Origin of the sequence: Alistipes onderdonkii (genome assembly GCF_025145285.1) — a bacterium.
Lineage (GTDB): Bacteria > Bacteroidota > Bacteroidia > Bacteroidales > Rikenellaceae > Alistipes > Alistipes onderdonkii.
Genome location: NZ_CP102251.1, coordinates 803,924 through 861,594, shown reverse-complemented (window position 1 = coordinate 861,594; position 57,671 = coordinate 803,924). Strand labels below are relative to the sequence as shown.

The window sequence follows — 57,671 nt, the reverse complement described above, 5'->3', positions numbered from 1 at the left end:
ACTTCACCGCCCAGAACGGCACGAGCCTTCAGGCCTTTGATGATCTCGAAATCGGCCGTAAAGGTACCGGTGAGGTATTCGTGGTCGTTTTTGTTGGTACCACCGCCCATAAGGCCGGCCAGCGGCGATACGGAATAGCCGCCGTACTTATAGTTGTTGCCGAAGAAGATTCCGTTCTCCTCGTGGCGGTTGAAGTAGTAGTTCGGGAAACGGACGAGGTCGGCGAAAAGGAAGCCTTCGTTGGCATCCGACGGGGAGTTGATCTCCGAACGGGTGAAGCCGACGTTTGCGCCCAGTTTCAGCCGGCCGAATTCAGTCGTCAGGTTCGAACGCAGGTTATAGCGTTTTACGCCGTAATCGGGGCCCACGTAGTTGGATTCCTGGTCGAAATAGCTGGCCGAAAGCATGTAGGTGGTGGTTTTCGTACCGCCCGTAACGCTTACGTTGTAGTTCTGCTGGAGTGCGTTCTGCATGGCCTGCTCTACGGCAGCCTCGCAGTCCCCGTGGTTGTAGAAATCCTGGATTTCGGCAGCCGTGAAGAGCGGCTCGCGGCCGACGTTGCTCAGGGCCTCGTTACGCAGGATTGCGTTGCGGTAGGTCGGAACGGCCTTGTAGAGGATATCGGGGTTTTCGACACCGACTTTGGCGCTGAAACGGATCTGCGGAGCCATCTCCTTGCGGCCGTTCTTGGTCGTGATCAGGATGACACCGTTCGAGGAACGTGCACCGTAGATAGCGGCTGAACCGGCATCCTTCAGGATGTTGATCGACTCGATATCGTTCGGGTTGAGGTCGTTCATACGGCCTGCGTCCGGCTGGGGTACACCGTCGATGACTACCAGCGGGGTGTTGTTACCCATGGTGTTCACACCGCGGATCGAGATGTTCATCTGGTTGTCCGTCGGGTTGAAATTCTTGGTCTGGATGATCAGGTTGGCTGCCGCACCCTGCAGTGCCTGCTGGATGTTGGCCACCGGGCGGTTCTCGATTGCCTCCGACTTCACGGTCGAAACGGCCGAGATGATGTGGCGCCGCGTCGTCGTGCCGTAACCTACGACTACGACTTCATCCAGGTAGCCCGAATCTTCTTCGAGCGTTGCTGCGATGGAGGTGCGCGTGCCTACCTGCATCGTTACGGTCTTGTAGCCGAGGAACGAAATCTGCAGTTCGTCGTTGTCGGTTACGCCCGAAAGGCTGAACTGGCCGTTGGAATCGGTCGCAGTGCCGTTCGACGTGTTCGAAACCATGACTGTGGCTCCCGCGACGGGCAGGTTGTTCTGGTCGACGACCGTACCCGTGATCGTTCTTTTGGTGTCTTGGGGTGCCGCCTGGACAGCTTCGAGGGCAGCAACGCACAAAAACAACGCAAGCGCCCGCTGCAACCAGCTTCCGGCTGTCATAAAAATGGATAAATTTTTCTTCATAAAGATTGGTTGGTTTTGTCCATAGTAGATGAATGATGATTGAAAATGAAATTCCCCCCCCCATATGCACGATTCGTACATATATATAATAGAAACCTCAGGGGAAAGGAGTCATTTTGGCATAGGCTTATACGATTTTAGGTTGTTTTTAGGTTTATGATTTGTTAAAAGTATATTTCAACACGTTCAAATTGCAATTCAAATATAGAGGATTTCCCCCCCCCCGTCAGGTACGAATTTGAGCATTTGTAGTACGTTATTGTGTCCCGAATATAAAACCCGGGGCATTTTTAAGAATCGCCCGCGCAGAAAGTCCGATTCTTGTCATTTTTTAATATTTCGGTGTCAGATTTCATAATTATCCCCTCGTAAGCCGTTTCATATGGCTGCTGAGTGGCTTTTTTTGAAGTATGTATGGGTATTTCCGATGTATACAGGACGGTATGTACGGCCCTGCCGGAGGCTGTCGTGGGAATACAGATTTATGCCGTGCGGTATTGGCCGGAACGATGCGGAAGGTGGCTGGAGCGGCTTGTAACGGGGCGAATTGCGGGGTGAATGGAATTGCTGCCGCTGCATGTGGGGAAGGGTGTGCGGGTGAAACTGGTTTCGGTGGGCGGATCTTGTTGCGGAATGAAAAAATCGCTCCCGGAAAATCTTATTGTGTTAAAATCTGCATATTACGTGGAAAAAAGTTATATTTGCTTATGAAAAATGATTTTCAACCTATCAAATCTGATATGCAGCAGGAGCGAGACAAGTTATGTTACCTGACGATCGGGGATAAGGACGAGAAATGGGGCGTTGTCGTCACGACGATCGGGTACCAGTTTATTCCGCCGGGGACGAAGTACCCGCTCTCGGCACATCCGGACAAGTACTCTTTCATGCCCCGCGGCGGACGGATACTGAACGAATACCAGTTGGTGTATATCACCAAGGGCTCCGGGTATTTCGCTTCGCAGTCCTGTCCCGAGGCGCCTGTGAAGGCCGGGACGGTGATGCTGTTGTTTCCCGGGGAGTGGCATAGCTACCATCCCGACGACGCGACCGGCTGGGACGAATACTGGGTCGGGTTCAAGGGTTCCTATATCGACGACAGGGTGGCGAACCGGTTTCTCGTGCGCGAGCAGCCGTTACATAATATCGGGATAAGTTCGGGGATCGTGAGCCTGTATGAGGAGATACTGCAACTGGCGTCGGCCGAAAAGGCGGGGTGCCAGCAGATGATGTCGAGCATCGTGCTGCACATCCTGGGTTCCATCTATTACAAGGAGCGGAATAACTCCTATGCCAATACGTTCATCCTTGAGAAAGTCAATGCCGCGCGGGAGCTGATGAAGGATGTGGATAACCCGCGTGACGTCGAGGCGATCGCCCGGGAACTCGGGGTCAGCTATTCGTGGTTCCGCAAGACGTTCAAGGAATACACCGGGATATCCCCCGCGCAGTACCAGTTGCAGCAGCGGCTCCTGAAGGCCAAAGAGATGCTGACGGGGACGGATATAAATATATCGGATATCGCCTATGCCTTGAAGTTCGTGAATACCGGGCAGTTTTCCACCTTTTTCAAGCATAAGGAGGGTGTCACTCCGTCCGATTTCAGGAAACGGAACAGCTGGAAATAATCCGGAGGAACGGGTGTCGCTGCCCGCTGCGTGGAAATGCCGGCGGGTGGGCGGCCTTTGGTAAGAAGGGTGCTGTCCGGCGAAGGGGAGGGCCGGCCTTGCGCCTCCTTGTGGCGGGTCGACTGTCTGGTTCCTCTCTTTGGGGTGTGCCGGGCGGGTTGCCCGATACCTCTTTCATGTGAGGAGTCGGCGGGCGGATGTTTCTTACGGCGTGGTGAAGGGCTGGTTTGCCGGATGCCGCTTCTCTACGGTGTCGGCCGGGCATGCAGGAGCTTCTTTTTTACGGCGGCAGTGCCCAGGATTGCAGGGTTTCCCGCGCTGGCGCGGAACGGGCTGCCGGATTCCTTTCTTTTCCAAGGCGGTGCCCCTCCCCAGCGTGGTGATAGCCGGGATATTGCGCGCGGATGCTGTTCCGGAGAAGCCGTTGCCGCGTGCCGGGGCTTACCGGGACAGGATCGTAGATAAAAAAATCCCTCCGTTTTGCGGAGGGATTTTTACCTGTAATTGATTTGCGGCCGGGCGGCCGTATGCAGACTGTCCTGCAGGCTGGGTTCTTATTTCGCGTACGAGACGGCGCGGGTTTCGCGGATCACGGTGATCTTCACCTGACCGGGATAGGTCATCTCGTCCTGGATCTTCTTGGCGATATCGTGCGACAGCCCTTCCGACTCCTGGTCGGTGAGTTTGTCTGCACCGACGATCACGCGCAGTTCGCGGCCGGCCTGGATCGCATAGGTTTTCACGACGCCCGGGTACGAGAGGGCGATGTCCTCCATCTCCTTCAGGCGTTTGATATAGCTTTCGACCACTTCGCGGCGGGCGCCGGGGCGGGCACCCGATATGGCGTCGCAGACCTGGATGATCGGTGCGATCAGCGAAGTCATCTCCACTTCGTCGTGGTGGGCGCCGATGGCGTTGCATACTTCGGGTTTCTCCTTGTATTTCTCGGCGAGTTTCATGCCGATGATTGCGTGCGGCAGTTCCGGTTCGTCGTCGGGTACCTTGCCGATGTCGTGGAGCAGGCCTGCGCGGCGTGCCGTCTTGGGGTTCAGCCCCAGCTCGGCGGCCATGATACCCGCGAGGTTGGCCGTTTCACGGGCGTGCTGCAGGAGGTTCTGGCCGTAGGACGAACGGTATTTCATTTTGCCGATCATGCGGATCAGCTCGGGGTGCAGCCCGTGGATGCCGAGGTCGATCGTGGTGCGTTTCCCGACTTCGACGATCTCCTCTTCGATCTGTTTCTGTACTTTGGCTACGACCTCCTCGATACGTGCCGGGTGGATGCGGCCGTCGGTCACCAGCTGGTGCAGCGCCAGGCGGGCGATCTCGCGGCGGACAGGGTCGAACCCGCTGAGGATGATGGCTTCGGGGGTGTCGTCTACGATGATCTCGATGCCGGTCGCTGCCTCCAGTGCCCGGATGTTGCGGCCCTCGCGGCCGATGATGCGGCCTTTGACCTCATCGCTTTCGATGTTGAAAACCGTCACGGCGTTCTCGATGGCCGTCTCCGTGGCCACGCGCTGGATCGAAGCCACGATAATCCGCTTGGCCTCCTTCGTGGCGGTCATCTTCGCTTCCTCGATGGTTTCGTTCACATAGGAAGCAGCCTCGGTCTTGGCCTCGGCCTTCATGTTCTCGATGAGGATGTTCTTGGCATCCTCCGAGCTCATGCCCGAGATTTGTTCCAGCCGCATGTTCTGCTCGCGCATCATCTGGTCGACTTCCTCCTTCTTGTGCTCGAGGATTTGCAGCTGGTTCTGCATCTGCTCCTTCAGGCGCTCGTTCTCGCGGAGTTTGTTCTCCAGCTCGCGCTGCTGGTTCTGCAGGTTGCCCTCGATCTGTTTGGCGCGCTGTTCGCTCTGGGCGATCTTCTGGTTGCGCTCGTTGACCTGGCGGTCGTATTCGCTTTTCAGCTGTATGAACTTCTCTTTTGCCTGGAGGATTTTCTCCTTTTTAATCATCTCCCCTTCGGCCTCGGCCTCTTTCAGGGCGGCTTCGCGCCGCTTGCGGATCGAGGTCTTGGCTACGAGGTTCGTGACGACCGCGTAGATTCCGACGGCGGCCACGGCAGAGATGCAGGCAACCAAAATGGTGGTATACATGTTTTTGTTGCTGTTTTGAATTTGTTATTATAGGGTTTGTTGTAGTGCATAAAAAAACCGCATAGGATTCCTTAGTCTTGTTTGACGAATCTGCAGATAAGTCATGTGTGGGGGCTCCGACAATCGCAATCTTCCAACGGTACGCCGTAGCATACACCCCGAAGGGTCAAGGCCTGATTTTGAAGCGCCTTGAGTTGCCCCAATTTAAAAAGTGTTCAGTTTCGCAAAGCTGTAAGGAATCTATGCGGGTAGATTTTTCCTTCGTATGTTAAAGAACCTCGTTTTTTACGGTTTGCCCGGGCAAATCCCGTGCCTGGCCCTCACTCACCGTTGCAGGGTGTTGAGGTAGGCGTCAATCTCTTCCCCGAGCCGCCCCAGATGTTTCAGGTCTTCGTCGCCCAGTTCGCGGCTTTGCCGCATGTCGACGTTTGCAATGGCGAATTTCAGTGCGGCCATCGACAGGTAGTCCTGATCCGTCCAGTTCTTGAAGTTGTTCTGTTTTATCGCCGCGAGGTAGTTGTTCACCTCCCGTTCGGCAAGACGGTATACCTCCTCCTTTTCGCTTTCGATGTTGAGCGAATAGCTTTTCCCGGCTATCTTGAGGGTTATCGCCTGTTGTGCCATGTCGTTTTTGTTTCGTTTATCTTGCTGCCTCTTATTCATCTGCGGCCCGGGTGCTGGTTGCGGCGTTACTGCCGGTTCGCCGTCCCTTCCCGTTATTCGGGCCTTCCGAGCAGTGCGATGCATTTGTCAACCTCCCGCATAAGACGGTTGACGCGCGTCCGCGCTTTCTCCCGGTTGCGGCTTTCACCCGCCAGTCCCTCCGTCAGTTGCATACGTGACAATTCGCCGTCGAGTTCGCGGATGCGCTCCTGCAAAGTCCTGTTTTCGGCTTTCAGGTTGTCGCGCTGCGCCGTCAGTTCCGCACACGATTCCGACAACCTTTTGTGGTCGTCGATGAGCTGCCGGATACGGGCTTCGATATTCGTTATCACGCTTTTTTCGGCCATTGGGTCTCGGGTAAAGTCCGATTTACATTTCAAAGGTATGAAAAGGAACGCTAAAAAACAAATTTTATTTCCCGACGGCCTTTCCGTAAAGGTCGTAATCGGCGGCGCCGTCGATCTGTATTTCGTAGAAATGCCCCCGCAGAAGACGCCGTTCCGCAGCCGGGATCAGTATCTCCTGGTCGACCTCGGGCGAGTCGTATTGCGTCCGTCCGACATAGTAGTCGCCCTGCCGCGAATCGATCAGAACCCGTTCCGTGCAGCCTACGCGGCGCAGGTTGTTTTCGCGGGCGATGTCGTTCTGGAGCGTCATGATGCGTTCCACGCGCTGCTGTTTGACCTCCTCCGGGACGTCATCCGCCAGTTCGCGTGCCGAGTAGGTGCCCTCCTCCTCGGAATAGGCGAAGACCCCGAGGCGTTCGAACCGTACGTCGCGTACGAACTGTTCCAGTTCCGTGAAATCCGCTTCCGTTTCACCGGGATAGCCGACCAGCAGCGTCGTGCGCAGCGCCAGGTCGGGGATCGCACCTCGCAATTTTTCGACCAGCGCATAGGCTTCGGCCTTGGTGTGGCGGCGGTGCATGGCCGAGAGCTGTGCGTCGGAGATGTGCTGGAACGGGATGTCGAGGTATTTGCAGATCTTGGACTCGGATGCCATGGCTTCGATCACCTCGTCGGGGAATGCCGTGGGATAGGCGTAGTGGAGGCGTATCCACTCGATGCCGTCGATGCGGCACAGGCGGCGCAGCAGTTCGGCCAGGCGGCGCTTCCCGTAGAGGTCGAGCCCGTAGTAGGTCGTGTCCTGCGCGATGACGATCAGTTCCTTCACGCCTCGGGCCGCGAGTTTGCGCGCCTCCTCCTCCAGTTCCTCCATCGGCACGGAAACGTGCCCGCCGCGGATGAGCGGGATGGCGCAGTAGCCGCATTTCCAGTTGCAACCCTCCGAGATTTTCAGGTAGGCATAGTGCCTGGGCGTCGAGAGGTGCCGCTCAGTGGCCAGGGCCGGGTCTTCGGCGGCTCCCAGCGCCCGGGCGATGCCGTCCCATGTGCGGGCGCCGAAGAACCCGTCCACTTCGGGGAGTTCGGCGCGCAGGGAGTCGGCATAGCGTTCCGAGAGGCAGCCGATGACGAACAGCCGCTCGATCTTGCCGGCGTTTTTCGCGGCCGCCGCGCGCAGGATCATGTCGACAGACTCCTGTTTGGCGTCGCCGATGAATCCGCAGGTGTTGATGACCACGACCTTGGCGTCCGTGCGGTCGCTGTCGAAAAGGACTTCGTAGCCTGCCGCCGCGAGCCGTGCCATCAGGTGCTCGCTGTCGACCGTGTTCTTCGAACAGCCGAGCGTTATGACGTTGATCTTTTTCATTCCGTATCTGGTTTCCGCTGCAAAAGTACGAAATAATCCCGGATTCGCCGCCTGCCGCGGCGGTTCCCCGTGCATAAAAAGAGGATGCGGCCCCGAAGCCGCATCCTCCTTCCAACTAAATTAAACCAACCCTTACCACATGACGTTTATCGTGTAGGCCTCGATGCCGTTCCCGACCGAAGCCGAGGAAACGTCCGTAAAGCCCCAGAAGCGTTCTTCGGCGAGCATGAAGATCGTATATGCGCTTCCGGACGCGACGTTGTAGACCTTGAACGAACCGTCCGTGTTCTGTACTGCCGATTCGAGCGCCCCGAGCAGGTCGTTCTTGACCGTGCCGATCATCAGCATGTTCATATTTTCGCGCTTGAGCGTGTTCATGACGCCGTTTTCACCGCCGAAGGCGTTGATCTGCTCGTTCGTTTCGAAGCGTACCGTGCGGAAATTGATGTCGTAAGCGATGTCTACGGTGCCGGTCACGGTGCCGTTTTCATCCTTGTCGGTGCGCGTACCTTCCATCAGCGGGGAGAAGCCTGTGACGTAGCAGCCTTTGCCGCAGGCCGTGGCCCTGACCGAGCGGGTCGGCTGGTTGAAGAAAAGCGTACTGCCCTTGTAGGTCGTCCTGTCGGTCAGCCCGTTGAAGGCGAAGGCCGTCCAGCGGTAGGTGTTGATCGAGATCTGCATCACCTTGTCCAGGTTGGCGTTGTCCGAACGGTCGAAGACCGTGAGCCATGCCTCTTCGCGGCTTTTGAGCGTGTTGACCATGTAGTTGTTGAGTGCCGTGTAGTCGGCATCGCCCGTAATCAGCGCCCCGTCGCCCAGGCGGCTGACGAACTGGATTCTGGCGTTGAACTTGTCGGACGGTTTGGCGACCACCGAACTGAGCGAATACTCGTAATCGTCCGAACAACCGGTGAATACCGGGGCTGCCATGGCGAGCGCGAGCAGTGCTGCGAGATATTTATTTACATTTTTCATGTTTTCGACATTTTAGGGTTCGACAGGCGGTTATTTGAGCACCATGGTTGCCGTGATCGGATTGTGGTCGGAGAGCGACGCCGTACCGCTGGCACTGGGGCAGGGAAGAGATTTGAAATCGTTGCTCGTCCATCTTCCTTTGGGGAATCCGAAGATATGGTCTACCCACGACACGCCGATGTGGTCGCCACGCTCGGTGAGAGCCGGCAGGCTGCTCGCACTGGTGTTCAGGTCGCCGAGCAGCAGCGTCGGGTACTCGGGGTTGTCCAGTCCCAGGTAGGTTACGGTTTCGTTGGACTGCAACGTACGCGCGGCGTTGGGGCCATGGTCGTAGTGTGCGCAGGCGATGCGTACGATCTGTCCGTCGGAGTCGGAGGTCGGGACGAGGATGTCGACATAGCCTATGCTGCGCTGGTCGTAGCCGTAGCGGTTGTAGTTCGTGCCCGTGTTCCACTGGTAGTTGCCCTCGCCGTTGGCATGTCGGTAGGTGAACTGCGCAGAGAACGAGTTGAGGATCGGGTATTTCGAGAGGATGCCGTTGCCGTAGAATCCCACGTCCTTGGGATAGGACATGATGAAATAGGGGTACATGCCCAGGCGGGACGCCAGTTCGGTCAGCTTCTCCTTGCCCATGCGGCTGGTGCCGGTCTCGAGCTCGTTGATGCAGACGATGTCGGGATTCTGGGCCTTGATCAGGTCGACGTACTCGTCGACGATGAAGTCGATCTGGTTGGACTTGTCCGTCATTTCGAACGACAACACGTTCCATTCCATCACTTTCAGTTGCACGGTTTGCGCCTCGGCCGCAGCCGTTGTAAGGAGCAGGCCGCATAAGGCACCTGCGCGGATGATATGTTTTAACAGTTTCATATTCGGTAATGATCTTGGTTGTTTACTAATAACCTTGGTTCTGGGTCAGGTTCACCGTGCCGTTGAATGCCGTTACGGGGATCGGGAACACCTGGTTGATGACGGGGTCGAACGTACGCCCGTTGTCGTAGTTGCTCGGCGCGTCGATGACCACCTGCTGCAGGTCGTAATCCCAGTGCGAGTTCACGCGCTGCGTGGGTTTGGCATAGGCCTCCTTGGCGTCGCCCCAGCGAACCATGTCCAGGTGGCGGCTCGGCATGAACTCGAACGCCAGTTCGCAGCGGCGCTGGTTCTTGAGCTCGGCTTTGGTCGCCGGGCTGTTCTCCGGGAGACGGGCGCGTTTGCGGATGCGGTTGAGCAGCTGTTTGGCTTCGGCGTCGCCTTCGCCGTTCTTCCAGATCAGCGCCTCGGCTTTCATTAGCAGGACGTCGGCGAAGCGGATGAGGCAGGTGCCGAGCGTGTTGCTGGCGTTGTCGCCGTTGGAATTCACCTCCTTGCCTTTGCAGTCGGCCTCTTCCCACGGGGAGAGGAATTTGCGGAACGACATGCCCGTATCCGAGGAGATCGAATAGGAGCTGCTGCCGAATACGATGTCCCGGCCCATGAAGCGGATCGTCTGCCCGGGGTAGATGATCGTCGCGTCGCGGCGGGTGTCGCCCGATTCGAATGCGTTCCACAGGGAAAGGGTGGGCTGGAAATAACCCCAGTGGTTATACAGACCCCAGCCGCCGTTCTGGAAGGACATGCCGTGGAATTTCGGGCCGTCGACCGCGCTGCCCAGCAGCGAGAAGATATATTCGCTGCCGAAATTCTGCTGCTTGCGCCAGAGGTTTGCGAAGGCCTTGTCCGTGCCGTCGTCGAACAGCTCGCGCTTGTCGGCGCCGGTAAGTCCCATCACCTTGTCGCACATTTCGATGACCGTGTCGTAGTATTTGGCGTCGAACTGGGCTGCATAGAGGGCTGCGCGTGCGGCGAAGGCCCAGGCTGCGGCCTTGTGGGGCATGCCGTACTCTTGGGGTGCGAGCTGCGAGAAGAGGGGCAGGCGTTCGCCGGCTTCGCGCAGGTCGCTGATGATCTGGTCGTAGTTCTGCAATACGGAGGCCGGGCGCGGGCTGTCCATGGCTGCGGGCTCCGTCGTGTCGAGGATGATCGGAATGCCGCCGTTGGGGCCGTTGTCACCGTAGTAGGGCGAGAGCCACAGCATGGCGAACCCGCGGAAGAAATAGGCGGTGCCGGTGGCTTTGGTCTTGAACGCGTTGTCGAGGTTCATCGTCGGGACGACCTTGATGATGTTGTTGGCCTTGGCGTTGACCTCGTACATGATCTTCCAGTTGTTCTTCACGTCGCGGCCGTTGCTGGGCGACATGCGGAAGTTGCGGATGTCTTCGGCTTCGCCCTGGGGGCGGCCTACGGTCATGTCGTCGCTGCAGCATTCGAACCACGTGATGCCGCGGCCCGTGACGCCCTCGGCGTCGTTCGTGTTGAAGGAGAAGAGGGCGACGAGTGCTTTCTCTACGTCTTCCTGGGTCTCCCAGTCCGTCTTGGCTCCGTATTTCTTGGTGTCGAGGAAGTCTTCGCAGCTCGCTAAGAGGGAACAGCAGAGGGCGAGGCTGGCTATTATCAATATCTTTTTCATCGCTATTGTAGTTTGTGTTGGTTAGAAATTAATGTTCACACCGAAATTGAAGAAACGCGATACGGGGTAAACACCGCGGTCGATACCGTAGTTGCCGACCTCGGGATCGACGCCCGAATAACCGGTGATCGTGCATACGTTGTCGACGCTCATGTAGACACGCAGCGAACCGTTCTCCATCCCGACGAAGCGGCTGACGCTCTTGGGCAGCGTGTAACCCAGCGTGATGTTCTTCAGGCGCAGGTAGTCGCCGTCTTCGAGGAATATGTCGGAGAATTTGCTGTAGTTACCGTTCGTATCGCTGCCCGTAACCAGGCCCAGGCGGGGGTATTTGCTGCCTTGGGGGTCGAAGTCCCAGCTGTTGAATACGTCGGAAATGAGGTTGCCGTAGTCGTTGCGGCCGTTCATGGCCATCTGCTTGAGGCCGTTGTAGACCTTGTTGCCGGTCACGCCCTGGAAGAAGAAGCTGAAGTCGAAGCCTTTCCAGTTGAGCGAGCCTCCGAACGAGAAGGTGTTCTTGGGGGTGTAGGAACCTGCGAAGGTCTTGTCATCGTCGTTGATCACGCCGTCGTTGTTGGTGTCGATGAAGATCAGGTCGCCGACCTTCGCGTCGGGCATCAGCAGTTTCGCCTCGCCGGTTTCGGGGTTCTTGTAGATGTACTTGTTGATTTCGTCCTGCGAACGGAAGATGCCTGCCGTGCGGTAGACCATGAACGAATACCAGGGTTGCCCTGCATCGGAGTAGAGGATCGGGTTGCTGTTCAGGTTGGGCGAGGTGTGCATCACGGCGCCCTGGCGTACCCCGTATTCGCGTACGTAACCCTTGTTCGTCGAGAAGTTGCCCCAGACGTTGTAGGTCAGCTTGCCCTGTGCCGCACTGCCGTTGTAGTTCACCGAGAACTCCCAGCCTTTGTTCAGTACGTTGCCCATATTGCCCATGGGAGGATCCGCCACACCGATCTGCTCGGGCGTGGGAATGTAGTCGATCAGGTCTTTGGTTACCTTGTGGTAGTAATCCACGCTGATGTTCAGTTTGTTCTTGAACATCGTCAGGTCGAGGCCCGCGCTGGTCTGCTCGGTGGTTTCCCAGCGGGCGGAATAATTGGGAATCGTGTTGAGGTAGGTTCCCTGGAGCAGCTGGTCGAGGTTCTGGCCGAAGATGATCGGGTATTGGTAGTTCAGGAGCTCAACGGTTGCCACGTTGTTCGGATAGAGGTCGACATTACCGATACGGCCCCAGCCTGCGCGGAACTTGACCAGGTCGAAAACCTTGTCGAGGCCTGCATTCTGGAAGAATTTTTCGGACGAGAGTTTCCACGATCCCGATACCGAGGGGAACCAGTCGTAGTTCTTGCTCGTGGGCAGTTTCGAGGATGCGTCGCGGCGCACGCTGCCCACCAGGAAATAACGGTCGTCGAACGAATAACCCAGGCGGGCCAGGAACGACACCATGGTCTGTTCGTATTTGCTCTCCTTGGGCGTGTTCGAAGTCCAGTCGTTGGCCTGATCCCAAATCGAACTGTTGATATCGTTGTCGGGATACCCTCTCGAATAGACTTCCCGGCTGTGCAGCCTCTTGAAATCGGCCGTGAAGCCCGCCATCGCGCTGATGTGGTGCCGGCCGAATACCTGTGCGTAGGTCGCGATCGTCTCCGAGAGCCAGTGGTTGTCCCGGTCGAAGAACTGTTCGCGGTAGTTGATGTCGCGCCGCAGGCCTTTCTCCGTCATGGTGGGGTAGAACTCGTCGGACTCCTTGTTGCGCAGGTCGACCGTGAAGTCGGACTTGATCGTCAGCGACGAGATCGGCTTGATTTCGATCGAGGTCGTCGAGAAGATCTTATGCTCGGGGTATTTGCGGTGCATCCTTTCGAGGTATGCCACCGGGTTGTAGAGCATCGGCGTGCCGTTCACGTCCGCCCACTCGGGGCTCGTACCGCCGTAATAGCGGTTGCCCTTCTCGTCGCGGGCGTATGTCCCGTCCTCGTTCATCTCGTAGACCGAAGCCGCGCGCGGGTACCATATGGCGCCCATGATCGGGCCCTGGTGGCTGGTGTCCACGTTGCCTTGTCCGTTGGATACCACGAACGACGCACGCTCCGAAATCTTGAGCCAGTTGGTGAGTTTGAAGTCGGTCTGCAATTTGCCGTTGAAACTCTCGCTGTAGGTGTTGAGCAGCACGCCGTCCTTCTTGTCGTAGGATACCGAGAAGATGGACTGTACCTTCTCGCTGCCGCCCGAGATCGTTGCGGCGTAGTGCTGCGTGAAACCGGTCTGGAAAATCTCATCCAGCCAGTCGGTGCGGGTTACGTTGCCCCAGGGGTATACCTCCGGGTTGGAGGCGCTGGGAAGCTGGCTGCCGGGGTTCTTCTCCACGGTTTTTGCCCACACTTCGTTGTACTGTTCCGCCGTGAGCATCTTCGGCAGGTTGGTCACCTTCTCGAAGCCGAGCGAGACATTCACGTCTACGCGGAGTTTGCCGCTCTGGGCCTTCTTCGTCGTGATGAGGATGACGCCGCTCGAACCAACCGATGCACCGTAGATTGCAGCCGAGGCGGCATCCTTGAGCACGGTGATCGTCTCGACGTCCTCCATCATGTAGGGGGCGTTGGGCACGCCGTCCACGACGACAAGTACGCCGTCGCCCGAGGTCGGGTCGTCGTCGTTGCCTTTCGATCCGCGGCCGCGGATGGTGAACGAGGCGGGTTTCATCGGGTCGCCGGTCTGCTGTACGGTGACGCCCGGCATACGGCCCTGGAGGATGGTCGCCAGGTTCGAGGCGCGGCTTTTGGCCGCTTCGTCGAGCTTGACGGTCGTCACGGCCATCGAGAGGTCTTCCTTGCGCTGCGAACCGTAACCGATGGCTACGACTTCGCCGATCATCGTGGCATCCTCCTCCAGCGTGACGTCGATCACGGTGCGGTTCAGGACTGCGACGCTCTGGGGTTTGTAGCCGATGAACGAGAAGCCGAGGGTCGCGTTGCCGCTTACGGAGATCTGGTAGTTACCTTCCGTATCGGTCGTAACGCCGTTGGTCGTCCCTTGTTCTATGACCGAAGCGCCGATGAGCGGTGCATGGCTGGTGTCGGTCAGACGCCCTGTAACCGTGACGCGGTCTTGCGCTTGGGCCGGATGAATGAGTAGGCACAGCAGCATACTCGTCAGAAGAAAGCGGACGATGCCCCTGTTCTTCTCCGAAGTAGTCAAATTCATTTTCATAGAGTTAAGGTTAATATTAGTATTATTGGTATAGAGGCTCGGTTTGCACCGAATAGGTTGGCTTGATTTATTAAAATAATTTAAATAATCGCGGGTGTTTGTCGTCGATTTGTAATATGTGGAAATTTGATATTCAAAATTATGTATATCGAAATTCTTGCTGGGCGTGGTTTGCGTATTTGAATCCTCAGATTGCGTATAATTGACTTCCGCGTACGGGTGATCCGGATGAACCGGACACAAAAAAGGCGACAGGCTCCGATTTCGGAGCCTGTCGCCTGATACTTATATTGTTACTGTATGTTGTCCGTTATCCCGGCGGAATCGGGGGCGGTTGCTATCCCGTTCCCGGCTATTCTCCCGGGGACGGGACGCCGGGTTCGTTTTCTGGGGCGGTGTCCTTTGTGAGTGTTTCGCCCGTGAGTTTTTTTGCCCAATGTCCGGGGGACGCCAGCATGGTGAACGGGTAGCTGACATCGAACCATACCTCCGAGATTTTGGAGTCGGGTGTGTCCAGCGGTTCTATGTCGATCTTGTCGTACGGGATGCCGTCGTCTTTGCGGATGAGTTGCTGCCCCAGGACTTGCCGGACGCCCATGTAATCGTACATGAGGGTATATTCGTCACGGACGTTGACCACGACCGCCGGATACTGTTCGCTCCCGTCCCCGAGCAGGCTTATCCATGTCAGCAGGGCATAAAGCCTCCATTCGAGCCGTTGCACCTCTTCGTCGGGCCGTCCGAGTTCCCGGGCGATCCACAAAGCATCCGACAGCGCGTGGGGCGTTGCCGGGGCTTTCTTCAGGGCGGAATTCAATGCGTCGTATGCCTCCGCATAGCGCTTTTCCTTGGTCGCTTCGTTCCACGGATCCCGGCCGTAGCCCCCGTCGTATTCGTCACGGTAGGCGTACCCGTAATAAAGCACGAGGAAGTCGGAACCGAAAAGTGTCGTGTCGGCCTTCTCGAAGCGTTCGGCGAGTTGCCCGTAATACCTGTCGTCGCGTGCATGGCGGCCGAAAACCATGAAATCGAGTCCTTCGCCGGCCGTCGCTTCCTGCCATACCGAATCCTGCGCGAAGGGGTCGTCGGCTGTCGGTGCTGCCATGGCGGATGTGCCGGCCTGTTCATCGGCCTGCATGCGGCAACTGTCTGCCGCGGCCGGTTGCTGGGCTTTTCCCGGAAGGCTGCATCCCAGTGCGAGCAATAAGCCCCAGAGGATTGGTTTCATAGGCGTGGGGGCGCTTTATTTCGTTTCGTGGCCGAACAGGGCGTTCACGAACTCCCTGCGGTCGAAAATGCGGAGCTGGTCGATGCCTTCCCCGATCCCGATGTAGCGCACCGGGATGTGGAACTGGTCGCTGATGCCGATCACCACGCCGCCTTTGGCCGTGCCGTCGAGCTTGGTGATGGTGAGCGAAGTGACCTGCGTCGCCTGCGTGAACTGCCGTGCCTGTTCAAAGGCATTTTGTCCCGTGGAACCGTCGAGCACCAGCATCACCTCGTGCGGGGCCCCCGGGATGACCTTGCCCATGACGTTGCGGATTTTGGTCAGTTCGTTCATCAGGTTGACTTTGTTGTGCAGGCGGCCTGCCGTGTCGATCAGCACCACGTCGGCGCCGTTGGCCTTGGCCGACGTCAGCGTGTCGAACGCTACTGATGCCGGGTCGGAACCCATCTCCTGACGGATCATCGTCGCCCCGGCGCGGTCGGCCCAGACTTTGAGCTGGTCGATGGCTGCAGCGCGGAACGTATCGGCGGCGCCGATCCAGACTTTCAGTCCGGCCTTGGTCAGCTGTGCAGCGAGCTTGCCGATGGTGGTGGTCTTGCCCGCGCCGTTGACGCCGACGACCATCACCACGTAGGGTTCGCCCTGCCTGGCGTCGAGCCCGAAATGCTTCTCCGAGCCGTGCGACTCCTCCATCAGCGACATAACCTCTTCGCGCAGGATGGACTGGAGCTCGGAGGTGTTCATATATTTGTCGCGCGCTACGCGCTCTTCGATGCGCCGGATAATCTTCACCGTGGTTTCCACGCCCACGTCCGACGTAATCAGCACCTCCTCCACGTCGTCCAGCACGTCGGCATCGACCGTCGAGCGGCCTGCTACGGCGCGGGCGAGTTTCGAGAAGATTCCGGTCTTGGTCTTTTCGAGCCCTGCGCTGAGCTCTTCCTGCTGCTGTTGCCGGCTTTCCGGAATGTCTGCTGCGGCGTTATCCTGTTTCTTTTTGAAAATATCGAAAAATCCCATACTTATATTTAATATATCCTGACAAAGATAATAAGAAAGTTTGGAAAAAAACGTTATATTTGCGCTATATACATTTCCTGCAATGATGAAAAAAACGATCCTGCTGCTGTTGGCAGCGTTTTGCGGCGTACTGACTGTCGCAGCCCAAGACCTGATAATCAAGGCCGACGCCTCGAAGGTCGAAGCGAAAGTGACGGAGATTACCCCCGAGGCCGTCCGCTACAAGCGTTTCTCCAATCCCGACGGCCCGACTTATGTCCTGCCCGTGTCGGAAATCAGCTATATCCAATATGCAAACGGCGAGAAAGAGTATTTCAAGGCTGCCGCGAGCATTCCTGCAACACCGTTGACCCCGGCCCTCCCGGCCGAAGAGCCTGCAACGGTTTCCGCCGCTCCCGCTGCGGCCGAGGCGCCTGCCGCCAGCCCGGCCGGTGGGGTGAAGTATGTGGTCAAGGAGTACGAGATCGGCGAATTCTATAACCAGAACGGGATCAAGGGCGTCGTATGCATGCTCTCCGACGACCGCCAGCACGGGCTGGTAATCTCGCTCGATGAGATTTACCTGCACTGGAGCGAGTTCCGCAAACCCGACCTGCGCGTCATCGGTACGGACAACCGTTCCGACGGCAGTGTGAATATGGAGAAAGTCGCGGCCTACATTGCCGAGAACAACCTCTCGTGGGACGATTTCCCGGCATTCAAGTGGTGCCGCGAGAAAGGCGAGGGCTGGTACCTTCCGTCGATCGACGAACTGCTGAACATCGGCCACAATTACAGCGGCGGGACGCGTGTGCAGTCCAGCCGCCAGGCCCGCAACCGTTTCAACAACGCCCTCAAGAATAACGGCGGCAAGCGTATGGATCGGCTGGTCTACTATTTCTCCTCGACCGAGAAGGACGAAAAGTCGGCCTTTACGTCACATATGGGTATCGAACCTCCCTATGTCGTTGAAATTCCCAAGTATAACAATTTCCTGGTGCGCGCGGTACACAAATTCTGATCCGCCGGGAAGGTCGGTAAAACACAAAGGGCATCCGATCGGATGCCCTTTGTATTTAAGAATAGCTCTTAAAATACTTATTTCTTCTCTTCGAAGAATTCCTTGACCTGGTCGTTGGGAATGATGCCTTCCTTGAACATGTAAGCACCGGTCTTGTCCGACTTGACCATCTTGATGCACTTCGTAAAGTTCTTACCCGTGCCGGTTTTCAGTGTTGCGACTACTTTCTTTGCCATAGAGCTTCAAAACTATTTAATTTCACGGTGAACGGTGACCTTCTTCAAAAACGGATTGTACTTTTTACGCTCCAGACGGTCGGGGGTGTTCTTTTTGTTTTTCGTCGTGATGTAACGGGACATTCCCGGAACTCCGCTCTGTTTCTGTTCGGTGCATTCGAGAATGACCTGAACCCTGTTGCCTTTCTTTGCCATTTGTTACTTCGGTGTTTTAGTAAACGGACTTGGGTGCGGCAGCCTCGCGCAGTGCTACTGCAAGACCCTTCTTGTTAATTGTTTTCATTCCGGCTGCCGACACCTTCAGGGTGATCCAGCGGCCTTCCTGCTCGGACCAGAAACGCTTGGTTTTCAGATTGGGGCTGAATTTGCGTTTGGTCTTGTGGTGCGAGTGCGAGACGTTGTTGCCCACGATCGCTACCTTGCCTGTGATTTCGCAAACTTTCATTGTTGTTTTCGCTAAATTTGTTCGTTATTCCCGTAAGGGAGTGCAAATATAAGGAAAAAATGAGAATTAAAGATTAATAATTCATATTAATTTTCCAGTGTATGGTCTATTGTATTGGTTTTTAGTGTTTAACGTAGCGGTATCGAAAGTACGAAACGTGCCCCTCCGCTGTAGTCCGTGTCGAGTTTTATCGTGCCGTCCAGGGCTGAGGCGATCAGCCGGCATACCGTCAGCCCGAGCCCAAGCCCTTGCGAGAAGGTGTCGAGTTTGACGAAGCGGCCGAAAATATGCTCGGCCTCGGAAGCCGGGATGCCGGGGCCCGAGTCGGTTACCGTGAACGTGATGCGGCGGTTGCCGCCGTCGAGCGTGTAGGCGAGCGTGATATCGCCGTCGGCCGCGAAGTGCACGGCATTGCGCAGCATTTCGGTGATGGCTTTGGATATCAGCACGCGGGAGGTGTGCAGGTGGAATTTTTCGCATGCCGGGACGAAACGGATGTCGGCCGCCCGGGGGCTGTACTGCGAGACCTTCTGAATGCACTCCAGGCAGCATTCGTTGATCTCGGTCGGCCCCATGACCGGCGGGGTTTCCGACGATTCGAGCCCGGCGACGTAGAGTACGTCGTCCACGAGTTTTTGCAGGTAGCCGCTGTTTTCCTGGATGATGCCGATATAGGATTGCCGTTCGGCGGCGTCGGCATCGTCCGAGGCTGCGGCCAGCTCTGCAAACCCGACGATGGAGTTGAGCGGCGTATTGATTTCGTGTGTGATGTTGCGGATGAAGATGCCCTTCATCCGGTTGCTCTCTTCGGCGGCCCGCTTCGCGCGGGCGAGGTGGCGGTTCATGCGGAGCATCACCGCGATGAAGACGGTGGCCAGCAGGAGGATGCACGCCAGGCCGATGGTGCCCAATTGGGTGCGGTGCAGGCGCTCTTCCTGCGCCTGCTGGTGCAGTTCGGCCTTTTCCACGTTCAGCCGGTTGACGTCGAGCAGCGTGGCGAATTCCCCGAGTGTCTTTTCGTTGTCGTCGTTGACCCGCTTGTGATACAGGTCGATGAAGTGCTGCAAGTCCTCATAGGCGGGCCCGAAGTTGCCGAGTGCTGCGTAGGTGTCCGCGCGGGTTTTGTAAATATAGTAGAAATACGATTCCGCGTAGCCTTCGTTCCCGAACAGTCCGATCAGTCTCTCGATCGTTGCGAGCGCCTTGGTGTATTCGTGCGAGGATTTGTAGATCGCCAGCTGGATTTCGGTCAGGTTGATATCGGTGAGGTAACCGCCGTGTCCGGCCTTGATCTCTTCGAACAGGGCTTTGGCCTTGGCGATCTGGTCGGTCTGGAGAAGCAGGAGCACTTCCTTTATTTTCAGCGACCAGATATACTCAGGCAGGGGGATGCAGGCCTTGCCCTTTTCGATCGCCTCCGCGGCTTCGGGATAGCGTCGCAGATCCATCAGCATGGTCGCGAGTTCCGAATAGAGGTTCGAGAGCTGGAATTTGTCGAGCCCGTTCTGGATCATGAAGTCGATTGCCTTGCGGTAGTATTCCACCGATGCCTCTTTCAGCCCCCGTGTGCGGTAGATGTGCCCGAGTTGTTTGTATGCATCGGCGGTTGCGGGCTTGTAGTTGTCCTTTTCGGCCTGCGACATATACTGCTCCAGCTCGTATTGGGCGAGCGTGTATTGCGCCTGCTTGGTATAATAGAGGATCAGCCGCGACCATGTGAAGTAATAATATTTGAGCTGGTTGTGCTTGCGGGCGAAATCCTGCACGCGGGGAATCCATGCCTTGAGCGAATCGAGGTCGTTGTTGAAATAGTAATGGTCGGCTTTCATGCTCAGCGCAACGGCCTGCATCCGGATGTCGTGCTTCTCGCCCGAGAGCCGGAACAACGTGTCCGCCTTGCTGAGGACGGCCGTGTCGCGTATGTTGTTGTTACACCAGCGGTAATAGGCGTAAAGCGTACTGTCAACTTGTTGGTGGCTTTCGTTTCCAGCATGGGCCGTAACGAGGAGCATACCGAACAACACCGACAGGAATAAGGTTCTTTTCATTTTGCATCGGGCTGAATTGATGCAAAAATAAGCTAAATTGTTTAGAAAAACAAGGGAACAGCCGATGAATTGAAACTATTTGTCCGGTTGTGCGGCGAGCAACTCCTCTTCGAGCAGTTCGATGGCGGCCGTTCCCGCTTTGCGGATGATCTGCGTGCGGTCGCCTTTGGCGTGGATCAGCCGGGCCGTGGTGCGCAGCGGCGAACTGACGGCGATCCATACCGAACCGACCGGGTATTCGGGGGTGCCGCCCGTGGGGCCTGCGATCCCAGTCGTGGCGATGGCATAGTGCGCATTTGCCAGATGGCGGACGCCTTCGGCCATCTGGCGTACGACCTGTTCGCTGACGGCGCCGTAGCGGGCTATCGTATCGCAGCAGATGTTTACGAAGTTCTGCTTGGCATCGAGGCTGTAAGTCACTACGCCGCATTTGAAATAGGCCGAGGCGCCCGGCATGGCCGTGAAGCGTGCGGCGATGGTACCGCCCGTGCAGCTTTCTGCCGTGGCAAGGGTCTGGATGCGGTCGGTCAGGAGTCTGTGCACCCGCTCCTCGGGCTGCTGACGCATACAGGAGGTGAGGACGAGGAGTGCACCGATGGTTGAGGCAAGTATTCTATACATGGGGCGAATGTATTATTTCCCGTTGAGTTCATCGCGCAGCAGACTGATGGCGAAGGCGCTGGCCCGGTCGATGATCTGTCCGCGGTCGGAACCGCACTGTTTGAGGATTGCGGTCGTCCGGTGCGGGGTCGCCACGGCGATCCATACCGTACCGACAGGCTTTTCGGCGGAGCCGCCCGCGGGGCCTGCGATGCCGGTGGTCGCTATGGCGCAGTCGGCGCCCGAGATCCGCCGTGCCCCTTCGGCCATCCGGCGTGCGACCTCTTCGCTGACGGCGCCGTGGCGGGCGATGACCTCCGGGGCTACGCCCAGGATGTCGTGTTTCGAGGCGTTGCTGTACGAAACTACGCCGCAGAGGAAATAGGCCGAAGCGCCCGGCATGGCCGTGAAACGCGCCGCGATGCTGCCTCCGGTACAGCTTTCGGCCGTGGCGAGGGTCAGCCCGCGCTCGGTGAGCAGCTTGTGCACCAGTTCCTGCATGGTGGTCGTTTCGTACCCGATGATGTTGTGGGGGATGATTTTCCGCAGTGCCTCGAATTGCCGTTCGATCTCCTTCGAAACGCTTTCGCCCTCGACCTCATAGGCCGACAGGCGCAGCCGTACGGCGCCCGGATTGGGCAGGTAAGCCAGTTTCAGGTAGGATGGCAGGGAGTTTTCCCATGCTTCGATCTTCGTGGCGAGCATCGACTCGGGCAGTCCGGCTGTGATCATCGTGCGGTGCACGATCTGGCGCAGTTCGAAATGCGCTTTCAGGCGCGGCATCACTTCGTCCTGCATCAGGTGTTCCATCTCGTAGGGGACACCGGGCAGCGAGACCACCACCTTGCCGTCGCGTTCGAACCACATGCCCGGAGCCGTGCCGTGGGCGTTGAACAGCACCGTGCAGCAGGCCGGAACCATCGCCTGCCCGCGGTTGAGTTCGTTGAACTCGATGCCGCGCCCTTCGAGCATGCGTTTCACATGGTCTGCGACCCGCTGGTCGGGCACCAGTTCGCAGCCGAACATTCCGGCCAGGGTCTTTTTGGTGATGTCGTCCTTGGTGGGGCCGAGCCCCCCGGTGATGACGACGACGTTGGAATCCCCCAGAGCGCGTTCCACGCTCCGGACGATCTGTGTGCTGTCGTCGCCGATCGAAACCTTCTCGTGTACGACGATGCCGGCAGCGTTGAGGTGCTTGGCGATGGATACGGAGTTCGTATCCACGATCTGGCCGATGAGGATTTCATCGCCGATGGTGATGATCGTTGCTTTCATGGCAATATCTGAGGCTCAGGATGCGGGCTGTTTCTTGCGGGTGTCCGGTTCGTTATCCGCAGGTCGTGCCGGGCCGTTCTGTGTTTCCGGTGACGGGTTCGGCACCGATTCTGCAGGTGCGGCGGCCTGCGTTTGGGCTGCCGCGGCGGTTTCCGTTCCGGGTGCGGCCTTCCCGGCTTCCGGTGCCTGTGCGCCGGAAGCCGTCGCTGCTGCGGCTTTTGCCTCAGCGGCCTGAGCAGCAGCCCGGGCCTCTTCTTCGGCTCTCGCTTCCGCGGCTGCCTTGGCGGCTGCGGCCGCTTCGGCATCGGCGATCAGCGAACGGCAGATTTCGCCGACCAGCCCCGGCCCTTCGTAGATGTAACCGGTGTAGAGTTGCAGGAGGTCTGCGCCTGCGTCGAGCATCGCCTTGGCATCGGCGGGGCTCATGATGCCGCCCACGCCGATGATCGGAAAGTTGCCGCCCGAACGGGTGTGGATGCGCCGCACGACCTCTACGGCCCGTTGGGCGAGCGGTGCGCCGCTCAGGCGGCCGCTGCCGATCTTGTCGAGCGCCATGTGGCTCGTATGCAGCCCTTCGCGGCGGTGGGTGCCGTTGGTGGCCACGATGCCGTCGAGCGGCGTTTCGAGCAGGATGTCGCTGATTTCGTCGATGACTTCGTCCGACATGTCGGGCGACACTTTGAGCATGATCGGCCGGTACTGGTTTTGCCCGCGGCGGAAGTCGAACAGCGGATCGAGTATCTGGAGTATGTGCGTGCGCGTATGGGTGGTACCTTCGCGGCAGGAGTTGTCGCAGCTGATGTTCACCGTGAAATAGTCCGCATACTGGTAGAGGTTGCGGAAGAGCCGGAGGTAATCCGCGGCCGCATTTTCGGGGGGCGTCACGGTGTTCTTGCCGATGTTGCAGCCCACGATGAACCCTTCGTGCGGGCGGCGCAGGTGGCAGATCGTCTTGTCCAGGCCGCGGTTGGAGAGCCCGATGCGGTTGATGATGGCGCGGTCTTTGGGCAGCCGGAACACGCGCGGGCGCGGGTTGCCTGCCTGCGGGCGCGGGGTGACGGTGCCTATCTCGATGAACCCGAACCCGAGCGCCGCCAGTTCTCGGTAGGCCTCGCCGTTGCGGTCGAAGCCCGCGGCCAGGCCGATGGGATTGGCGAATTTTACACCGAAGACCTCGCGTTCGAGCGCCGGGTGCCGTACGGTGTAACATTTGCGCAGGAGCCACCGGCCGCCGGGTATGAGCCCGATGATGCGCAACAACAGAAGCGCCACATGGTGTGCCCGCTCGATGGTAAGCGAGAAAAGTATGGGCTTTATGATTCTCCGGTACATATTCTTAAGGGCATTGTCCGTGGCCGCAAAGGTACTAAAAAAGAATTGATTTCGCTAAAAGTATTCCCTGCGGTAGCGGTAGTGGTCGCGCATGGCCTCGAAATCGGCGGGCCGCGCCTTGAGGCGGTGGCTTTCGGCTTCGATGTCATAGGCGTCGCGGATGGTCGTGCAAAGCTCCTGCCACGGAATCGGCCGCGGGACGGAGGGGGCGGCTTCGGAGGGGTACCAGCCCCGGAGCGGAAGGCCGAAGAAGCCGGCCAGCGTGGCCACGGACATGGCCGTGGCCGTGGCTTTGCCCTGCTCGGAGTAGCCGGCGACGTGGGGCGTGGCGAGCAGCGTGCGGTCGAGCAACTGCGGGTCGAGGCGCGGTTCGTGTTCCCAGACGTCGAGCACACAGGAATGGCCGCTCCGCAGCAATGCGTCGCCGTCGACCACTTCGCCGCGCGAGGAGTTCATCACTACGGCGTCCGGTTTCAGGCGGGCGAACAGTCCCTCGCCGGCCATGTGCCGCGTCGAGGCGTCAAGCGGCGTGTGAAAGGTGAGTATGTCGGCTTGGCGTGCGACCTCGTCCAGCGGCAGGAATCCGCAATGCTCGCGCTCTTCGCGCGGCGGGTCGCAGCAGACGACGCGGAAGCCCCACAGGCAGGCGTATTCCCGGATGAGGGATCCCACGTGCCCCACGCCCACGATGCCCAGCGTCCGTTGTGCGGGCTCCCATCCCTGTGTACGGGCGAGGTGGGCCAGTACGGCACCCGCCCATTGCAGGACGCCGCGGGCATTGCAGCCTGCGGCCGTGGCGACCCGTATGCCGTGCGCCGCGCACCACGCCGTGTCGATGTGGTCGAACCCGATGGTGGCCGTGGCGATCAGACGGACGCGCGAACCGGCGAGCAGGCGTTCGTCGCAGCGGGTGCGGGTGCGGATGACCAGGGCGTCGGCGTCGCGCACGTCCTCCGCGGCGATCCGGCTGCCGGGCAGGTAGCGTACCTCGGCCCACGGCTCGAGGACTCCCTGCAAAAAGGGGATGGCACTGTCGGCGACGATTTTCATGGATGGTTGCTTTTTCCTGATTTCTTTTCTTTCCGGGAAGCAAATATAGGGAAAAAATAAAATTTTTGTACCTTTGTCATTTAAAACAAACGTTTTCATTGAGCGGGGCAGAGGCTGTATGCAGACTGTGCCGGGCGCAGGAGATGAAGAATGAAACTCATCCTATGGAACTAAAAGCCTTCGATCCCGACGGGGTCGGCGTGGATAACGGAACCTATTTCGGGCTTCCTTTCGAGCCCGGGACGGCCGAGCTGGTGCTGGTTTCGGCTCCGTGGGACGTGACGGTGTCGTACGGAGCCGGGACGGCCTATGCGCCCGACGCCGTTATCGAGGCCTCGACACAGCTCGATTTCCACGAGCCGCTGGCTCCCGGCGCGTGGCGCCGGGGGATCGCCACGGCCGATGTGGACTATGCGTTGCTGGAGGAGTCGCAGCGCCTGCGCGGCGATGCGGAGAAGGTGATCGCCCACCTCGAAGGCGGGGGCAGTCCCGAGGACGACTATGTGGTACGCAAGGTGCGCCGCATCAACGAAGGCTGCCGTGCCATGAACGCCAACATCGGGGCGCAGGCCGCACGGTGGCTCGACGCCGGGAAGACCGTGGGGCTCGTCGGGGGCGACCATTCGACGCCTTACGGACTGATCCGTGCCCTGGGTGACCGCCACGGGGAGTTCGGCATCCTGCATATCGACGCCCACTGCGACCTGCGCGATGCCTATGAAGGCTTCGAGTTCTCGCATGCTTCGATCATGTTCAACGTCCTGCGCGACGTGCCTTCGGTGAAGAAGATCGCCCAGGTTGCAGTGCGCGATTTCAGCGGGACGGAAGCCGCCCTGGCCGCTTCTTCCGCCCGTGTTGCCACCTTCGACGACCTGTCGCTTGCCGCCGCGATGTTCCGCGGCGAGACCTGGGACGCGCTGTGCCGGCGAATCGTGGATGCGCTGCCGCAGGAGGTTTACGTGAGCTTCGACATCGACGGCCTCACTTTTGAGAACTGTCCCCATACGGGTACGCCCGTCTGCGGGGGGCTTACGTTCAATCAGGCCGTGTGGCTGCTCGATACGCTCGTGCGTTCGGGGCGCCGCATCATCGGGTTCGACGTCGTGGAGGTCGCTCCGGCGCCTGAAGCGAAAGTGGATGCCATCACCGGGGCGCGCATGCTCTGGAAATTGTGTAATTTGACATTAAAATCAAACGGACGGTAAATGCGACTATTTTCAATGTACCGCTGGGTACGTGAGCGTCATATGATCGGTATACGCGGCCGCAATTTTCTGGAAGCCCCCTGGGCGGGAGGCGTCGTACTGCTCGGTTGTGTGATCGTAGCCATGCTGCTGGCCAACCTGCCCGGGACTTCGCTCTATTACCGCCATCTGCTCGAAACGGATCTTTCGCTGATGGTGCACAGCCCCGATGGGCTGATCGACTGGGTTTTCCCGCGCGGAATGACCGTCGAGAAGCTGATTAACGACGGCCTGATGGTGATTTTCTTTTTCGCCGTCGGACTCGAAATAAAGCGGGAGATCGTTTGCGGGCAGCTTTCGTCGGCACGCCAGGCCATCCTGCCTGTATTGGCGGCCGCAGGCGGCATGCTCGCCCCTGCGATCATTTTCCTGTTCTTCAACCACGGCACCATAGCGGCCAACGGATGGGGTATACCCACGGCCACGGACATCGCCTTTGCCATCGGCATCCTTTCGATGCTGGGCGACCGCGTGCCGGTTTCGCTCAAAATATTCCTCACGGCACTGGCCATCGCCGACGACCTGGGGGCAATCCTGGTCATCGCGCTCTTTTACGGGGGGCAGGTGCAGATAAGCTGCCTGCTGGCGGCATTGGTCATCATGCTCGCGGTCTACTTCATGAAGGAGATGGGCGAAAAACGCATGTTCTTCTACCTGGTGCCCGCCGTGGTGATCTGGGGGTTGTTCTACTATTCGGGCGTGCATTCGGCCATTTCGGGCGTGGCGATGGCCATGCTGATCCCGATGACGCCCCGTTACAGCAAGGAGTATTTCGCCCATAAGATGCGCCACCTGAAGGAGTTGATGCTGGCTGCGAGAACGTCGGGCGATGATTTTCCCAACGAGCACCACCGGTTCTACATGCGCCGCATGCGTTTGCTGGCGGCCGACTCGGTGGGTATGAGCTACCGCCTGGAGCATTCGCTGGCGCCCTATGTCACGTTCCTGGTGATGCCGATTTTCGCACTGGCGAACGCCGGTGTCGAGATCACCTCGCCCGAGTACCTGAATATTTTTCACTATTCGTCCGAGATCGGGTCGATCGGGATGGGTATTTTCTTCGGGCTCGTGGTCGGTAAGCCTTTGGGCATATTTCTTGCGAGCTGGGGTGCCGTGAAATCCGGCCTTGCCGTGATGCCCGAGGGGGCTACATGGCGCCTGTTGCTGGCCGTGGCCTGCCTGGGCGGCATAGGTTTCACGATGTCGTTGTTCGTCGATGCGCTGGCCTACACCGAACCCGACCTGATCGACCGGGGCAAGATAGCGATCCTGATGGGCTCGACGGCCGCGGCCGTGCTGGGAAGCCTGCTGATTTTGGTTTTTTCGAAGAAACGGAAATAAATAATATGCGTAAAACATTTTTTGCCCTGACAGCCATGGCGTTGCTGGCCGGAGCCTGCTCCAGGAAGTCGGGCGGGGGCGTGAAACTCAAGGCCGACACCGATTCGGTAGCTTATATCATCGGTATGAACGTGGGCATGAACCTGCTCAAAATGGATTCGACGCTCAACGTCAATGCCGTATGCGAGGGTATCCGCGACGTGTTCCGTGCCGGGGCGAAACTCTCGGCGGACGATGCCGAGGTCTATTACCTGCGTTACATGAACTATGTGCTGCCCGAAAAGGCGCGTGCCTACGAGGAGCAGTTCCTCGCGGACTTCGCCAAATCGAACCGCAGCTATGCCCGCACGCCGTCGGGCGTGACCTACGCCGTGGAGGTGCTGGGCGATCAGGAGCAGATTCCGGTTTCCGACCGGGACAGCGTTGCGCTGCGCTACATCATCCGCACGGCCGACGGGGCCGACGTCTACTCCTCCTACGAGCGCCGCGACACGCTGCGCACGTCGCTCGGCAGCCTGAACAAAGGGATGAAGGAGAGCGTGAAGCTGATCGGCAAGGGCGGGAAGATCAATGCATGGATGCCTTCTGCGGTTGCCTATGGCTCTGCGGGGGACAAAGAGCTCGGGATCCGGCCCAATGCCACGCTTTATTACGAAATCGAGCTTGTCGATCTCGACAAATATACGAATTGGTCGCGGCGCAATAATTTACGCCGGTAATTTGGGGCGATATCGTAATTATTTTATAACTTTGCGCGGGTGAACCCCGAACAGGCTCAAACGATTAGACTAAACATATTCAAAAAACGATGAAAAAGATTCTTTTTGCCGCGGCGCTTGCGGGTGCCGCAATCCTGACCGCCTGCGGAGACAAGGGCGGCGGTGTCCATATGGGCAGCCTTTCCGAATTCGACTCGCTGTCGTATGTGCTGGGTGCGAACATTGGTAACGGTATAAATTTTGAAATGAGGGACATCCCCTTCGATTTCAAGGCCATCGACAAGGGTATCAAGGAAAGTGCGATGGGTAAGGCTACGCAGGAGCACGACAAATCGCTCGAAATGCTGCGCGAGTACTTCATGACCAAGCGCGGCGAGCGCGCCCAGGCAATCGCCGCCAAACGTGCCGAGCAGGACAGCATCCGTCTGGCCGGAGGCGACAGCACGAAGGTCGAATATCCCACGGCCGACCCTGCCATGTTCGAGAACGAGGAGGAGCGCGCCGAGATTTCGTATGCTTTCGGTAACGACATCGGTTACAACATCAGCCAGAGCGGTATGCCCATACAGCTGGTTTGGATCGGTCAGGCCATGCAGGACGTACGTGACGGCAAGGCCAAGATGACCGAGGACGAGGTAAACCAGTACCTGCAATATTATTTCATGGTGAAGCGCCCTGCCGAGAATGCCGCCGCATCGAAGGCATGGCTGGAGAAGACCGAGAAGAAGTCGGGCGTCAAGAAGACCGAGTCGGGCCTGCTCTACAAAGTTACCAAGGAGGGCGACGCTGCCAAGATGGCGAAGGATCCCCGCGATGTGGTTCGGGTACACTATACCGGATATACGCGTGAAGGCAAGGTGTTCGACACCTCGATCTTCAAGAACCGCTCGAAAGAGCAGCAGGAGATGATGCGCAAGCAGAGCCCCGATTCGTTCGATGAAAAGGGCGCTCCCAAGGAGGCTGACGAACCCGCCAAGTTCCCGCTGAACCGTGTCATCAAGGGTTGGACGGAAGGTCTCCAGCTCGTGGGCGAGGGCGGTAAGATCACGCTCTGGATTCCGAGCGACCTGGCTTACGGTACGCGTGGTGCAGGCCGTGACATCGGCCCCAACGAGGCGCTCCAGTTCGATGTGGAAGTGATCGAAGTAATCCCTTACGAGGAGCCCGCACCGGCCGATTCGACCGCGACGACTCCTGCACCGGCACCTGCAAAATAAGCGGGATGCATTTCCGGAAGATATTTGGAAGCGGGCTCCGAGCGGAGCCCGCTTCTTTTTTATATAAATAGGTATTCCATCGGTGTGAACCGGATGCCGTCGACGGTGCGTTCGTCGCCGGTCGCGCGGAATCCCAGCCTGCGGTAGGCTCCGACGGCATAGGGCGAGGAGTTTACCGTGATCCGGGGCGTGTCCGGTGCCGTGCGGCAGTGGTCGCGCAGTGTTGAGAACAGGGCCCGGGCGATGCCCTGCCGATGGCAGGCTTTCTCCACGAAAAGCAGGCACAGGTGGCTGCGTCGCGTCAGGGCGATGATCCCGACGAGCCTTCCCTGCCGGAAAGCGCCCCACGATTGCATCGACCCGTTGCGGTGCTGTGCCGCGAGGGCTTCCGGTGCGACAAAGCGGAGGAATGCGCCGATGCCCTCGGGGCTGTATTCCGGGGCTTCGAACTCGGCGAAGACGCGCCCAGCGAGGGCGGATGCTGCCGGCAGTTCCGTTTCGTGCAGGGGGCGTATGGCGGTGTCGGTAGGTTTTTCCATGTTTATGCGTATAAAGCAACGGCGGCCGGAAATCGCTCCGGCCGCCGCTGTGTATGGTGTCTGCCCGTTTTAGAACGGCAGGTCGTCCACTTCTGCCGGGGAAGAGGCGTATGAGGGCTCTTCGGGAATGGGCGGCATGTCGGGCATCGGGGCGGCGGATTCGGCCTGCTTGGGTTGGATGCGCCATGCGCGGATGTCGGTGTACCAGCGGCCGTTGTATTCGCGCGACTCGATGTTGACCGAGACGGTGTAGGCGGCACCCTCTTTCAGCCGGGCGACGTCTTCGGGCTTGTTGAAGAACGTCACGCAGATTTTGCGTGCGAACGAGCCTTCGTTCATCTCGAACACTACGTCCTGGCGCTGCCAGTCGCCGCGTGCGGAGGTGCCTTTCGTCACGGGCATTATTTTGTAAACGGTTCCTTCGAATTCCATGGTATCGATGTAAAATGTGTTGATAGATTTGTTTGTGACAAAGGTAGGAAAAAAATCGGGACATTCGGAGCGGGAGCGGTTGAAAAAGCCGTAAGAATTTTTTGCTGGGCGGGACACGACATCCGAATTTTTTCCTGATTTGCAGTCCGAAAACCGAAATTCGAAGCTGCAACGCCGCGCATCCTGCATATTTCCATTGTATTCAGTGCGGCCAATGCCGGGATGCACAGTGTTTCGGTCGCCTGTCTGGTCGACCAGTGCAGCCGGGTAAAATGATCTTGTGCGATTTCCGCCCTGCCCGAGGGGCGGGTTTTTCATTTTTGCACGCTGCATGCCCGGCTGTCCGGTAGCTTGGGTATTGTGCGCTGCCTGCCTGATATTCGGTTGTTTGACGGGCTTTGGCGGCAGGCCGGCAGCCTGTGCGGGGATAGTACCTTTGCCGGAAAAGTTCGAAATATGATTTTTATATTCGAAAAATGACTTTTTGGATTCGTATTTTTTGCAAGAGCGTGTAAAAGTAAAATAAAAACATTATTTTTGGCTTCAAAGGAAATTAAAAACAACCTGAAACGAAACCAAATCTTAATGATTATGAAAAAACTATTACTATTGTTCCCATTGCTGCTAAGCTGCCTGTGGGGCATTGCCGCAGATGAGTTTCGTGTGGCGGAACTGAGGTGTGAATACCGGGACAACCCGTTGGCGATCAATACGCTGACGCCGCAATTCAGTTGGCAGACGCTTTCCGTCGGCCGCGGATTCCTGCAGGCCGGGTATCAGATTCAGGTGGCGTCCGACCCCGCCGACCTGGCCAGGGGCCGGAAGCTGTTGTGGGACGAACAACGCAAATCCGATGTCTCACTGCATGTGCGCTATGCCGGGCGAACGCTGAAGCCGGGGCAGCGCTATTACTGGCGCGTGCGGGTAAGCGATGCTGCGGGGAATTATTCGCCGTGGAGCGAAATCCGGTCGTTCGCGGTCGGCCTGCTCGACGGCAGCGATTGGGACGGAGCCCGGTGGATCGCCTTCGAGGAGCTGCCCGACAGCCTGCGCGTGGTGCCCGGACAGGAGTTCAACAAAATAAAGATCGGCGACAGGAAAACGGCGCTCAACCGGCTGCCGCAGTTCCGCCGTGAAGTGAAGGTTACCAAGCCCGTCGAGCGGGCGACGGTCTATGTCAGCGGCCTGGGACAGTTCGAGCTGTTTCTGAACGGGGCGAAGGTGGGCGACAATTTCCTCGACCCTGCGTGGAGCGACTACGACAGGCAGGTGTGCTACCAGACGTTCGACATCAGCGAAGAATTGCAGCCGGGAGGCAACGTGTTCGGTGTGATGCTCGGCAACGGCCTCTACAATGTGCCGCGCGAACGCTATTTCAAGGCGCTCATCAGCTTCGGTTATCCCAAGATGATCTTCAAGGCCGAGATCGAGTATGCCGACGGGACGCACGAGACTATTGTCAGCGACCGCGCCTGGCGTGTGACCGAAAGCCCCGTGACGTACAGCAGCATCTTCGGCGGCGAGGATTACGATGCGACGCGCGAGCGGACAGGATGGATGCTGCCCGGCTACGACGCTTCGGCCTGGGCCGAGCCGCTGGTGACGACCCAGCGCGGGAAGTTGGTTTCCCCCGTCGCCGAACCCGTGCGGGTGATGGAAGAGTTCCCCGTGGTCTCGATCCGCAAGACCCGCCACGGCAAATGGCTGTACGACATGGGCCAGAACTTCTCGGGGACGGTGCAGCTGGAAGTCCGCGGCAAACGCGGGCAGAGCGTGCAGCTCAACACCACCGAGCTGTTCAATTTCGAGTGCGACTCGATTACCGAATGCGGCGGCTACCGCGGTGAATACAGGTTGACCTACACCCTGCGCGGCGACGAGGTGGAGACGTGGCGCCCCCAGTTCACCTATTTCGGACAGCGTTACGTGCTGGTGAGCAATGCCGTCCCGGCCGGGGAGGAGAATCCCGAAGGGCTGCCCGAGATCGTTACCCTTCGTGGCCTGCATACGCGCAACGCCACCCGGATGGCCGGGACGTTCCTCTGTTCGAACGACCTGCTCAACAAGACCGAGGAGCTTATTGCGTGGGGTATCAAGGGCAATATGGTGAGCTATTTCACCGACTGCCCCCACCGCGAGAAGCTGCCGTGGATCGAGCAACTGCACCTGATGTTCGGGTCGCTGCAATCGAAGTTCGACGTGTATACCCTCTACGATAAGATGCTGACCGACATGGAGCTCGCGCAGACGCCCGAGGGGCTTATCCCCGATATCTGTCCCGAATATGTCACTTTCCTCGACGGGTTCCGCGATTCGCCCGAGTGGGGCAGCGCGTTCGTGCTGGCACCGTGGCTGGTCTACGAGTACTACGGTGATTTCCGGTTGGTCGAGCGGCATTACGAGGCGATGAAGCGCTATGTGGATTACCTCAGTTCGAAGGCCGACGGGCATATCCTTTCCCACGGGCTCGGCGACTGGTGCGACCTGGGGCCCAAATACCCCGGCCGAGCGCAGCTCACCTCCCTGGCCGGAACGGCGACACCGATCTATTATATGGACGCCGAGACGATCCGCAAGGCGGCCGAGAAGATGGGGCGCAAGGAGGATGCCGCGAAATACGGGAAGCTGGCACAGGATATCCGCAAGGCCTACAACGAAAAATACTATCATCCCCAGACCGGGAGTTATGACAAGAACAGCCAGGCCGGCAATGCGCTGGCGCTCTACTCGGGCATTTGCGAGCCGCAGAACCGCGATGCCGTGCTGGCGAACCTGGTGCAGGACATCCGCAGCCGCGGCAATGCGCTGACGGCGGGCGACGTGGGATACAACTACGTGCTGCGGGCGCTGGAGCAGAGCGGGAATTCGCAGGTGATCTTCGACATGAACTCGCGGTACGACGTATACGGCTACGGTTATATGCTCGCCCAGGGCGCTACGGCGCTGCCCGAATCATGGCAGGCACTGCCCCGCAAATCGCACAACCACCTGATGCTGGGGCACCTGCTCGAATGGTTTTATACCTATGTGGGCGGCATTCGCCGCGACGATTCGGTGCAGGCCTATAAGAAATTCATCGTCAGGCCCGAGATCGTGGGTGACCTGCGCAGCGCCAAGGCCTCGTTCCGCTCGCCCTATGGACTGATCCGCAGCGAGTGGACGACCGAACAGGGCGGTTTCGACCTGTTGGTCGAGGTGCCGGCCAACACCACGGCGCGGATTTATGTCCCCGCCCCTGCCGGCAGCCGGGTTTGCGAAAGCGGGCTCGAAGTCGCGCAGTGCAAGGATGTCGAAAGCCTCGGTACCGAGGACGGGTACCGCGTATTCGGCGTCGGGTCGGGTATCTACCGCTTCAGCGTGCGATAGGCGATCCGGTTTGGAAAAGGGGGCCGTACTGCGCAAGTACGGCCCTCCTTTTGTTTTGCCGCCGCGATGCCATCAGGGTGTCTCCGCAGAGTCTCCGCAAGGTTCCTGCATTATTCCTGCATTATTCCTGCAGACGTCCCGCAGACTTCCCGCAAGATGCCCGCATTCCCCGTAAGCCGTTGTGCCGCCGGTGCTTCCCGTGTCACCGATGTTTCCGTACCGCTGGTGCTTCCCGTACCGCTGGTGCTTCCGGTGCTGCCGTGCCTGCGCTATATCACCGCCGCCTGCGGATTTCGCCGGGACGGGGCGTTTTTCCGGCGGACAATGAAAGAAAAGGGGGATGGTTGTAGTTTTTAATAATATTTACTATCTTTACGCCCAGGTTGTTAGGTGATAATTTCCGGCATGGGAAGCTGGCTGTGGGGCGATTCGGTTACGGATCGTAACTTTATGCCGTGGAATTTTGCAAATGCCGAACCTATCCGATAATTTAAATTATAGAATGATGTGTGATCCGATTAAATCGATCGCAACCCGTTTGCGCGGATTGCGCGAGGTGCTCGAACTTTCGGAGCAGGAAGTGGCGGACAGTTGCCGTCTGTCGGTCGACGAGTACAGGGATATGGAGAGCGGCGATGCCGATATTTCGGTCAATGTGCTGCAAACCATAGCCCGCCGCTACGGGATCAGCCTGGATGTGCTGATGTTCGGCGAGGAGCCCAAGATGAACTCCTATTTCATCACCCGTGCCGGCACGGGTGTATCGGTCGAACGGCGTGCGGCCTATAAGTACGAGGCGCTGGCCTCGGGTTTCCGCGACCGCAGGGCCGACCCCTTCATCGTGACGGTGGAGCCTTCGGCTGCCGATGCCCCGATGCACCTGAACTGCCACAAGGGGCAGGAGATGAACTACGTGCTGGAAGGGCGCCTGCTGATCTCGGTCAGCGGCAAGGAGCTGGTGCTCGGCGTGGGCGACAGCCTTTATTTCGATTCCGGCCTGCCGCACGGCATGAAGGCGCTCGACGGCAAGCCGGTGCGTTTCCTGGCGATAATAATGTAGGCATATGGTGGAGAAATTTTTATCCCGGACGGTATTTACTTCCCAGGAAGACTACATAAGGAATTTCCGCATCCGCGTCCCCGCGGATTTCAATTTCGCCTATGACGTGGTGGATGCCTATGCGGCGGAGGAACCCGACAAGAAGGCGCTGCTGTGGACGGATGACCGGGGCGGCGAGATCCAGTTCTCCTTTGCCGACATGAAGCGTGAAACCGACCGCACGGCCTCCTATTTCCAGAGCCTCGGCATCGGCCGGGGGGGACATGGTGATGCTGATCCTCAAGCGCCGCTATGAATTTTGGTTTTCGATCCTTGCCTTGCACAAACTGGGAGCCGTGGCCATCCCGGCGACCCACCTGCTGACCAGGAAGGATGTCGTTTATCGTTGCAACATGGCCGGAATCAAGGCGATCGTCGCCGCGGGCGAGCCGGTGATAACCGGCCATATCGCCGCGGCCATGCCGGAAAGCCCTACCACGAAGCTGCTGATAAGCGTCGGCCCCGAGGTTCCCGAAGGGTTCCTCGATTTCCACGAGGGCATCCGCCATGCAGCGCCTTTCGTGCGGCCGCAGCATGTGAACACCAACGACGACATCATGCTGATGTATTTCACCTCCGGCACGACGGGCGAACCGAAGATGGTCGCCCACGATTTCACCTATCCGCTGGGGCATATCAGCACGGGGTGCTTCTGGCACAACCTCCACGAGGGCAGCCTGCACCTCACCATTGCCGACACCGGATGGGCGAAGGCCGCCTGGGGCAAGTTGTACGGGCAATGGCTGGCCGGGGCCAACATTTTCGTTTACGACCACGAGAAATTTACGCCTGCCGACATCCTGCGCAAGATCGGGCAGTACCGGATAACCTCTCTGTGTGCGCCGCCTACGATCTACCGTTTCCTGATTCGCGAAGACCTTTCGAAATACGACCTTTCGTCGCTGGAGTACTGTACGACCGCGGGCGAGGCGCTCAACGGTGCCGTTTACGACTCGTTCAAACGCCTGACCGGCGTCCGTCTGATGGAGGGTTTCGGGCAGACCGAAACGACGCTGACCCTCGCCACCTTTCCGTGGATGGAGCCCAAGCCCGGCAGCATGGGCGTGCCCAACCCCCAGTACGATATCGATCTCTTGACGCCCGACGGCCGTTCGGCCGAGGACGGCGAACAGGGGCAAATCGTGATCCGTACCGACCGGGGGAAGCCGCTGGGGCTTTTCAAGGAGTATTACCTGAACGACGGGATGACGCACGAGGTCTGGCACGACGGCGTGTACTATACGGGCGACGTGGCATGGCGCGACGAGGACGGATATTTCTGGTTCGTGGGGCGTGCCGACGACGTAATCAAGAGTTCGGGCTACCGGATTGGCCCCTTCGAGGTGGAGAGCGCCCTGATGACCCATCCGGCCGTCGTCGAATGTGCCATCACTGGGGTTCCCGACGAGATCCGGGGGCAGGTGGTCAAGGCGACGATCATTCTGGGGGAGAAATACAGGCCGCGGGCCGGGGAGGAATTGATCCGGGAGTTGCAGGATCATGTGAAGCGGATCACCGCGCCTTACAAGTATCCGCGCATCATCGAATTCGTGGACGAACTACCGAAGACCATCAGCGGTAAGATTCGCCGCAAGGCGATCCGTGCCGACGACGAGAACCGGTAGCCCGCGCCGCCCGGGCGGTAGCTATGTCCCTGCTCCGCATACCGCCCTGTGCGGGAGTTTTTGCCGGGGAGGGACGATACGGCGCCGGCAGAGAGCGATGCGGCCGGATGAACAAACGAAGGCGGGAGGCTGCGATGTTCGCAACCTCCCGCCTTCGTCGTGGACCCAGAGGGGCATGATCCCACGACCTTCGGATTATGAGTCCGCTGCTCTAACCGACTGAGCTATGGGTCCTGCATGGCGCATGAGCGCTTTTTGCGTTGCAAAGATAAAAAAACAATTCAGATTGCGCAACCATTCGGGGCGCCGTGTGCGAAAAAAATGATGCGCCCTGTGTCCGATTCCGGCCGGGTGGCAGTGTCCGGTTGCTCGGATCCCGTAAAAAAATATGAGCGGGATGTTGTTTGTTGGAAATAAATTAGTACCTTTGTCCCGCTTAAGCATCAATTAAAAACAAAAACAGCGAAATGAAAAAGGGTATTCATCCGGAGAATTATCGTTTAGTGGCGTTCAAGGACATGTCCAACGACGTCGTGTTTTTGTGTCGGTCCGCCGTTTCGACAAAAGAAACCATCGAAGTGAACGGCGAAACCTATCCCGTGTATAAGATGGAAATTTCCAACACCTCGCACCCGTTCTACACCGGTAAGATGAAGTTGGTTGACACCGCTGGTCGCGTCGATAAGTTTATGAGCCGTTACGCAAAACGCTACGATAAGAAGGGCGCGAAGTAAGACTTCCCTCCCTGCAAGATAAAGGCCGTACCGGAAGGTGCGGCCTTTGTTTTTGCCGTTGCCGAGCCCTTTGTGCCGGGATGCTCCGGCACGGATAATGCTGATTTTCCGGGTGCCGGGAAGATTTTTGAACAGGGTATCGTTTTTATATTTATATTTGCCTCCCGAAAAGCAAACAATAACTTAAATTTTAGAAAGTTATGAAGTACGTTACGGTCATGGCGCTGGGTGCGGCATTCGCCCTCGCATCCTGCGTGAGCAAAGGGACGGTCGTCAGGGTCGAAGACCAGCGGGACTCGCTCGTTTCGGTCGTCAGCGCCAAAGATTCGCTGATAAATGCCGTTTTCGAGGACATCAATACGATTTCTGAGAACCTGATGCTGATAAAGACCCGTGAAAACCTGATTTCTGTGGCGGGCGGTAGCGAAGGCGGCCGCCGTCCCATCGAGGAGATCAACAACGATATTGCGGCGATCGACCGCCTGTTGCAGGAGAACAAGGACAAGATCGCCTCGTTGCAGCGTGCTGCGGCCCAGCTGCGCAAGGCTAACCTGCGTATCGACGGACTGGAGAAAATGATCGGGGATATGAATGCGCAGCTTGCCGAGAAGAAGGACGAAATCGCCCGTCTGCGGGAGAGCCTGAACAAGATGGGTGTCGAAGTGGAGACTCTGACCGAGCAGGTCGCCGAGCAGAATGCCCGGGCGGAAACCCTGAATACCGAAAAAGTCGAGCTGGAGAACCAGCTCCACACGGTCTATTACATCGTCGGTGCCGAAAAAGAACTCCGCGAGGCGCAGATCATCGACAAGCAGGGCTTTATCGGGCGAACGCTGACGGTGAACAACACCAGTAACCTGGAGAGTTTTACGAAGGCCGATTCGCGGTTGCTGTCGGAGATTCCCGTGGGTCGGAAAAAGGTGACCGTCGTCACGGCGCAGCCCGAGGATTCCTACCGGCTGGTTACCGGCGGCGAGAAGGATAAGATCGTCACTAAATTGCTCATTACCGATCCCGTACGTTTCTGGGAGTCGTCGAAAATACTGATTATAAGCTATAAGTAATGGCTGCTGCCGGCGTTTGCCGGCTATGCAAAGCCCGGGAGGCGTCGCAATTTATTGTGGCGCCTCCTTTTTCCTTCCGGTCGGGAGGGCCCGGTTTTCCTGCATAGAGGCAGAGGTTTTTCCGAAATTCGGACTGTTTTGTGTGAAAATGCGATGAACGACCGTTTATGGCCACCCGGATATCAGCCTTAGAAAAGTGCGATTTTTGAGTTAATATGCTTTTATATAGGTCATTGCACGCTTTTCTGAAGGCGAGAAGCCCCGGCGCCCTATGCCCCAGAAGGAGGATTTTACGGTAACGGGATGTTTTTTTGTATGCAAAAAGGGTGGACGAAAGTGTTTGTTTTTTGTCGGTTATGATTTTTTGTGTAACTTTGGACAATTAAATTATCATCGAATATATGGATCAGACCAAACCGCAGTTTGTGGAGCTGGCATTAAAGGAGAATTGTCCTGCGGATTGTAGTAGTTGTCCCACGTTTCCTGCGCCGTTCCGCCGTATCGGCGATTCGAATTATTGCCGTTTTGTACAGATGACCCTCACACCCGGCGAGGGCGTGACCTTCCCAGCCGACCGTATGGTGCGTATCCTTTTCGTCATGTCGGGGTCGCTCATGATAGAGCATGGCGAAACGGTGCGCCTGGTGACTTCGAGGCAGTACGTGTGCCTGGCACGCGGCGAAAGGTTCGTTGCGACGGCCCAGGACGAGGCGAATATTGTCGTGCTGTCGCTGATCCACAGGATCGAATTCTGCGAACAGGACATTTTCGACAAGGTGATGCCCTATGATACGGTCATTCCCAATGAGGACGTGCCCAAGCTGGCGATGCATCCGTCGATCGAGCGGTTGCTCGAAGGGCTTTTCATGATCCCGGAGATGAGCGGTTGCTCCCGCTACCACAAGATGAAGGCTACGGAGCTTTTCATGATGATCAAGGTGCTTTATACGCCGACCGAACATGCCTATTTCTTCCAGTCGATGATTCAGCCGCAGGACAATTTCCGTGTCTTCGTGTGCAACAACTACGACAAGGCACAGGGTGTAGCCGAGTTGGCTGCCCTTGCGGGCATGAGCCTTTCGGTGTTCAAACGTCGTTTTGCCGAACATTTCAATGACAGCGTTTACCATTGGATGATGCGCCAGAAGGCACTCAAGATTTTCGCGGACATACGCGACGGCGAAGACAGTACGAAGGCGCTGATGAATAAGTACGGGTTCCGTCACTATACGCAGTTCAGCCGTTTCTGCAAGAATTACCTGCAGGCGACGCCCGCCCAGCTGATCGCTTCGATCAAGGAGGGGTAGCCCTGTCGGTCGTCCCGGCCCGGACTGGGACGAGGCTGTGCCGGCAGCGTGGGTTTGTTGTCGGGAGTTGGAACAGGGAGGGAACGCCTTCCCGGTTTTTTGTTTCAGGGGCGCGGCAGCCGGTATACGTTGAGGTCGGTGAATTCCCCGTCGGCGAGCTGCTCGCCGCGTACTTCGATGCGGTCGAGCCGAAAGCCGAGGCGCAGCGGGATCCGGTTGCTCCGCAGGTTGCCTGCGGCGCATTTGATTTCGACATTCTCCATGCCCATTTGCCCGAAGGCCATGCGGCAGAGCGCTTCTGCAGCTGCGGTCATGAGTCCCCGTCCCTGGTATTCGGAGCGAAGCCAGTAGCCGATCTCGATGGTGCGGGTGCGACTGTCCGCCGATTTGAACCCGATAAGCCCCGCGAAGGCATCCCCGACACGCAGCGTGAAGACCGGGTTGGCCGGGTCGGCCAGCATGGCGGCGACCACTTCGCGGGTCTGTTCCACGCGGTGCGTCGCGGCTACGAACGGGAGCCAGCGCCCGAGGTGTTCGCGCTGCGTGTCTATGGCCGTGAAGATGTCCGGGGTGTCGTCCGCACGGAGCGGGCGTAACCCGAAGCCGTCGGGCAGGGGTGTCGCGTTCATGGCATACTGTGTTTGTCGGGCCAAAGATAACGAATTTTCCGTGATTTCTATTATTATAAATAGGTGTGGCGGCTTTTGGCCAGGGCTTGTGGTGCGGGACGGTGCCTTTCCGGGCGGGACGGTGGCAACCTTCGGCCGCCGGGGTGATATTTTTCGGATAAGCTGTTGTAAAATATAAAACTTTTCCTATCTTTGCACCCGATTTCACCCCTGAAATAATGGCGGCTGAATGACGTTCTTTGAGAAGAGTAAAAAAGTAGAAAATTTATCGGGATTTATTTGGCTGGTAAATTTTTTATGCCTACTTTTGCAATCCAAAACGGTTGATTTTGCCGATGTAGCTCAGTTGGCCAGAGCAGCTGATTTGTAATCAGCTGGTCGGGGGTTCGAATCCCTCCATCGGCTCGGAAAGCCGACGCGAGGGAGGGGAGAAATCCCCGCACAAACCGGGCAGCGGCAGGACGAAAGCCTCAGAGGGGATTCGGCGCAATGCGGGATCCGTCCGTTCGGGGCAGACAATTTGGGAAGTTACCAGAGTGGCCAAATGGGGCAGACTGTAAATCTGCTGGCGTACGCCTTCGGTGGTTCGAATCCATCACTTCCCACTAAAAAGTGCCGGTTGGAGTTGCAAGATTTCCAGTGGTGTCCGCCTGCGGGCATCGCGGAGGGAGAGGGCTGACTCTGATACGGTATATTTTTGCGGAAGTAGCTCAGTTGATAGAGCATCAGCCTTCCAAGCTGAGGGTCGCGAGTTTGAGCCTCGTCTTCCGCTCCAGACGCAGACGCGTGTGATACGGATGACCCCAGCCGGCGTAGCGGGGACGTTTGTGTCGCCCGCTTGTTCTGCGAAATGAATTTTAAAACTTTAAAGCAATTTTTAACAATACTTTAAATACTTAATACTATGGCAAAAGAAAAATTCGACCGTTCGAAACCGCATGTGAACATCGGTACCATCGGACACGTTGACCACGGTAAGACCACTCTTACCGCCGCAATCACGACCGTTCTGGCAAAGAAAGGTCTGTCGGAGCTCCGCTCGTTCGACTCCATCGACAACGCTCCCGAGGAGAAAGAGCGTGGTATCACGATCAACACCTCGCACGTCGAGTACCAGACGGCTAACCGTCACTATGCTCACGTGGACTGCCCGGGTCACGCCGACTATGTGAAGAACATGGTTACGGGTGCCGCCCAGATGGACGGTGCCATCCTGGTAGTCGCTGCAACGGACGGCCCGATGCCCCAGACCAACGAGCACGTGCTGCTCGCCCGTCAGGTGAACGTGCCGCGTATTGTAGTTTTCCTGAACAAGTGCGACATGGTCGACGATCCCGAAATGCTCGACCTGGTCGAGATGGAGGTTCGCGACCTGCTTTCGAAATACGAGTACGACGGTGACAACGCGCCCGTTATCCGTGGTTCCGCACTCGGCGGCCTGAACGGCGAGCCGCAGTGGGAGGACAAGATCATGGAGCTCATGGATGCTGTCGACACCTATATTCCGATCCCGCAGCGTGAGAACGAGAAGCCGTTCCTGATGCCTGTCGAGGACGTATTCTCGATCACCGGCCGTGGTACCGTCGTAACGGGCCGTATCGAGACCGGTATCATCCACGTGGGTGATCCCGTTGAGATCGTAGGTCTCGAGGAGAAGACCCTGACTTCGACCTGCACCGGTGTCGAGATGTTCCGCAAGCTGCTCGACGAGGGTGAGGCCGGCGACAACGTAGGTCTGCTGCTCCGCGGTATCGACAAGAAGGAGGTTAAGCGCGGCATGGTCGTTGCCAAACCGGGTTCGATCACTCCGCACACCGAGTTCGAGGCTGAGGTCTACATCCTGAAGAAAGAGGAAGGTGGCCGTCACACTCCGTTCCACAACAACTATCGTCCCCAGTTCTATCTGCGTACGATGGACGTAACGGGCGAGGTTCATCTGCCCGCAGGCGTTGACATGGTTATGCCGGGTGACCACGTAACCATCACCGTGAAACTGATCTACCCCGTAGCTATCAACGAAGGTCTGCGTTTCGCAATCCGCGAGGGTGGCCGTACGGTAGGTGCCGGTCAGATCCTGAAGATCGTGAAATAATTTTCACAACCATAGGGAAGCGGTGTTCCGCACCGCTTCCCGCTTTTAGGAGCATAGTTCAAGGGTAGAATAGCGGTCTCCAAAACCGTTGATGGGAGTTCGAATCTCTCTGCTCCTGCCAAAAGTAAAAGAAGAAGATATGTTCAATTACGTTAAAGAATCCTACAACGAGCTTGTAAACAAGGTGACGTGGCCTACGTTCCCGCAGCTCCAGAACTCTACGATCGTCGTGATGGTGGCTTCGGTCATCTTCGCTGTCGTCGTATTGGCGATGGACTTGTCGTTCGAGAACCTGATGGCTGTGATTTACAAGGTACTGGGTGGTTTTGGCCGTTAATTGTTGCTGAAACGATGAGCGAGATTAAAAAACAGTGGTATGTCGTCCGTGCCATCGGCGGTAAGGAGAACAAGGTCAAAGAGTACATCGAAGCCGAGATTCGCCACAACCACCTAGAGGATTACATATCTCAGGTACTGATTCCCACCGAAAAGGTCTATACCATCCGCAACGGAAAGAAAGTCTCCAAGGAGAAGGTTTCATATCCGGGCTATGTGTTGGTGGAAGCCGCGTTCGTAGGTCAGATTCCGATTATAATTCGTAATACTCCCAATGTGCTGGGTTTCCTCGGCGATACCAAGGAGGACAGCCGCAAGATGAATGCCACGCCCCTGCGTCCGCAGGAGGTGGCGCGAATCCTCGGCCGCGTCGACGAGATGAATGCCATGGAGGAGGAAAACGAAGTTCCATTCTTTGTCGGCGAGACCGTCAAGGTCACCGATGGCCCTTTCTCAAGCTTCCAGGGTACCATCGAGGCCGTCGACAACGAGCGCAAGAAACTCACGGTATCGGTGAAGATATTCGGGCGCAAAACTCCTATGGAGTTGGGTTTCACACAAGTAGAAAAAGAATAATTAACCAAGGAAAACTATGGCAAAAGAGGTTGCTGCATTTATTAAATTGCAGATCAAAGGTGGTGCCGCCAATCCTTCGCCCCCGGTTGGTCCCGCATTGGGTTCTAAGGGAGTCAACATCATGGACTTCTGCAAGCAGTTCAATGCGCGTACCCAGGACAAGGCAGGAAAAGTTCTTCCGGTCATCATCACGGTTTACAGCGACAAGTCGTTTGATTTCGTTGTAAAACAGCCGCCTGTAGCTATTCAGCTCAAGGAAGCAGCCAAGGTGCAGAAGGGTTCCGCACAGCCTAACCGCGACAAGGTCGGTCAGGTGACGTGGGATCAGGTGCGCGAGATTGCTCAGGACAAAATGCCTGACATGAACTGCTTTACCCTGGAAGCTGCTATGCGTATGATTGCTGGTACCGCTCGTAGTATGGGTATCAACGTCGTCGGTGAATTTCCTAATATGTAATCGAAGATGAGTAAGTTGACAAAAAATCAAAAGATCGCCTACGCTAAGGTGGAAGCCGCTAAGGCTTACAAGCTCTCGGAGGCCGCCGCTCTTCTGAAGGAAATTACGTTCACGAAATTCGACGCGTCCGTTGATATCGACGTCCGCCTGGGCGTTGACCCCCGCAAGGCCAACCAGATGGTGCGCGGCGTCGTGACGCTGCCTCACGGTACGGGTAAGCAGGTGCGGGTGCTCGTGCTCTGTACTCCCGAAAAGGAGGCCGAAGCACAGGCTGCCGGTGCCGATTACGTAGGCCTGGACGAGTATGTCGACAAGATCAAGTCCGGCTGGACTGACGTCGACGTCATCATCTGTACGCCGAACGTAATGGGTAAGGTCGGTGCGCTGGGCCGTATTCTGGGGCCCCGCGGCCTGATGCCGAACCCCAAGACCGGTACGGTTACGATGGAAGTCGGCAAGGCCGTTCAGGAGGTGAAATCGGGTAAGATCGACTTCAAGGTCGACAAATTCGGTATCATCCACACTTCGGTAGGTAAGGTTTCATTCTCGGAAGACCAGATCGTGGAGAACGCGAAAGAGGTGCTGGGCATGATTCTCAAACTGAAACCGGCTGCTGCTAAAGGTTCTTATGTGAAGAGTATTTATCTCTCGACCACGATGAGTCCCGGCTTGCAGATTGATTCCAAATCAGTAGAAACCAAATAGAAGGAGGAGAGAAGAGATGACAAAGGAAGAAAAACTGGTCGTTATTAACGCCATCGCCGAGCAGCTCCAGGCTTATCCTCACTTCTACATCGCCGACATCGAGGCACTGAACGCCGAGCAGACCGCTGCCCTGCGCCGCAAGTGCTACGAGAGCGACATCAAACTGGTCGTAGTGAAGAACACGCTGCTGGCCAAGGCGCTCGAGAAGGTTGAGAAGGCTGACGCTGAACTGGTAAAAGTATTGGAGGGTTCCACCTCGATTATGTTTGCGAACGTAGCGAAGGCTCCTGCGGTTCTGATCAAGGAATTCCGCAAGAAGTCCGAGAAGCCCGTCCTGAAGGCGGCTTTCGCCGAAGGGTGCGTTTACGTGGGCGACAATCAGTTGGACGCTCTGTGCAACATCAAGTCGAAGGAAGAGCTTATCGGCGATATCATTGCCCTGCTCCAGTCCCCGGCGAAGAATGTTATTTCTGCATTGCAGGCTAATGCAGGCCAAAAGATTGCGGGCATCGTGAAGACGCTCGAATCGAGAAACAACTAATCACAACCAAGAATTAAAAACGAAATTTAATAAGCTTACAACTATGGCAGACGTAAAGAAACTTGCTGAAGAACTGGTAAACCTCAAGGTTACCGAGGTAAACGAATTGGCTACCATCCTCAAAGAGGAATATGGCATTGAACCGGCTGCTGCCGCTGTTGCCGTTGCAGCTCCCGCTGCCGGCGCAGGCGAGGCTGCTGTTGCCGAGAAGTCGACTTTCGACGTGATCCTGAAGACTGCCGGCCAGGCCAAGCTCCAGGTTATCAAGGTCGTTAAGGATATCGCCGGCCTTTCGCTGGGTGATGCGAAGGCTCTCGTCGACGGTGCTCCCAAGGCCGTCAAGGAGGGTGTCTCCAAGGAAGAGGCCGAGTCGATCAAGGCTCAGCTCGAGGAGGCTGGTGCTGAAGTTGAGCTTAAGTAGCATTGCTGCTTAAGTCTGCTCAGACGAATCAGGTATAGGGCTTACCGGCGTGTAAGCTCTATGCCTTTTCTTGGTCTAAAGACTGGAAGTGCCGAACAGGAGCTGTGTCCACTCTTTGGAAATGGATGCTCCCGGGGCGAATTGCGCCTGCAAACGGGGGCATTGGCGGGATAATCAGATGCCCAGCAATTCGGGGAGCGTAACCCACCAGAATTACACTTCAACATAATTTGGATTTTACGATGTCCACAGCAAAAACACAACAAAGAATTAGCTTTTCGACAGTCAAGAACCGGGTGCCCTATCCGGATCTGCTGGAGGTACAGCTTAAATCATTCCGGGACTTTTTCCAAATGGACACCACGGCCGAAAACCGCAAGAGCGAGGGGCTGTACAAGGTGTTTCAGGAGAATTTCCCCATTACGGATACCCGGAACAATTTCGTTCTGGAGTTCATCGACTACTATATCGACCCGCCGCGTTATTCGATCGAGGAGTGCCTCGAGCGCGGCCTTACGTACAGCGTCCCTCTGAAGGCGAAGCTCAAGCTTTACTGCACGGACGACGAGCACGAGGATTTCGGTGTCGTCGTTCAGGACGTGTACTTCGGTACGATTCCCTATATGACAGAACGCGGTACGTTCGTCATCAATGGTGCGGAGCGTGTCATCGTATCCCAGTTGCATCGTTCGCCGGGTGTGTTCTTCGGCCAGAGCATGCACACCAACGGCACGAAACTCTATTCGGCGCGTATCATCCCCTTCAAGGGTTCGTGGATAGAGTTCGCTACGGACATCAACAACGTGATGTATGCCTACATCGACCGTAAAAAGAAGTTGCCCGTCACTACGCTGCTGCGTGCCATCGGTTATGAGGCCGACCAGCAGATCCTCGAGATTTTCGACCTGGCGGACGAAGTGAAGGTCACGAAGGCCAATCTCAAGAAGGCCGTCGGCCGCAAACTCGCCGCACGCGTCCTTTCGACCTGGGTCGAGGACTTCGTGGATGAGGATACGGGCGAGGTGGTTTCCATCGAGCGTAACAACGTGATCGTAGACCGCGAGACCGTCCTCCAGGAGGAGCACGTGGAGCAGATCCTCGAAAGCGGCGCCAAGACGATCCTCCTGCATAAGGAAAACCTCTCGGGCATCGATTTCTCGATCATATACAATACCCTGCAGAAAGACCCCTGCAACTCCGAGAAGGAGGCTGTCGTATATATTTACAGGCAGCTGCGCGCTTCGGAGCCGCCCGATGAGGCTACGGCACGCGACGTCATCGAGAAGCTGTTTTTCTCGGACAAGCGTTACGACCTGGGCGACGTAGGCCGTTACCGCATCAACAAGAAGCTGGATCTGGATATCGACCCCGCTATCCGCACGCTGACGCGCGAGGACATCATCGCCATCATCAAATACCTGATCCAGCTGATCAACTCGAAGGCCGATGTCGACGATATCGACCACCTGTCGAACCGCCGTGTCCGCACCGTGGGCGAACAGTTGTCGAACCAGTTCTCGGTGGGCTTCGTGCGCATGGCGCGTACGATCCGCGAGCGCATGAACGTACGTGACAACGAGGTGTTCACTCCGGTCGACCTGATCAATGCCAAGACGCTGTCGTCGGTGATCAACTCGTTCTTCGGGACGTCGCAGCTCTCGCAGTTCATGGATCAGATCAACCCGCTGGCCGAAATTACGCACAAACGCCGTCTGTCGGCCCTCGGCCCCGGCGGCCTTTCGCGCGACCGTGCCGGCTTCGAGGTGCGAGACGTACACTACACGCACTACGGCCGCCTCTGCCCGATCGAATCGCCGGAAGGCCCCAACATCGGTCTGATCTCGTCGCTGTGCGTTTATGCGAAGATTTCACCGATGGGATTCATCGAGACGCCTTACCGCACGGTGGAGAACGGCCGGATCGACCTGGACAACTCGCACATCCACTACTACTCGGCCGAGGAGGAAGAGGGCAAGATTGTGGCGCAGTCGAACATGCCGATCGACGACGAGGGCAATTTCCTGCAACCCGAGCGTATCAAGGCGCGTCAGGGAGCCGATTTCCCCGTGGTTACGGCGGACGAGGTGAACCTGATGGACGTGGCTCCGAACCAGATCGCTTCGATTGCGGCCAGCCTCATCCCGTTCCTCGAGCACGACGACGCCAACCGTGCGTTGATGGGCTCGAACATGATGCGCCAGGCCGTGCCCCTGGTGACATCGGAAGCCCCGATCGTCGGCACGGGTATCGAGAAGGATATGATCTCCGACAGCCGCATCCAGATTGTGGCCGAGGGCGACGGCGAGGTCGTTTTCGCCGACGCTACCAAGATACAGATCAAATACGAGCGTACGGAAGACGAGGTATTGGCCTCGTTCGAACCGGAAGTCACGACCTACGAACTTCCGCGTTACCGCCGTACGAACCAGAATACCTCCATCACGCTCAAGCCCGCCGTACTGACGGGCGACAAGGTCGTGAAGGGGCAGATCCTGACCGAGGGTTACTCGACGCAACACGGCGAGCTGGCCCTGGGCCGCAACCTGAAAGTGGCGTTCATGCCCTGGAAGGGTTACAACTTCGAGGATGCCATCGTGATCTCGGAGCGTATCCAGCGTGAGGATATCTTCACGTCGGTGCACGTCGACGAGTATATCATGGAGGTGCGCGACACCAAGCGCGGTGTCGAGGAGCTGACCTCGGATATTCCGAACGTAAGCGAGGACGCCACCAAAGACCTCGATGCGAACGGTATCATCCGCATCGGTGCCAACGTACATCCGGGCGACATCCTGATCGGTAAAATCACCCCCAAGGGCGAGAGCGACCCCTCGCCCGAGGAGAAACTGCTGCGCGCCATCTTCGGCGACAAGGCAGGCGACGTGAAGGACGCTTCGCTCAAGGCGCAGCCGTCGCTGCACGGCGTGGTCATCGACACGAGGCTTTACAGCCGTGCGAACAAGGAGGGTAAGAAGGGCAAGAGCGCTGAGAAGGCGCAGCTCGAGAAGCTCGACGAGAAGTTCGCAGCCGAGATTTCGGAGCTGACGAAGCGTCTGGTCGCCAAGCTGTGGACGCTGCTCCAGGGCAAGGCCACGACGGGCATCACCGACTACTTCGGCGTGGAACTCTATCCCGCAGGCACGAAGTTCTCGCAGAAACTGCTTGAGGAGATCGCCCGCAAGTCGACCGACGAGAAGACGGGCGTGGTGATGGGTTACCTGAACCTCGGCTCGTGCAAGTGGACGGGCGATGCCCATACCGATGCGTTGATCGAAGCTACCATTAATAATTATACCATCGAGTGGAAGAAGGCCGATGCCGTCATCAAGCGCGAGAAGTACAACATCACCAACGGTGACGAACTTCCGCAGACCGGCGTTATCCAGATGGCCAAGGTTTACATCGCCAAGAAGCGTAAGCTGAAGGTGGGTGACAAGATGGCCGGCCGCCACGGTAACAAGGGTATCGTCGCCCGTATCGTGCGCGACGAGGATATGCCGTTCCTCGAGGACGGTACGATCGTCGACATCTGCCTGAACCCGCTGGGTGTGCCTTCGCGAATGAACCTGGGACAGATCTACGAGACCGTGCTCGGATGGGCCGGCCGCGAGTTGGGCCTGAAGTTCGCAACGCCGATCTTCGACGGTGCCTCGCTCGATCAGATCAACGAGTACACCGCCAAGGCGGGCATCCCGCACAGCGGCCGTACGTACCTCTACGACGGCGGCACCGGCGAGAAGTTCGACCAGCCGGCTACGGTGGGCGTGATCTACATGCTCAAACTGGGCCATATGATCGACGACAAGATGCACGCCCGTTCGATCGGCCCGTACTCGCTCATCACGCAGCAGCCGCTCGGCGGTAAGGCCCAGTTCGGTGGACAGCGTTTCGGTGAGATGGAGGTTTGGGCGCTCGAAGGCTTCGGCGCCGCGAACATCCTGCAGGAGATTCTGACCATCAAGTCCGACGACGTGATGGGACGTGCCAAGGCTTACGAGGCGATCGTCAAGGGCGAGAACCTGCCCAGACCGGGTATTCCCGAGGCCATGAACGTGCTGCTGCACGAGTTGCGCGGCCTGGCCCTGTCGGTCAAACTCGAGTAAGGTGTATTTAGGATAAGAAAAACGAAGAACAAATATGTCAATTTCCAAAGACAATAAGACGAATAATGGTTACAGCCAGATTTCGATAGGCCTGGCCTCCCCCGAGGAGATCCTGGCACAGTCGAGCGGCGAGGTGCTCAAGCCCGAAACCATTAACTACCGTACCTACAAGCCCGAGCGCGACGGTCTGTTCTGCGAGCGTATCTTCGGCCCTGTCAAGGACTACGAATGCCATTGCGGCAAGTACAAGCGCATCCGCTACAAGGGAATCGTCTGCGACCGCTGCGGTGTGGAGGTAACCGAGAAGAAGGTGCGCCGCGAACGCATGGGCCACATTTCGCTGGTCGTACCGGTGGTTCATATCTGGTATTTCCGTTCGCTGCCGTCGAAAATCGGCTACCTGCTGGGTATCCCGTCGAAGAAACTGGAGGCGATCATCTACTACGAGCGTTACGTCGTGATCAACGCCGGTGCCGCTGCCGAGCAGGGCATCGAACGTCTGGCAACGCTTTCGGAGAAGGAGTACCTCGACGTGCTGGCCGCCCTGCCCAAGGGCAACCAGGCGCTCGACGACAGCGACCCCAGCAAGTTCGTCGCACAGATGGGCGCCGAGGCGGTCTATACGCTGCTCAAGCAGGTCGATCTCGACACGATGTCCTATGCACTGCGCCACAAGGCTTCGACCGAAACGTCGCAGCAGCGTAAGAGCGAAGCGCTCAAGTGCCTGAACGTCATCGAGTCGTTCCGTGCGTCGGAGGGCAAGAACAAGCCCGAATGGATGGTGCTGAACGTCATCCCGGTGATCCCGCCCGAGTTGCGCCCGCTGGTGCCGCTGGACGGCGGACGTTTCGCCACGTCCGACCTGAACGACCTCTACCGTCGTGTCATCATCCGTAATAACCGTCTGAAGCGCCTGATCGAGATCAAGGCGCCGGAGGTGATCCTGCGCAACGAGAAGCGTATGTTGCAGGAAGCCGTGGACTCGCTGTTCGACAACTCGCGCAAGAGCAATGCCGTGAAGAACGAGTCGAACCGTCCGCTCAAGTCGCTCTCCGACTCGCTGAAAGGCAAGCAGGGACGTTTCCGCCAGAACCTTTTGGGTAAGCGTGTCGACTACTCGGCGCGTTCGGTCATCGTCGTCGGCCCCGAGTTGAAGATGCACGAGATGGGTATTCCGAAGGACATGGCGGCCGAACTTTACAAGCCGTTCGTGATCCGCAAGCTCATCGAGCGCGGAATCGTGAAGACGGTGAAATCCGCAAAGAAGATCATCGACCGGAAAGACCCCGTGATCTGGGGCATTCTGGAGAATGTCATAAAGGGACACCCCGTGCTGATGAACCGTGCCCCGACGCTGCACCGCCTCGGTATCCAGGCTTTCCAGCCCAAGCTGATCGAGGGCAAGGCAATGCAGCTCCACCCGCTGGCATGTACGGCGTTCAACGCCGACTTCGACGGCGACCAGATGGCCGTGCACCTGCCCCTGGGCAATGCCGCCATCCTGGAGGCACAGCTGCTGATGCTCGGTTCGCACAACGTCCTTAACCCCGCCAACGGCGCACCCATCACCGTGCCGTCGCAGGACATGGTACTCGGCCTCTACTACATCACCAAACCCCGCAAGGGTGTCAAGGGCGAGGGCCGCGCATTCTATGGCCCCGAGGAGGCGATTATCGCCTACAACGAAGGCCAGGCCGACTTGCACGCCATTGTGAAGTGTATGGTAGACGACATCGACGCGGACGGCAACCCGGTACGCGAGCTGAAGGAGACGACCATCGGCCGAATCCTCTTCAACCAGGTGGTACCCAAGGAGGTGGGTTACATCAACGAGATCCTTACGAAGCGTTCGCTGCGTGACATCATCGCCGTGGTGATGAAGAAGGCCGGTGCCGACAAGGTGGCCGCGTTCCTCGACGACATCAAGGACATGGGTTACCGCATGGCATTCCGCGGCGGCCTGTCGTTCAACCTCGACGCCGTGATTATCCCCGATGCCAAGGAGAAACTCGTACAGGAAGGTTACGAGCGTTCGGACGCCATCATGGAGGACTACAACATGGGTCTTATCACCAACAACGAGCGTTACAACCAGATCATCGACGTTTGGACGAACATCAATACCAAGCTGACGAAGGTCGTGATCGACACGCTGATCAAGGACGACGACGGTTTCAACCCGGTATACATGATGCTCGACTCGGGCGCCCGCGGTTCGAAGGAGCAGATCCGTCAGCTGAGCGGTATGCGTGGCCTTATGGCCAAGCCGCAGAAGTCGGGTGTCGAGGGTGGCCAGCAGGTCATCGAGAACCCGATCCTCTCGAACTTCAAAGAGGGACTTTCGGTGCTCGAGTATTTCATCTCGACGCACGGTGCCCGTAAGGGTCTTGCCGATACCGCACTGAAGACGGCCGACGCCGGTTATCTGACGCGCCGTCTGGTTGACGTCGCACAGGACGTGATCATCAACGAGGAGGACTGCGGTACGCTCCGCGGCCTGACGGCTACGGCCATCAAACGCAACGACGACGTCGTGCAGACCCTCTACGACCGTATTCTGGGCCGTGTCGCCCTGAACGACGTAATCCATCCGCTGACGGGCGAGGTCATCTGCAAGGCGGGCGAGGAGATCACCGAGGCGATTGCCGAGGCGATCGAGAAATCGCCGCTCGAATCGGTGGAGATCCGCTCGGTGCTGACCTGCGAGGCACGCCGGGGCGTATGCGCGAAGTGCTACGGCCGCAACCTTGCCACCGCACGCATGGTGCAGAAGGGCGAGGTCGTGGGTGTCATCGCGGCGCAGTCGATCGGCGAGCCGGGTACGCAGCTTACCCTCCGTACGTTCCACGTCGGTGGTGTGGCCGGAGGCTCGGCGGTCGAGACCAATGTCGTTTCGAAATACGAAGGCCGTCTGGAGATCGACGAGCTGCGCACCGTCAAGGGCAAGAATGCCTCCGGCGAGGCGATCAACATCGTCATTTCGCGCCAGTCGGAATTCCGTATCGTCGACCCGAAGACCGAGATCGTACTCTACACGCACAACCTGCCTTACGGCGCGACGCTTTTCATGGCGGACGGTGCCGAGGTCAAGAAGGGCGACCTGATCTGCGAATGGGATCCGTACAATGCCGTTATCATCTCCGAATACGAGGGTAAGGCCGTTTACGACAGCGTCGTCGAGGGTATTACCTACCGTGAGGAGCGTGACGAACAGACCGGCCTTTCGGAGAAGGTGGTCATCGAGTCGAAGGACAAGACCAAGAACCCCGTCATCAAGATCGTAAACAAGGAGGGCGAGGAGGTCAAGCAATACAACCTGCCCGTTTCGGCACACGTCGTCGTGAAGGACAACGCCAAGATCAAGGCCGGCGATATCCTGATCAAGATTCCGCGTGCCGTCGGCAAGTCGGGCGGCGACATCACCGGCGGTCTGCCGCGTGTGACCGAGCTGTTCGAAGCCCGTAACCCGTCGAACCCGGCAATCGTGTCGGAAATCGACGGCGAGGTATCGTTCGGCAAGATCAAGCGCGGTAACCGCGAGATCATCATCACCTCGAAGCAGGGTGACGTGAAGCGTTACCTCGTGCCCCTGTCGCGTCAGATCATCGTGCAGGAGAACGACTACGTGAAGGCCGGCAGCCCGCTGTCCGACGGTGCGATCACCCCGAGCGACATCCTCAATATCCTCGGCCCGACGAAGGTGCAGGAGTACATCGTCAATGAGGTGCAGGAGGTATACCGCATGCAGGGTGTGAAGATCAACGACAAGCATTTCGAGGTCATCGTCCGCCAGATGATGAACAAGGTGAAGATCGAGGATCCCGGCGATACCCGGTTCTTCGAAGACCAGGTGGTCGACAAGTGGGAGTTCATGGATGTGAACGACGAACTCTACGACAAGGTGGTCGTCACCGATGCGGGCGATTCGACGTCGCTCCAGCCCGGGCAGATCGTTTCGCTGCGTAAGCTGCGCGACGAGAATTCGAGCCTCAAGCGCCGTGACCAGAAACCCGTGCAGGTGCGCGACATTGTGCCCGCTACTTCGACGCAGGTGTTGCAGGGTATTACCCGCGCCGCGTTGCAGACTTCGAGCTTCATCTCGGCGGCTTCGTTCCAGGAGACCACCAAGGTGCTCAACGAGGCTGCGATCCAGGCCAAGGTCGATCCGCTGGAAAACCTCAAGGAAAATGTTATCTGCGGTCACCTGATCCCCGGCGGTACGGGCCTGCGCGATTACGACAACCTTGTGGTCGGTTCGAAAGCCGAGCTGGAATCGCTCCAGCAGGCGCAGTAAATCCGAGGCTGCATATACGATTCGAAAGAAGCCGTTCCCCAGGGAACGGCTTCTTTTTTGTCCGGATTCCTGATTATCTTCAACCGGACTGTCCCGATGGTTAGCTGGAATCGAAATAGTTCGCTCTCCCGGCGGCACTCCCGGCCGTGCTTTTATCGGGCGGGTGTTTCTGTATGGAGGGGATGCACAGGCAGGGAGGCCGGCATCGCTGACTTATGGTGCCGTAGCCCGGATCGCCGCGCAGGAACTCGAATACGAGGGTGATGCGGCAGGTGGGGCGGTCGACCGAATTTTTAGACGATGCCGCCGGACGGTTGGCTCGAACCGATGCGGTTCTACGGGAACCCGGAGTAGAAGCCGCCTTGTCTACGATTCCGGGGGGCGGCTTGTGGCACGCCGGGAGGAAACCCACAATTACGATGGTGCTACGGAGCGGAGCTAAAGCTATGAATATGCGGATTCCGGCGCACGCGGCGACTGGACGGAGCGCAGGGCGATTGTGCAAAAGACAGCCGTGCAGCCGTTCAAAGGGCATGAACACGAGCAGTCGGAGGTCATTCGCTATCCGGATGCTTATCGGTCTGAGTTTTGGAAGATTCCCTGTTCCGAATTGCGAAAAATCCCGGAGCACAAAAAAACACGGTTCCCCGCCGTAAGAATCCTGTCCGGATTATTTCTTGCCGTTATAACGCTTGGCGAGGCCTCCTTCGGAGGTTTCCCGGTAGAGGCTCGGGAGGTTATGCCCGGTTTCGTTCATCACCTCCACGACCCGGTCGAAGCTCACCATGTGCGAGCCGTCGGAGAGCGTGGCGTAGGCGTTGGCATCGAAAGCCCGGGCTGCCGCAATCGCATTGCGTTCGATGCAGGGCACCTGCACCAATCCGCATACGGGGTCGCAGGTGAGCCCCAGGTGGTGTTCGAGCCCCATCTCCGCGGCATATTCGATCTGCGAAGGGGTGCCGCCGAAAAGCTGGCATGCCGCGGCGGCGGCCATGGCACATGCTACACCGACCTCGCCCTGGCAGCCGACCTCGGCGCCGGAGATCGAAGCGTTGGTTTTGGCCACGTTGCCGAATAGTCCCGCCGTAGCCAGGGCGCGCAGGATGCGGATGCGCAGGAAGTTGCGCGAATTGGCCAGGTGGTAGAGCACTGCCGGAACCACGCCGCAAGACCCGCATGTCGGGGCGGTTACGACGATGCCGCCGGAGGCATTCTCTTCGGAGGTCGCCAGGGCGTAGGCGTAGATCTGGGCGCGGGATTTCAGCGAGTCGGTGTAGCTCTTCGACTTGACCCAGTAGGTGCTCGCCTTGCGGGCGACCTTGAGCCCTCCCGGCAGTACGCCGTCGTTGTTCAGGCCGCGCTGGATCGTTTCGCACATCACCGTCCATATCCGGTCGAGGTAATCCCATATTTCGGGGCCTTCGCAGTCGTTGACATACTCCCAATAGGTTTTGCCTTCGTGGTAGCACCAGTCCTTGATCTCCGAGATGGTCGTCAGCGGATAGATGCTGGCGGGTATCTCCAGGCGCGAACTCTCGTTCGCCAGGGCACCCCCGCCGATGCTGTATATCGTCCAACTGTCGACGACCTTGCCGGCTTTCAGCCCCTCGAACAACATGCCGTTGGGATGGAAGGGCAGCACGACCTTCGGTTCCCAGACGATCTGGGTCGGGGCGATGGGCTCCAGCACCGAAAGGATCGCCACGTCGGTGAGGTGTCCCTTGCCCGTGGCGGCGAGCGATCCGTAGAGTGTCACACGGTATGAATCGACGTCGCGACTACGTTCGGCAAAACGTTCGGCAGCCTTTTTGGGCCCCATCGTGTGGCTGCTCGACGGGCCGTTGCCGATCTTATATAATTCTTTGAGTGACTCCATAAACTGGCTTTATATGTGAGGCAAAGATAATGTAAATTGTCGGATGTTCCCTTTCCCGGCCGGAGATTTAAGCTGCTCCCGTCCGGGCGGAACGAAAAAAGGAAAAGGTCGGAACCTTTCCCTTTTCGTAGCCTCACCGCGACTCGAACGCGAATTTAGGGTTTAGGAAACCCTCGTTCTATCCCTTGAACTATGAGGCCGGATAAAAATTGCGGCGCACTTTTCTGCAAAGCGCACCGCAAATATAATAATTTTTCCCGGTTTTAGAAACTGAACCCTACGCCGATCGAAAATGTGTGGGCCCGGGCGGTGTAATTACCCGAAAAATCGGTGACCGGATTGGTGAGCTGGCTTTCGGGAATGCCTGCTGCCGCCAGTTTTTCGTTCACGATGCCCAGCACCGAGTTGGTGTAGGGATAGGAACCCGTACGTTCGGGATCGGCCGAATTGACGTAGCCGTATGCGATGTCGATATTCATCCATTTGATCGGGCGGAAGGTGACGCCGGCCGTATAGGCGAGCTTGGTCATCGACGGGGTCTCGGGATTGAGGTAGTCGCTGCGCACGGGGCTTTCATCCACGTACATACCCATACGGGCGGTCAGCCAGTCGAGTGCGTGGTACTGGCCGCCGAAACGGAACGCCAGCGTGTTGGAGTATTTTTTATCGCTGACCGGAATGTTCAGCACGGGGGTATTGCTGCTCGGTTCGAGAATCTTGACGTCGAGTTTGTCGTAGGCACTCCAGAGCACATATTGCAGGTCGACGGCGAACTCCCATTTCGGAACGGGACGGAAGCTGACACCCCACGTCAGCGATGCCGGCAGGGGCAGCTCGGTCTTCACGACGGCCGACGTGAGCTTGGCGGGGTCGAGACCCAACTGGGGCAGGAGCTGTCCGATGACCTGGGCGATTTGGGTATTGTCGATCATACGCAGGTCGATCGAACCCGAATCCACCTTCATTTTGAGTTTCGAACGGTAGGTAAAGCCCAGCGACCACTGTTCGTTGATGTCCCACATCACACCGAGGTTTACTCCGACGGCCATTTTGGCTTTGCCTTCGAGCCCCAGCGAGATCAGGTTCTTGTCCCCGGCCATTTCGAAGAGGTCGGGCATTTGCGGGTTGAGCATTTGCAACGCACCCATGAGCGCTTTGTTCTGCGGATTGTCGGCACCGATGGGCAGCAGCGAGCGCGAAAGGTCGAACTTGCCCCAGGTCATCATCAGACCGCCCCCGATGGAGAGGTGTTCGCAGAGTTTGAACGAGACGGTAGGCTGGAGATTGTAGGCCTTGAGGTTGATCGACTGGACGAGTTGCGCCCCCGGCCAGTTGTTGCCCCAGTCCATCGAGGAGCCGAACGGCGTGTTGAAAGCCAGGCCGACCGACATCCAGTCGAGGGGTTTGTAGTTGAAATAGGCGTAGAGCGGGGTCGCTATGCTGTTGTCCGAGGTGTAGTGCAGTGGTTTGGCTTTGCCCGTATAGTCGGGGAGCGACGTATAGGTGGCTTTCGAAGCGATGCCGGTGATGCCGACCGAGATGTCGAACCGGGAGTTCTGAAACGAGGCGGCGGCGGGGTTGAACCAGATCGACTCGGAGTTGAGCTTCATGGCTGTACCCACGTGTCCCATACCGTTTTGCTTCGAAGAGAGGTTGTTCACTTGATATCCTTCGGCGTATGCTCCCGAGGTGACGGCAGCGGTGGCCAGAAGAAGGAAAAGTTTTTTCATAACGTATTGGTTTGGTTTATACTATACGCCCGTTGCGGCGTGTAAAAATCGAGGGCAAAAGTAGGAAAACTATCTCTGCCACCCAAACTTTTTGGCCTAAAATTCCTGAAAATTGACCTATATGGTATAGGATTGGCCGAAACGCCGGGTGGAGCCGGACACACCGGCTTCCAAGAAAAAGTGCGGCACAGATAGTGCCGCACTGCGTGTCCGAGATTGCCGGTCGGGCTATTTCCGGTTGTTATATGCTTCGAGCGCTTTGCCCAGTACGACCAACGCCCGTTCGAGGTCTTCCTTCTTGAGTACGTAGGCGATGCGGACTTCGTTGCGGCCGCATGCCGGATCGGAGTAGAAGCCCGATGCGGGGGCGAGCATTACGGTTTCGCCCTGGTAGTCGAAGTCGGAGAGGCACCATGCGCAGAAATCGTCGCTGTCCTCTACCGGCAGCCGTGCCACGGTATAGAAGGCGCCCATCGGGATCGGCGAGTATACGCCCGGTAGGCGGTTCAGCCCGTCGATCAGGCATTTGCGTCGTTCGATATACTCCTCATAGACTTCGGTGCTGTACGATCGCGGCGCGTCGATCGAAGCCTCGGCGACGATCTGTCCGATCAGCGGGGGCGAGAGGCGCGCCTGGCAGAATTTCATCACGGCGTTACGCAGCGTCCGGTTCTTGGTGATGAGCGCCCCGATACGGATTCCGCATTCCGAGTAGCGTTTCGACACCGAGTCGATCAGCACCACGTTTTGCTCGATGCCTTCGAGA

Annotated in this window: 45 protein-coding genes, 6 tRNA genes and 1 pseudogene (2 of these 52 running past the window's edge); 25 read left to right on the top strand and 27 right to left on the bottom strand. The window is 57.8% G+C overall.

The window, feature by feature from the left end:
• Positions 1 to 1,424 carry the 5' end (the start) of a SusC/RagA family TonB-linked outer membrane protein gene (locus NQ559_RS03690; RefSeq protein WP_169342440.1) on the bottom strand. Its footprint begins 1,735 nt before the window's first position, so the window shows 1,424 of its 3,159 coding nt (coding positions 1–1,424); it begins with the start codon at positions 1,422 to 1,424; the stop codon falls past the left edge of the window.
• A gap of 707 nt (positions 1,425 to 2,131) precedes the next feature.
• On the opposite strand from NQ559_RS03690, the gene NQ559_RS03685 reads away from it, so the two are divergent.
• Entirely contained in the window at positions 2,132 to 3,052 is a 921-nt protein-coding gene (locus tag NQ559_RS03685; protein ID WP_372444973.1) for an AraC family transcriptional regulator, read from the top strand.
• A gap of 554 nt (positions 3,053 to 3,606) precedes the next feature.
• On the opposite strand, the gene rny is transcribed toward NQ559_RS03685, so the two are convergent.
• The 10 genes from rny to ftsY all read right to left on the bottom strand — a co-directional run bounded on the left by rny (position 3,607) and on the right by ftsY (position 16,472).
• Entirely contained in the window at positions 3,607 to 5,154 is a 1,548-nt protein-coding gene (gene rny / locus NQ559_RS03680; protein ID WP_018696740.1) for a ribonuclease Y, read from the bottom strand.
• A 324-nt stretch (positions 5,155 to 5,478) separates the two neighbouring features.
• The gene (locus tag NQ559_RS03675) at positions 5,479 to 5,778 is read right to left on the bottom strand and encodes a cell division protein ZapA (protein ID WP_018696739.1); all 300 of its coding nucleotides are present in this window, start codon (positions 5,776 to 5,778) and stop codon (positions 5,479 to 5,481) included.
• A 92-nt stretch (positions 5,779 to 5,870) separates the two neighbouring features.
• Complete coding sequence (locus NQ559_RS03670) at positions 5,871 to 6,164, bottom strand: coiled-coil domain-containing protein (RefSeq protein ID WP_018696738.1); 294 nt, start codon at positions 6,162 to 6,164, stop codon at positions 5,871 to 5,873.
• Between the two features lie 64 nt (positions 6,165 to 6,228).
• On the bottom strand, positions 6,229 to 7,527 hold the full coding sequence (rimO, locus tag NQ559_RS03665; protein ID WP_018696737.1) for a 30S ribosomal protein S12 methylthiotransferase RimO: 1,299 nt from the start codon (positions 7,525 to 7,527) through the stop codon (positions 6,229 to 6,231).
• A 132-nt stretch (positions 7,528 to 7,659) separates the two neighbouring features.
• Positions 7,660 to 8,502, bottom strand: a complete 843-nt coding sequence (locus NQ559_RS03660; RefSeq protein WP_018696736.1) for a hypothetical protein — start codon at positions 8,500 to 8,502, stop codon at positions 7,660 to 7,662.
• Between the two features lie 30 nt (positions 8,503 to 8,532).
• Positions 8,533 to 9,372: an endonuclease/exonuclease/phosphatase family protein gene (locus tag NQ559_RS03655; protein WP_018696735.1), complete on the bottom strand. Its 840-nt coding sequence runs from the start codon at positions 9,370 to 9,372 to the stop codon at positions 8,533 to 8,535.
• Between the two features lie 25 nt (positions 9,373 to 9,397).
• Positions 9,398 to 11,008, bottom strand: coding sequence for a RagB/SusD family nutrient uptake outer membrane protein (locus tag NQ559_RS03650; protein WP_018696734.1), 1,611 nt, complete (start codon positions 11,006 to 11,008; stop codon positions 9,398 to 9,400).
• A gap of 21 nt (positions 11,009 to 11,029) precedes the next feature.
• The gene (locus NQ559_RS03645; protein WP_033395279.1) at positions 11,030 to 14,224 is read right to left on the bottom strand and encodes a SusC/RagA family TonB-linked outer membrane protein; all 3,195 of its coding nucleotides are present in this window, start codon (positions 14,222 to 14,224) and stop codon (positions 11,030 to 11,032) included.
• A 352-nt stretch (positions 14,225 to 14,576) separates the two neighbouring features.
• Complete coding sequence (locus tag NQ559_RS03640) at positions 14,577 to 15,452, bottom strand: DUF4919 domain-containing protein (RefSeq protein WP_083923875.1); 876 nt, start codon at positions 15,450 to 15,452, stop codon at positions 14,577 to 14,579.
• A gap of 15 nt (positions 15,453 to 15,467) precedes the next feature.
• Positions 15,468 to 16,472, bottom strand: coding sequence for a signal recognition particle-docking protein FtsY (ftsY, locus tag NQ559_RS03635; RefSeq protein ID WP_018696731.1), 1,005 nt, complete (start codon positions 16,470 to 16,472; stop codon positions 15,468 to 15,470).
• 82 nt (positions 16,473 to 16,554) lie between these two features.
• On the opposite strand from ftsY, the gene NQ559_RS03630 reads away from it, so the two are divergent.
• Entirely contained in the window at positions 16,555 to 17,472 is a 918-nt protein-coding gene (locus tag NQ559_RS03630; protein ID WP_018696730.1) for a hypothetical protein, read from the top strand.
• Between the two features lie 77 nt (positions 17,473 to 17,549).
• Here the strand turns inward: NQ559_RS03630 and NQ559_RS03625 are convergent, their stop codons facing one another.
• From NQ559_RS03625 to NQ559_RS03590, 8 genes are all read right to left on the bottom strand, one after another.
• Entirely contained in the window at positions 17,550 to 17,708 is a 159-nt protein-coding gene (locus NQ559_RS03625) for a DUF4295 domain-containing protein (RefSeq protein ID WP_009596369.1), read from the bottom strand.
• Positions 17,709 to 17,720: 12 nt separating this feature from the next.
• Positions 17,721 to 17,903 carry a 50S ribosomal protein L33 gene (gene rpmG, locus NQ559_RS03620; protein ID WP_018696729.1) on the bottom strand — a complete coding sequence of 61 codons (183 nt, stop codon included), beginning with the start codon at positions 17,901 to 17,903 and terminating at the stop codon, positions 17,721 to 17,723.
• A gap of 16 nt (positions 17,904 to 17,919) precedes the next feature.
• The gene (rpmB, locus tag NQ559_RS03615) at positions 17,920 to 18,153 is read right to left on the bottom strand and encodes a 50S ribosomal protein L28 (protein WP_009596398.1); all 234 of its coding nucleotides are present in this window, start codon (positions 18,151 to 18,153) and stop codon (positions 17,920 to 17,922) included.
• A 128-nt stretch (positions 18,154 to 18,281) separates the two neighbouring features.
• The gene (locus NQ559_RS03610) at positions 18,282 to 20,201 is read right to left on the bottom strand and encodes an ATP-binding protein (protein ID WP_026318536.1); all 1,920 of its coding nucleotides are present in this window, start codon (positions 20,199 to 20,201) and stop codon (positions 18,282 to 18,284) included.
• Between the two features lie 75 nt (positions 20,202 to 20,276).
• On the bottom strand, positions 20,277 to 20,822 hold the full coding sequence (locus NQ559_RS03605; protein WP_018696727.1) for a CinA family protein: 546 nt from the start codon (positions 20,820 to 20,822) through the stop codon (positions 20,277 to 20,279).
• A 12-nt stretch (positions 20,823 to 20,834) separates the two neighbouring features.
• Complete coding sequence (locus NQ559_RS03600) at positions 20,835 to 22,076, bottom strand: competence/damage-inducible protein A (RefSeq protein WP_018696726.1); 1,242 nt, start codon at positions 22,074 to 22,076, stop codon at positions 20,835 to 20,837.
• 15 nt (positions 22,077 to 22,091) lie between these two features.
• Positions 22,092 to 23,408 (bottom strand): quinone-dependent dihydroorotate dehydrogenase, encoded by a 1,317-nt coding sequence (locus NQ559_RS03595; protein WP_018696725.1) that lies wholly within the window; start codon positions 23,406 to 23,408, stop codon positions 22,092 to 22,094.
• Positions 23,409 to 23,462: 54 nt separating this feature from the next.
• Positions 23,463 to 24,458, bottom strand: a complete 996-nt coding sequence (locus NQ559_RS03590; RefSeq protein WP_018696724.1) for a 4-phosphoerythronate dehydrogenase — start codon at positions 24,456 to 24,458, stop codon at positions 23,463 to 23,465.
• Positions 24,459 to 24,622: 164 nt separating this feature from the next.
• Between NQ559_RS03590 and NQ559_RS03585 the strand changes: the two genes are divergently transcribed.
• The 4 genes from NQ559_RS03585 to NQ559_RS03570 all read left to right on the top strand — a co-directional run bounded on the left by NQ559_RS03585 (position 24,623) and on the right by NQ559_RS03570 (position 28,979).
• Positions 24,623 to 25,663 (top strand): agmatinase family protein, encoded by a 1,041-nt coding sequence (locus NQ559_RS03585; protein WP_018696723.1) that lies wholly within the window; start codon positions 24,623 to 24,625, stop codon positions 25,661 to 25,663.
• Complete coding sequence (gene nhaA, locus NQ559_RS03580; protein WP_229107451.1) at positions 25,664 to 27,043, top strand: Na+/H+ antiporter NhaA; 1,380 nt, start codon at positions 25,664 to 25,666, stop codon at positions 27,041 to 27,043. It begins immediately after the preceding gene.
• A 5-nt stretch (positions 27,044 to 27,048) separates the two neighbouring features.
• A complete protein-coding gene (locus NQ559_RS03575; RefSeq protein ID WP_018696721.1) occupies positions 27,049 to 27,762 on the top strand; it encodes an FKBP-type peptidyl-prolyl cis-trans isomerase in 714 nt (237 codons plus the stop codon).
• Positions 27,763 to 27,851: 89 nt separating this feature from the next.
• Positions 27,852 to 28,979 carry an FKBP-type peptidyl-prolyl cis-trans isomerase gene (locus tag NQ559_RS03570; RefSeq protein WP_018696720.1) on the top strand — a complete coding sequence of 376 codons (1,128 nt, stop codon included), beginning with the start codon at positions 27,852 to 27,854 and terminating at the stop codon, positions 28,977 to 28,979.
• A 59-nt stretch (positions 28,980 to 29,038) separates the two neighbouring features.
• On the opposite strand, the gene NQ559_RS03565 is transcribed toward NQ559_RS03570, so the two are convergent.
• Together NQ559_RS03565 and NQ559_RS03560 are read right to left on the bottom strand one after the other, a co-directional pair.
• Positions 29,039 to 29,518, bottom strand: a complete 480-nt coding sequence (locus NQ559_RS03565) for a GNAT family N-acetyltransferase (RefSeq protein ID WP_018696719.1) — start codon at positions 29,516 to 29,518, stop codon at positions 29,039 to 29,041.
• 69 nt (positions 29,519 to 29,587) lie between these two features.
• Complete coding sequence (locus tag NQ559_RS03560; RefSeq protein WP_022333736.1) at positions 29,588 to 29,950, bottom strand: DUF3127 domain-containing protein; 363 nt, start codon at positions 29,948 to 29,950, stop codon at positions 29,588 to 29,590.
• A 591-nt stretch (positions 29,951 to 30,541) separates the two neighbouring features.
• Here NQ559_RS03560 and NQ559_RS03555 point away from each other — a divergent pair.
• From NQ559_RS03555 to NQ559_RS03545, 3 genes and pseudogenes are all read left to right on the top strand, one after another.
• The gene (locus NQ559_RS03555; protein WP_026318535.1) at positions 30,542 to 33,316 is read left to right on the top strand and encodes a family 78 glycoside hydrolase catalytic domain; all 2,775 of its coding nucleotides are present in this window, start codon (positions 30,542 to 30,544) and stop codon (positions 33,314 to 33,316) included.
• Positions 33,317 to 33,821: 505 nt separating this feature from the next.
• Positions 33,822 to 34,376, top strand: coding sequence for a helix-turn-helix domain-containing protein (locus tag NQ559_RS03550; RefSeq protein ID WP_026318534.1), 555 nt, complete (start codon positions 33,822 to 33,824; stop codon positions 34,374 to 34,376).
• Between the two features lie 4 nt (positions 34,377 to 34,380).
• Positions 34,381 to 36,040 (top strand): annotated as a pseudogene (locus NQ559_RS03545) (AMP-binding protein).
• A 160-nt stretch (positions 36,041 to 36,200) separates the two neighbouring features.
• Here the strand turns inward: NQ559_RS03545 and NQ559_RS03540 are convergent.
• Positions 36,201 to 36,274, bottom strand: a tRNA-Ile gene (locus NQ559_RS03540).
• Positions 36,275 to 36,507: 233 nt separating this feature from the next.
• On the opposite strand from NQ559_RS03540, the gene NQ559_RS03535 reads away from it, so the two are divergent.
• The 3 genes from NQ559_RS03535 to NQ559_RS03525 all read left to right on the top strand — a co-directional run bounded on the left by NQ559_RS03535 (position 36,508) and on the right by NQ559_RS03525 (position 39,145).
• Positions 36,508 to 36,774: a type B 50S ribosomal protein L31 gene (locus tag NQ559_RS03535; protein ID WP_010266563.1), complete on the top strand. Its 267-nt coding sequence runs from the start codon at positions 36,508 to 36,510 to the stop codon at positions 36,772 to 36,774.
• Positions 36,775 to 36,974: 200 nt separating this feature from the next.
• Positions 36,975 to 37,838: a Cbp1 family collagen-binding glycoprotein adhesin gene (locus NQ559_RS03530; protein WP_018696715.1), complete on the top strand. Its 864-nt coding sequence runs from the start codon at positions 36,975 to 36,977 to the stop codon at positions 37,836 to 37,838.
• A 401-nt stretch (positions 37,839 to 38,239) separates the two neighbouring features.
• Positions 38,240 to 39,145: a helix-turn-helix domain-containing protein gene (locus tag NQ559_RS03525; RefSeq protein WP_227412457.1), complete on the top strand. Its 906-nt coding sequence runs from the start codon at positions 38,240 to 38,242 to the stop codon at positions 39,143 to 39,145.
• A 104-nt stretch (positions 39,146 to 39,249) separates the two neighbouring features.
• On the opposite strand, the gene NQ559_RS03520 is transcribed toward NQ559_RS03525, so the two are convergent.
• Positions 39,250 to 39,774, bottom strand: coding sequence for a GNAT family N-acetyltransferase (locus NQ559_RS03520; protein WP_018696713.1), 525 nt, complete (start codon positions 39,772 to 39,774; stop codon positions 39,250 to 39,252).
• A 331-nt stretch (positions 39,775 to 40,105) separates the two neighbouring features.
• Here NQ559_RS03520 and NQ559_RS03515 point away from each other — a divergent pair.
• From NQ559_RS03515 to rpoC, 13 genes are all read left to right on the top strand, one after another.
• Positions 40,106 to 40,179: transfer RNA gene (locus tag NQ559_RS03515), tRNA-Thr, on the top strand.
• A 117-nt stretch (positions 40,180 to 40,296) separates the two neighbouring features.
• Positions 40,297 to 40,379: transfer RNA gene (locus tag NQ559_RS03510), tRNA-Tyr, on the top strand.
• Between the two features lie 94 nt (positions 40,380 to 40,473).
• A tRNA-Gly gene (locus tag NQ559_RS03505) sits at positions 40,474 to 40,549 on the top strand.
• 129 nt (positions 40,550 to 40,678) lie between these two features.
• The gene (gene tuf / locus NQ559_RS03500) at positions 40,679 to 41,866 is read left to right on the top strand and encodes an elongation factor Tu (RefSeq protein ID WP_018696712.1); all 1,188 of its coding nucleotides are present in this window, start codon (positions 40,679 to 40,681) and stop codon (positions 41,864 to 41,866) included.
• Positions 41,867 to 41,913: 47 nt separating this feature from the next.
• Positions 41,914 to 41,987: transfer RNA gene (locus tag NQ559_RS03495), tRNA-Trp, on the top strand.
• Positions 41,988 to 42,005: 18 nt separating this feature from the next.
• Complete coding sequence (gene secE / locus NQ559_RS03490; RefSeq protein WP_018696711.1) at positions 42,006 to 42,203, top strand: preprotein translocase subunit SecE; 198 nt, start codon at positions 42,006 to 42,008, stop codon at positions 42,201 to 42,203.
• A 14-nt stretch (positions 42,204 to 42,217) separates the two neighbouring features.
• Complete coding sequence (gene nusG / locus NQ559_RS03485) at positions 42,218 to 42,778, top strand: transcription termination/antitermination protein NusG (protein ID WP_018696710.1); 561 nt, start codon at positions 42,218 to 42,220, stop codon at positions 42,776 to 42,778.
• A gap of 16 nt (positions 42,779 to 42,794) precedes the next feature.
• Entirely contained in the window at positions 42,795 to 43,235 is a 441-nt protein-coding gene (gene rplK / locus NQ559_RS03480) for a 50S ribosomal protein L11 (RefSeq protein ID WP_009596474.1), read from the top strand.
• Positions 43,236 to 43,241: 6 nt separating this feature from the next.
• A complete protein-coding gene (gene rplA, locus NQ559_RS03475) occupies positions 43,242 to 43,940 on the top strand; it encodes a 50S ribosomal protein L1 (RefSeq protein ID WP_026318532.1) in 699 nt (232 codons plus the stop codon).
• Positions 43,941 to 43,956: 16 nt separating this feature from the next.
• Entirely contained in the window at positions 43,957 to 44,481 is a 525-nt protein-coding gene (gene rplJ / locus NQ559_RS03470) for a 50S ribosomal protein L10 (protein ID WP_018696708.1), read from the top strand.
• Between the two features lie 43 nt (positions 44,482 to 44,524).
• Positions 44,525 to 44,902, top strand: a complete 378-nt coding sequence (rplL, locus tag NQ559_RS03465; protein WP_018696707.1) for a 50S ribosomal protein L7/L12 — start codon at positions 44,525 to 44,527, stop codon at positions 44,900 to 44,902.
• A gap of 242 nt (positions 44,903 to 45,144) precedes the next feature.
• Positions 45,145 to 49,005 (top strand): DNA-directed RNA polymerase subunit beta, encoded by a 3,861-nt coding sequence (gene rpoB / locus NQ559_RS03460; RefSeq protein WP_032136221.1) that lies wholly within the window; start codon positions 45,145 to 45,147, stop codon positions 49,003 to 49,005.
• Between the two features lie 34 nt (positions 49,006 to 49,039).
• Positions 49,040 to 53,299, top strand: a complete 4,260-nt coding sequence (gene rpoC, locus NQ559_RS03455; protein ID WP_018696705.1) for a DNA-directed RNA polymerase subunit beta' — start codon at positions 49,040 to 49,042, stop codon at positions 53,297 to 53,299.
• A 670-nt stretch (positions 53,300 to 53,969) separates the two neighbouring features.
• Here the strand turns inward: rpoC and NQ559_RS03450 are convergent.
• From NQ559_RS03450 to NQ559_RS03435, 4 genes are all read right to left on the bottom strand, one after another.
• A complete protein-coding gene (locus NQ559_RS03450; RefSeq protein WP_018696704.1) occupies positions 53,970 to 55,175 on the bottom strand; it encodes an L-serine ammonia-lyase, iron-sulfur-dependent, subunit alpha in 1,206 nt (401 codons plus the stop codon).
• A 128-nt stretch (positions 55,176 to 55,303) separates the two neighbouring features.
• Positions 55,304 to 55,375 (bottom strand) — tRNA-Arg (locus NQ559_RS03445).
• 63 nt (positions 55,376 to 55,438) lie between these two features.
• Positions 55,439 to 56,905 carry an OmpP1/FadL family transporter gene (locus NQ559_RS03440; protein ID WP_018696703.1) on the bottom strand — a complete coding sequence of 489 codons (1,467 nt, stop codon included), beginning with the start codon at positions 56,903 to 56,905 and terminating at the stop codon, positions 55,439 to 55,441.
• A gap of 228 nt (positions 56,906 to 57,133) precedes the next feature.
• Positions 57,134 to 57,671, bottom strand: partial view of a pyridoxal phosphate-dependent aminotransferase gene (locus NQ559_RS03435; protein WP_026318530.1) — the final stretch only. The gene runs 659 nt beyond the window's last position; the window shows 538 of its 1,197 coding nt (coding positions 660–1,197); the start codon falls outside the window, past its right edge; the stop codon is at positions 57,134 to 57,136.

Bases quoted from the DNA above. Each gene is read 5' to 3' on its own strand.
- NQ559_RS03530 (WP_018696715.1), top strand. From the start codon at position 36,975: ATGAAGTACGTTACGGTCATGGCGCTGGGTGCGGCATTCGCCCTCGCA.
- rplA (WP_026318532.1), top strand. From the start codon at position 43,242: ATGAGTAAGTTGACAAAAAATCAAAAGATCGCCTACGCTAAGGTGGAA.
- secE (WP_018696711.1), top strand. From the start codon at position 42,006: ATGTTCAATTACGTTAAAGAATCCTACAACGAGCTTGTAAACAAGGTG.
- NQ559_RS03520 (WP_018696713.1), bottom strand. From the start codon at position 39,774: ATGAACGCGACACCCCTGCCCGACGGCTTCGGGTTACGCCCGCTCCGT.
- NQ559_RS03675 (WP_018696739.1), bottom strand. From the start codon at position 5,778: ATGGCACAACAGGCGATAACCCTCAAGATAGCCGGGAAAAGCTATTCG.
- NQ559_RS03525 (WP_227412457.1), top strand. From the start codon at position 38,240: ATGGATCAGACCAAACCGCAGTTTGTGGAGCTGGCATTAAAGGAGAAT.
- NQ559_RS03440 (WP_018696703.1), bottom strand. From the start codon at position 56,905: ATGAAAAAACTTTTCCTTCTTCTGGCCACCGCTGCCGTCACCTCGGGA.
- NQ559_RS03555 (WP_026318535.1), top strand. From the start codon at position 30,542: ATGAAAAAACTATTACTATTGTTCCCATTGCTGCTAAGCTGCCTGTGG.
- NQ559_RS03560 (WP_022333736.1), bottom strand. From the start codon at position 29,950: ATGGAATTCGAAGGAACCGTTTACAAAATAATGCCCGTGACGAAAGGC.
- NQ559_RS03570 (WP_018696720.1), top strand. From the start codon at position 27,852: ATGAAAAAGATTCTTTTTGCCGCGGCGCTTGCGGGTGCCGCAATCCTG.
- rplL (WP_018696707.1), top strand. From the start codon at position 44,525: ATGGCAGACGTAAAGAAACTTGCTGAAGAACTGGTAAACCTCAAGGTT.
- NQ559_RS03575 (WP_018696721.1), top strand. From the start codon at position 27,049: ATGCGTAAAACATTTTTTGCCCTGACAGCCATGGCGTTGCTGGCCGGA.
- NQ559_RS03670 (WP_018696738.1), bottom strand. From the start codon at position 6,164: ATGGCCGAAAAAAGCGTGATAACGAATATCGAAGCCCGTATCCGGCAG.
- rplJ (WP_018696708.1), top strand. From the start codon at position 43,957: ATGACAAAGGAAGAAAAACTGGTCGTTATTAACGCCATCGCCGAGCAG.
- NQ559_RS03625 (WP_009596369.1), bottom strand. From the start codon at position 17,708: ATGGCAAAGAAAGTAGTCGCAACACTGAAAACCGGCACGGGTAAGAAC.
- NQ559_RS03660 (WP_018696736.1), bottom strand. From the start codon at position 8,502: ATGAAAAATGTAAATAAATATCTCGCAGCACTGCTCGCGCTCGCCATG.
- NQ559_RS03565 (WP_018696719.1), bottom strand. From the start codon at position 29,518: ATGGAAAAACCTACCGACACCGCCATACGCCCCCTGCACGAAACGGAA.
- NQ559_RS03600 (WP_018696726.1), bottom strand. From the start codon at position 22,076: ATGAAAGCAACGATCATCACCATCGGCGATGAAATCCTCATCGGCCAG.
- NQ559_RS03645 (WP_033395279.1), bottom strand. From the start codon at position 14,224: ATGAAAATGAATTTGACTACTTCGGAGAAGAACAGGGGCATCGTCCGC.
- NQ559_RS03640 (WP_083923875.1), bottom strand. From the start codon at position 15,452: ATGAAACCAATCCTCTGGGGCTTATTGCTCGCACTGGGATGCAGCCTT.
- NQ559_RS03595 (WP_018696725.1), bottom strand. From the start codon at position 23,408: ATGTACCGGAGAATCATAAAGCCCATACTTTTCTCGCTTACCATCGAG.
- rpmG (WP_018696729.1), bottom strand. From the start codon at position 17,903: ATGGCAAAGAAAGGCAACAGGGTTCAGGTCATTCTCGAATGCACCGAA.
- nusG (WP_018696710.1), top strand. From the start codon at position 42,218: ATGAGCGAGATTAAAAAACAGTGGTATGTCGTCCGTGCCATCGGCGGT.
- NQ559_RS03630 (WP_018696730.1), top strand. From the start codon at position 16,555: ATGATGAAAAAAACGATCCTGCTGCTGTTGGCAGCGTTTTGCGGCGTA.
- rpoB (WP_032136221.1), top strand. From the start codon at position 45,145: ATGTCCACAGCAAAAACACAACAAAGAATTAGCTTTTCGACAGTCAAG.
- rplK (WP_009596474.1), top strand. From the start codon at position 42,795: ATGGCAAAAGAGGTTGCTGCATTTATTAAATTGCAGATCAAAGGTGGT.
- NQ559_RS03650 (WP_018696734.1), bottom strand. From the start codon at position 11,008: ATGAAAAAGATATTGATAATAGCCAGCCTCGCCCTCTGCTGTTCCCTC.
- NQ559_RS03685 (WP_372444973.1), top strand. From the start codon at position 2,132: ATGAAAAATGATTTTCAACCTATCAAATCTGATATGCAGCAGGAGCGA.
- rpoC (WP_018696705.1), top strand. From the start codon at position 49,040: ATGTCAATTTCCAAAGACAATAAGACGAATAATGGTTACAGCCAGATT.
- NQ559_RS03610 (WP_026318536.1), bottom strand. From the start codon at position 20,201: ATGAAAAGAACCTTATTCCTGTCGGTGTTGTTCGGTATGCTCCTCGTT.
- NQ559_RS03535 (WP_010266563.1), top strand. From the start codon at position 36,508: ATGAAAAAGGGTATTCATCCGGAGAATTATCGTTTAGTGGCGTTCAAG.
- rny (WP_018696740.1), bottom strand. From the start codon at position 5,154: ATGTATACCACCATTTTGGTTGCCTGCATCTCTGCCGTGGCCGCCGTC.
- nhaA (WP_229107451.1), top strand. From the start codon at position 25,664: ATGCGACTATTTTCAATGTACCGCTGGGTACGTGAGCGTCATATGATC.
- rimO (WP_018696737.1), bottom strand. From the start codon at position 7,527: ATGAAAAAGATCAACGTCATAACGCTCGGCTGTTCGAAGAACACGGTC.
- rpmB (WP_009596398.1), bottom strand. From the start codon at position 18,153: ATGAAAGTTTGCGAAATCACAGGCAAGGTAGCGATCGTGGGCAACAAC.
- NQ559_RS03550 (WP_026318534.1), top strand. From the start codon at position 33,822: ATGTGTGATCCGATTAAATCGATCGCAACCCGTTTGCGCGGATTGCGC.
- NQ559_RS03450 (WP_018696704.1), bottom strand. From the start codon at position 55,175: ATGGAGTCACTCAAAGAATTATATAAGATCGGCAACGGCCCGTCGAGC.
- ftsY (WP_018696731.1), bottom strand. From the start codon at position 16,472: ATGGGATTTTTCGATATTTTCAAAAAGAAACAGGATAACGCCGCAGCA.
- NQ559_RS03585 (WP_018696723.1), top strand. From the start codon at position 24,623: ATGGAACTAAAAGCCTTCGATCCCGACGGGGTCGGCGTGGATAACGGA.
- NQ559_RS03605 (WP_018696727.1), bottom strand. From the start codon at position 20,822: ATGTATAGAATACTTGCCTCAACCATCGGTGCACTCCTCGTCCTCACC.
- NQ559_RS03590 (WP_018696724.1), bottom strand. From the start codon at position 24,458: ATGAAAATCGTCGCCGACAGTGCCATCCCCTTTTTGCAGGGAGTCCTC.
- tuf (WP_018696712.1), top strand. From the start codon at position 40,679: ATGGCAAAAGAAAAATTCGACCGTTCGAAACCGCATGTGAACATCGGT.
- NQ559_RS03655 (WP_018696735.1), bottom strand. From the start codon at position 9,372: ATGAAACTGTTAAAACATATCATCCGCGCAGGTGCCTTATGCGGCCTG.